Source organism: Acidimicrobiales bacterium (assembly GCA_035533095.1).
Taxonomy (GTDB): Bacteria; Actinomycetota; Acidimicrobiia; order Acidimicrobiales; family Palsa-688; genus DATLUM01.
Window position 1 is genome coordinate 1 of record DATLUM010000011.1, and the last position, 55,414, is coordinate 55,414.

Annotated in this window: 58 protein-coding genes (1 of these 58 cut by a window edge); 36 read left to right on the top strand and 22 right to left on the bottom strand. The window is 68.3% G+C overall.

All coding sequences use genetic code 11. The features are described 5' to 3' along the window. A partial coding sequence (locus VNF71_01025) for a TrkA family potassium uptake protein (GenBank protein ID HVA73131.1) occupies window positions 1-645 on the top strand: 645 nt, incomplete at its 5' end. A 19-nt stretch (window positions 646-664) separates the two neighbouring features. Continuing rightward, window positions 665-1,546 carry a hypothetical protein gene (locus VNF71_01030; GenBank protein ID HVA73132.1) on the top strand — a complete coding sequence of 294 codons (882 nt, stop codon included), beginning with the start codon at window positions 665-667 and terminating at the stop codon, window positions 1,544-1,546. Between the two features lie 28 nt (window positions 1,547-1,574). Here the strand turns inward: VNF71_01030 and VNF71_01035 are convergent, their stop codons facing one another. Then, window positions 1,575-1,862: a WhiB family transcriptional regulator gene (locus VNF71_01035; GenBank protein HVA73133.1), complete on the bottom strand. Its 288-nt coding sequence runs from the start codon at window positions 1,860-1,862 to the stop codon at window positions 1,575-1,577. A 229-nt stretch (window positions 1,863-2,091) separates the two neighbouring features. Here VNF71_01035 and VNF71_01040 point away from each other — a divergent pair, with 229 nt between their 5' ends. Further along, window positions 2,092-2,415: a twin-arginine translocase TatA/TatE family subunit gene (locus tag VNF71_01040; GenBank protein ID HVA73134.1), complete on the top strand. Its 324-nt coding sequence runs from the start codon at window positions 2,092-2,094 to the stop codon at window positions 2,413-2,415. A 12-nt stretch (window positions 2,416-2,427) separates the two neighbouring features. Here VNF71_01040 and VNF71_01045 read toward each other — a convergent pair whose 3' ends face one another. Then, complete coding sequence (locus tag VNF71_01045; GenBank protein ID HVA73135.1) at window positions 2,428-2,676, bottom strand: WhiB family transcriptional regulator; 249 nt, start codon at window positions 2,674-2,676, stop codon at window positions 2,428-2,430. A gap of 286 nt (window positions 2,677-2,962) precedes the next feature. Between VNF71_01045 and VNF71_01050 the strand changes: the two genes are divergently transcribed. The 4 genes from VNF71_01050 (at window position 2,963) to VNF71_01065 (ending at window position 6,806) form a co-directional block, all read left to right on the top strand. Further along, on the top strand, window positions 2,963-4,069 hold the full coding sequence (locus VNF71_01050) for a trypsin-like peptidase domain-containing protein (GenBank protein HVA73136.1): 1,107 nt from the start codon (window positions 2,963-2,965) through the stop codon (window positions 4,067-4,069). Window positions 4,070-4,300: 231 nt separating this feature from the next. Beyond that, window positions 4,301-5,992 carry a 2-isopropylmalate synthase gene (gene leuA, locus VNF71_01055; protein ID HVA73137.1) on the top strand — a complete coding sequence of 564 codons (1,692 nt, stop codon included), beginning with the start codon at window positions 4,301-4,303 and terminating at the stop codon, window positions 5,990-5,992. Between the two features lie 71 nt (window positions 5,993-6,063). Next, window positions 6,064-6,345, top strand: a complete 282-nt coding sequence (locus tag VNF71_01060; GenBank protein HVA73138.1) for a hypothetical protein — start codon at window positions 6,064-6,066, stop codon at window positions 6,343-6,345. Between the two features lie 35 nt (window positions 6,346-6,380). Continuing rightward, window positions 6,381-6,806 (top strand): NUDIX hydrolase, encoded by a 426-nt coding sequence (locus VNF71_01065; protein HVA73139.1) that lies wholly within the window; start codon window positions 6,381-6,383, stop codon window positions 6,804-6,806. Between the two features lie 28 nt (window positions 6,807-6,834). On the opposite strand, the gene VNF71_01070 is transcribed toward VNF71_01065, so the two are convergent. Then, window positions 6,835-7,839, bottom strand: coding sequence for a class E sortase (locus VNF71_01070; protein HVA73140.1), 1,005 nt, complete (start codon window positions 7,837-7,839; stop codon window positions 6,835-6,837). 68 nt (window positions 7,840-7,907) lie between these two features. Here VNF71_01070 and VNF71_01075 point away from each other — a divergent pair, with 68 nt between their 5' ends. Both VNF71_01075 and VNF71_01080 read left to right on the top strand, forming a co-directional pair. Next, window positions 7,908-8,369: a phosphoglycerate mutase family protein gene (locus tag VNF71_01075; GenBank protein ID HVA73141.1), complete on the top strand. Its 462-nt coding sequence runs from the start codon at window positions 7,908-7,910 to the stop codon at window positions 8,367-8,369. Between the two features lie 9 nt (window positions 8,370-8,378). Then, a complete protein-coding gene (locus tag VNF71_01080; protein ID HVA73142.1) occupies window positions 8,379-8,834 on the top strand; it encodes an Rrf2 family transcriptional regulator in 456 nt (151 codons plus the stop codon). 46 nt (window positions 8,835-8,880) lie between these two features. Here VNF71_01080 and VNF71_01085 read toward each other — a convergent pair whose 3' ends face one another. After that, a complete protein-coding gene (locus tag VNF71_01085) occupies window positions 8,881-9,639 on the bottom strand; it encodes a hypothetical protein (GenBank protein ID HVA73143.1) in 759 nt (252 codons plus the stop codon). Between the two features lie 63 nt (window positions 9,640-9,702). Further along, entirely contained in the window at window positions 9,703-10,935 is a 1,233-nt protein-coding gene (locus tag VNF71_01090; protein HVA73144.1) for a zinc-dependent metalloprotease, read from the bottom strand. A 38-nt stretch (window positions 10,936-10,973) separates the two neighbouring features. On the opposite strand from VNF71_01090, the gene VNF71_01095 reads away from it, so the two are divergent. After that, window positions 10,974-12,059, top strand: coding sequence for an NAD-dependent epimerase/dehydratase family protein (locus VNF71_01095; protein ID HVA73145.1), 1,086 nt, complete (start codon window positions 10,974-10,976; stop codon window positions 12,057-12,059). On the opposite strand, the gene VNF71_01100 is transcribed toward VNF71_01095, so the two are convergent. After that, complete coding sequence (locus VNF71_01100; GenBank protein HVA73146.1) at window positions 12,056-13,288, bottom strand: trypsin-like peptidase domain-containing protein; 1,233 nt, start codon at window positions 13,286-13,288, stop codon at window positions 12,056-12,058. The two genes, VNF71_01095 and VNF71_01100, sit on opposite strands and share 4 nt — an antisense overlap. Window positions 13,289-13,400: 112 nt before the next feature. On the opposite strand from VNF71_01100, the gene VNF71_01105 reads away from it, so the two are divergent. From VNF71_01105 to VNF71_01115, 3 genes are read left to right on the top strand one after another with little or no spacing between them, the layout of a single operon-like run. Continuing rightward, complete coding sequence (locus VNF71_01105) at window positions 13,401-13,868, top strand: molybdenum cofactor biosynthesis protein MoaE (GenBank protein ID HVA73147.1); 468 nt, start codon at window positions 13,401-13,403, stop codon at window positions 13,866-13,868. Then, window positions 13,865-14,161 (top strand): hypothetical protein, encoded by a 297-nt coding sequence (locus tag VNF71_01110; protein ID HVA73148.1) that lies wholly within the window; start codon window positions 13,865-13,867, stop codon window positions 14,159-14,161. Before VNF71_01105 ends, VNF71_01110 begins: the two co-directional genes overlap by 4 nt. Next, complete coding sequence (locus tag VNF71_01115; GenBank protein ID HVA73149.1) at window positions 14,154-15,146, top strand: rod shape-determining protein; 993 nt, start codon at window positions 14,154-14,156, stop codon at window positions 15,144-15,146. Before VNF71_01110 ends, VNF71_01115 begins: the two co-directional genes overlap by 8 nt. Before the next feature lie 6 nt (window positions 15,147-15,152). Here VNF71_01115 and VNF71_01120 read toward each other — a convergent pair whose 3' ends face one another. After that, complete coding sequence (locus VNF71_01120) at window positions 15,153-15,764, bottom strand: HEAT repeat domain-containing protein (protein ID HVA73150.1); 612 nt, start codon at window positions 15,762-15,764, stop codon at window positions 15,153-15,155. After that, a complete protein-coding gene (locus VNF71_01125; GenBank protein ID HVA73151.1) occupies window positions 15,748-16,041 on the bottom strand; it encodes a hypothetical protein in 294 nt (97 codons plus the stop codon). The genes VNF71_01120 and VNF71_01125 overlap by 17 nt, the downstream gene beginning before the upstream one ends. A gap of 92 nt (window positions 16,042-16,133) precedes the next feature. Here VNF71_01125 and VNF71_01130 point away from each other — a divergent pair, with 92 nt between their 5' ends. From VNF71_01130 to VNF71_01145, 4 genes are all read left to right on the top strand, one after another. Continuing rightward, the gene (locus tag VNF71_01130; GenBank protein ID HVA73152.1) at window positions 16,134-17,321 is read left to right on the top strand and encodes a PDZ domain-containing protein; all 1,188 of its coding nucleotides are present in this window, start codon (window positions 16,134-16,136) and stop codon (window positions 17,319-17,321) included. Then, entirely contained in the window at window positions 17,308-20,022 is a 2,715-nt protein-coding gene (locus VNF71_01135; protein HVA73153.1) for an ATP-binding protein, read from the top strand. The genes VNF71_01130 and VNF71_01135 overlap by 14 nt, the downstream gene beginning before the upstream one ends. Before the next feature lie 9 nt (window positions 20,023-20,031). After that, the gene (locus VNF71_01140) at window positions 20,032-21,846 is read left to right on the top strand and encodes a DivIVA domain-containing protein (GenBank protein HVA73154.1); all 1,815 of its coding nucleotides are present in this window, start codon (window positions 20,032-20,034) and stop codon (window positions 21,844-21,846) included. Window positions 21,847-21,908: 62 nt separating this feature from the next. Next, window positions 21,909-24,923: a UPF0182 family protein gene (locus tag VNF71_01145; protein HVA73155.1), complete on the top strand. Its 3,015-nt coding sequence runs from the start codon at window positions 21,909-21,911 to the stop codon at window positions 24,921-24,923. An 11-nt stretch (window positions 24,924-24,934) separates the two neighbouring features. On the opposite strand, the gene VNF71_01150 is transcribed toward VNF71_01145, so the two are convergent. Further along, window positions 24,935-25,585 carry an alpha-ketoglutarate-dependent dioxygenase AlkB gene (locus VNF71_01150; protein HVA73156.1) on the bottom strand — a complete coding sequence of 217 codons (651 nt, stop codon included), beginning with the start codon at window positions 25,583-25,585 and terminating at the stop codon, window positions 24,935-24,937. Between the two features lie 9 nt (window positions 25,586-25,594). After that, window positions 25,595-26,761: an L-2-hydroxyglutarate oxidase gene (lhgO, locus tag VNF71_01155; protein ID HVA73157.1), complete on the bottom strand. Its 1,167-nt coding sequence runs from the start codon at window positions 26,759-26,761 to the stop codon at window positions 25,595-25,597. Between the two features lie 9 nt (window positions 26,762-26,770). Between lhgO and VNF71_01160 the strand changes: the two genes are divergently transcribed. Beyond that, window positions 26,771-27,484 (top strand): hypothetical protein, encoded by a 714-nt coding sequence (locus VNF71_01160; protein ID HVA73158.1) that lies wholly within the window; start codon window positions 26,771-26,773, stop codon window positions 27,482-27,484. A 12-nt stretch (window positions 27,485-27,496) separates the two neighbouring features. On the opposite strand, the gene VNF71_01165 is transcribed toward VNF71_01160, so the two are convergent. After that, window positions 27,497-28,513 carry an alanine racemase gene (locus VNF71_01165; protein HVA73159.1) on the bottom strand — a complete coding sequence of 339 codons (1,017 nt, stop codon included), beginning with the start codon at window positions 28,511-28,513 and terminating at the stop codon, window positions 27,497-27,499. 96 nt (window positions 28,514-28,609) lie between these two features. Between VNF71_01165 and VNF71_01170 the strand changes: the two genes are divergently transcribed. Together VNF71_01170 and VNF71_01175 are read left to right on the top strand one after the other, a co-directional pair. Next, window positions 28,610-30,256 (top strand): DUF885 domain-containing protein, encoded by a 1,647-nt coding sequence (locus VNF71_01170; GenBank protein HVA73160.1) that lies wholly within the window; start codon window positions 28,610-28,612, stop codon window positions 30,254-30,256. Between the two features lie 18 nt (window positions 30,257-30,274). Continuing rightward, the gene (locus VNF71_01175; protein HVA73161.1) at window positions 30,275-30,802 is read left to right on the top strand and encodes an AAA family ATPase; all 528 of its coding nucleotides are present in this window, start codon (window positions 30,275-30,277) and stop codon (window positions 30,800-30,802) included. A 14-nt stretch (window positions 30,803-30,816) separates the two neighbouring features. On the opposite strand, the gene VNF71_01180 is transcribed toward VNF71_01175, so the two are convergent. Both VNF71_01180 and VNF71_01185 read right to left on the bottom strand, forming a co-directional pair. Then, window positions 30,817-31,365: a GNAT family N-acetyltransferase gene (locus VNF71_01180; GenBank protein HVA73162.1), complete on the bottom strand. Its 549-nt coding sequence runs from the start codon at window positions 31,363-31,365 to the stop codon at window positions 30,817-30,819. Window positions 31,366-31,437: 72 nt separating this feature from the next. Further along, window positions 31,438-32,367, bottom strand: a complete 930-nt coding sequence (locus VNF71_01185) for a helix-turn-helix domain-containing protein (GenBank protein ID HVA73163.1) — start codon at window positions 32,365-32,367, stop codon at window positions 31,438-31,440. Window positions 32,368-32,426: 59 nt separating this feature from the next. Here VNF71_01185 and VNF71_01190 point away from each other — a divergent pair, with 59 nt between their 5' ends. Genes VNF71_01190 through VNF71_01210 form a run of 5 tightly spaced genes read left to right on the top strand, consistent with a single transcriptional unit; the run spans window position 32,427 to window position 37,051 of the window. Further along, window positions 32,427-33,365 (top strand): SDR family NAD(P)-dependent oxidoreductase, encoded by a 939-nt coding sequence (locus VNF71_01190; GenBank protein HVA73164.1) that lies wholly within the window; start codon window positions 32,427-32,429, stop codon window positions 33,363-33,365. Continuing rightward, a complete protein-coding gene (locus VNF71_01195) occupies window positions 33,362-34,150 on the top strand; it encodes an acetoacetate decarboxylase family protein (GenBank protein ID HVA73165.1) in 789 nt (262 codons plus the stop codon). The genes VNF71_01190 and VNF71_01195 overlap by 4 nt, the downstream gene beginning before the upstream one ends. Next, entirely contained in the window at window positions 34,147-35,370 is a 1,224-nt protein-coding gene (locus VNF71_01200) for an amidohydrolase family protein (protein ID HVA73166.1), read from the top strand. The genes VNF71_01195 and VNF71_01200 overlap by 4 nt, the downstream gene beginning before the upstream one ends. A gap of 24 nt (window positions 35,371-35,394) precedes the next feature. Further along, complete coding sequence (locus VNF71_01205; protein HVA73167.1) at window positions 35,395-36,660, top strand: amidohydrolase family protein; 1,266 nt, start codon at window positions 35,395-35,397, stop codon at window positions 36,658-36,660. 1 nt (window position 36,661) lies between these two features. Further along, entirely contained in the window at window positions 36,662-37,051 is a 390-nt protein-coding gene (locus VNF71_01210; GenBank protein HVA73168.1) for a nuclear transport factor 2 family protein, read from the top strand. Here the strand turns inward: VNF71_01210 and VNF71_01215 are convergent. Both VNF71_01215 and VNF71_01220 read right to left on the bottom strand, forming a co-directional pair. Then, entirely contained in the window at window positions 37,048-37,863 is an 816-nt protein-coding gene (locus tag VNF71_01215) for a fumarylacetoacetate hydrolase family protein (protein HVA73169.1), read from the bottom strand. The genes VNF71_01210 and VNF71_01215 overlap by 4 nt on opposite strands. A gap of 2 nt (window positions 37,864-37,865) precedes the next feature. Further along, entirely contained in the window at window positions 37,866-39,038 is a 1,173-nt protein-coding gene (locus VNF71_01220; GenBank protein HVA73170.1) for a DUF445 domain-containing protein, read from the bottom strand. Window positions 39,039-39,093: 55 nt separating this feature from the next. Here VNF71_01220 and VNF71_01225 point away from each other — a divergent pair, with 55 nt between their 5' ends. Genes VNF71_01225 through VNF71_01240 form a run of 4 tightly spaced genes read left to right on the top strand, consistent with a single transcriptional unit; the run spans window position 39,094 to window position 42,855 of the window. Next, window positions 39,094-39,912 carry an SDR family oxidoreductase gene (locus VNF71_01225; GenBank protein HVA73171.1) on the top strand — a complete coding sequence of 273 codons (819 nt, stop codon included), beginning with the start codon at window positions 39,094-39,096 and terminating at the stop codon, window positions 39,910-39,912. After that, the gene (locus tag VNF71_01230; GenBank protein HVA73172.1) at window positions 39,909-40,886 is read left to right on the top strand and encodes an alpha/beta hydrolase; all 978 of its coding nucleotides are present in this window, start codon (window positions 39,909-39,911) and stop codon (window positions 40,884-40,886) included. Before VNF71_01225 ends, VNF71_01230 begins: the two co-directional genes overlap by 4 nt. Before the next feature lie 13 nt (window positions 40,887-40,899). Then, window positions 40,900-42,432 carry a long-chain fatty acid--CoA ligase gene (locus VNF71_01235; protein ID HVA73173.1) on the top strand — a complete coding sequence of 511 codons (1,533 nt, stop codon included), beginning with the start codon at window positions 40,900-40,902 and terminating at the stop codon, window positions 42,430-42,432. Between the two features lie 9 nt (window positions 42,433-42,441). After that, window positions 42,442-42,855, top strand: coding sequence for a nitroreductase family deazaflavin-dependent oxidoreductase (locus VNF71_01240; protein ID HVA73174.1), 414 nt, complete (start codon window positions 42,442-42,444; stop codon window positions 42,853-42,855). A gap of 3 nt (window positions 42,856-42,858) precedes the next feature. On the opposite strand, the gene VNF71_01245 is transcribed toward VNF71_01240, so the two are convergent. After that, window positions 42,859-43,095 (bottom strand): hypothetical protein, encoded by a 237-nt coding sequence (locus VNF71_01245; protein HVA73175.1) that lies wholly within the window; start codon window positions 43,093-43,095, stop codon window positions 42,859-42,861. 38 nt (window positions 43,096-43,133) lie between these two features. On the opposite strand from VNF71_01245, the gene VNF71_01250 reads away from it, so the two are divergent. Both VNF71_01250 and VNF71_01255 read left to right on the top strand, forming a co-directional pair. Beyond that, window positions 43,134-43,379, top strand: a complete 246-nt coding sequence (locus tag VNF71_01250; protein ID HVA73176.1) for an acylphosphatase — start codon at window positions 43,134-43,136, stop codon at window positions 43,377-43,379. 44 nt (window positions 43,380-43,423) lie between these two features. Further along, a complete protein-coding gene (locus tag VNF71_01255; protein HVA73177.1) occupies window positions 43,424-44,263 on the top strand; it encodes an SDR family oxidoreductase in 840 nt (279 codons plus the stop codon). Between the two features lie 18 nt (window positions 44,264-44,281). Here VNF71_01255 and VNF71_01260 read toward each other — a convergent pair whose 3' ends face one another. The 3 genes from VNF71_01260 to VNF71_01270 all read right to left on the bottom strand — a co-directional run bounded on the left by VNF71_01260 (window position 44,282) and on the right by VNF71_01270 (window position 47,107). Beyond that, entirely contained in the window at window positions 44,282-44,803 is a 522-nt protein-coding gene (locus tag VNF71_01260) for a hypothetical protein (GenBank protein HVA73178.1), read from the bottom strand. Window positions 44,804-45,057: 254 nt separating this feature from the next. Further along, the gene (locus VNF71_01265) at window positions 45,058-45,636 is read right to left on the bottom strand and encodes a hypothetical protein (GenBank protein ID HVA73179.1); all 579 of its coding nucleotides are present in this window, start codon (window positions 45,634-45,636) and stop codon (window positions 45,058-45,060) included. A 178-nt stretch (window positions 45,637-45,814) separates the two neighbouring features. Continuing rightward, on the bottom strand, window positions 45,815-47,107 hold the full coding sequence (locus VNF71_01270) for an MFS transporter (GenBank protein ID HVA73180.1): 1,293 nt from the start codon (window positions 47,105-47,107) through the stop codon (window positions 45,815-45,817). Between the two features lie 96 nt (window positions 47,108-47,203). Here VNF71_01270 and VNF71_01275 point away from each other — a divergent pair, with 96 nt between their 5' ends. Further along, window positions 47,204-47,836 (top strand): FMN-binding negative transcriptional regulator, encoded by a 633-nt coding sequence (locus tag VNF71_01275; GenBank protein HVA73181.1) that lies wholly within the window; start codon window positions 47,204-47,206, stop codon window positions 47,834-47,836. On the opposite strand, the gene VNF71_01280 is transcribed toward VNF71_01275, so the two are convergent. From VNF71_01280 to VNF71_01290, 3 genes are read right to left on the bottom strand one after another with little or no spacing between them, the layout of a single operon-like run. Next, window positions 47,833-48,555: a dienelactone hydrolase family protein gene (locus VNF71_01280; protein ID HVA73182.1), complete on the bottom strand. Its 723-nt coding sequence runs from the start codon at window positions 48,553-48,555 to the stop codon at window positions 47,833-47,835. The two genes, VNF71_01275 and VNF71_01280, sit on opposite strands and share 4 nt — an antisense overlap. Beyond that, window positions 48,552-49,865, bottom strand: coding sequence for an alkyl sulfatase dimerization domain-containing protein (locus VNF71_01285; protein HVA73183.1), 1,314 nt, complete (start codon window positions 49,863-49,865; stop codon window positions 48,552-48,554). The genes VNF71_01280 and VNF71_01285 overlap by 4 nt, the downstream gene beginning before the upstream one ends. 5 nt (window positions 49,866-49,870) lie before the next feature. Then, window positions 49,871-50,812, bottom strand: a complete 942-nt coding sequence (locus VNF71_01290; GenBank protein HVA73184.1) for a TIGR03621 family F420-dependent LLM class oxidoreductase — start codon at window positions 50,810-50,812, stop codon at window positions 49,871-49,873. An 86-nt stretch (window positions 50,813-50,898) separates the two neighbouring features. Between VNF71_01290 and VNF71_01295 the strand changes: the two genes are divergently transcribed. The 4 genes in view from VNF71_01295 to VNF71_01310 are tightly spaced (at most 38 nt apart) and all read left to right on the top strand, a layout consistent with a single transcriptional unit that may run on beyond the window. Beyond that, window positions 50,899-52,212: a DUF1800 domain-containing protein gene (locus tag VNF71_01295; protein HVA73185.1), complete on the top strand. Its 1,314-nt coding sequence runs from the start codon at window positions 50,899-50,901 to the stop codon at window positions 52,210-52,212. After that, window positions 52,209-53,513 carry a DUF1501 domain-containing protein gene (locus VNF71_01300; protein ID HVA73186.1) on the top strand — a complete coding sequence of 435 codons (1,305 nt, stop codon included), beginning with the start codon at window positions 52,209-52,211 and terminating at the stop codon, window positions 53,511-53,513. The genes VNF71_01295 and VNF71_01300 overlap by 4 nt, the downstream gene beginning before the upstream one ends. A 38-nt stretch (window positions 53,514-53,551) precedes the next feature. Then, the gene (locus VNF71_01305; protein ID HVA73187.1) at window positions 53,552-54,565 is read left to right on the top strand and encodes an ATP-binding cassette domain-containing protein; all 1,014 of its coding nucleotides are present in this window, start codon (window positions 53,552-53,554) and stop codon (window positions 54,563-54,565) included. Further along, on the top strand, window positions 54,565-55,414 hold the 5' portion of the coding sequence (locus VNF71_01310) for a hypothetical protein (protein ID HVA73188.1). The gene runs 71 nt beyond the window's last position; the window shows 850 of its 921 coding nt (coding positions 1-850); it begins with the start codon at window positions 54,565-54,567; the stop codon falls past the right edge of the window. Before VNF71_01305 ends, VNF71_01310 begins: the two co-directional genes overlap by 1 nt.

Here is a 55,414-nt window from a genome sequence, read left to right on the forward strand (position 1 = left end):
GCGGGAGGCGGGGTCGTGGGCCAGTCGATAGCGCAGGACCTGGTGGCGAACGGCCACGAAGTCCTGATCGTCGAGCAGGACACCGCGCTGGTCGCGCGCCAGCGGGAGGAGACGGGCATCCGCTGGTATGCCGGCGACGCCTGCGAGGTGAGCACCTTGCAGCGGTCGGGTTGGGGTGATGCAGAGGTGGTCGTGGCGGCTACTGGGGACGACGAGGACAACCTGGTGGTGTCGTTGTTGTCCAAGCAGGAGTTCGCGGTGCCGCGGGTGATCGCGCGCGTCAACCACCCTAAGAACCGGTGGATGTTCAACGAGACCTGGGGGATCGATGTGTCGGTCTCGACCCCCCACCTCATGACCGCCTTGGTCGAGGAAGCGGTGTCGGTGGGAACACTCGTCAGGTTGTTGCACTTCGCCGAGGGCAAGGCGGGCCTGGTGGAGGTGACGCTCGCGGAGGGCAGCCCCGCGCTGAATCGCCAGCTTTCGGAGCTCGGCATGCCGCGCGACGCGAGCATCGTGGCGGTCGTGCGCGACAGGCGCGTGGTCGTGCCGCGCGGCGACACCGTGCTCCTCGCCGGCGACGAGGTGATCGTGCTCGTGACATCGGAGTCCGAGGACTCGGTCCGGCGAATCCTCGTCGGTTAGAGACAGCTTCCAGGGTCCGGTGTCCGGGCTGCTCGAGTGCGTCGTCAACATCAGTGAGGGCCGGGACGGACGGTTGCTCTCGGGCTTCGCGGAGTCGTGCGGGCCGCTGCTGCTGGACCTGCACACAGACGGTGACCACAACCGTTCCGTATTCACTGTCTGCGGGCCCGGCGATGACGTCTTCGGCGCGGTCTGTTCCCTGTCCCGGGACGTGGTCGCGTCGCTGGACATCGCTCGGCACTCGGGCGCACACCCTCGCATTGGGATGCTCGACGTGGTGCCGTGGGTGTCGCTCTCGCGCGCGTCCGAAGGCGATGGCTGGGTCGCGGATGGTCCGCCGGCGCCGGCGGTCGAAGCCCGCGACAGGTTCGCCGTTTGGGCCGGCGCCGAACTGGGGTTGCCGTGTTTTTTCTACGGGATCGGCGGCCACCCGACACTGCCAGAGGTTCGCCGGCGCGCGTGGGTGGATCTCGCGCCGGCAGCGGGTCCCAAAGCGCCACATGCCCGCGCGGGAGCGTGCGCCACCGGTGCCCGGCCGGTTCTGGTCGCCTACAACTTGTGGCTGGCTGAGCCGGATCTGGCGTCGGCGGTCGTCGTCGCCCGCGATCTGCGAGCCGCGTTCGAAGGCCGGATCAGGACTCTCGCGCTCGAGGTGGGACGGTCGGTGCAGGTTTCGTGCAACCTCATCGATCCCTGGATCGCCGGTCCCGGCGCTGCCTTCGATTTCGTCGCCAGTCGCACCGGTGTGCAGCGCTGCGAGCTAGTGGGCCTCGTGCCAGCCGCTGTGTTGAGCGCCGAACCGCGCCATCGCTGGGCCGAACTTGGACTCGACCCATCAGCGACGATCGAGGCCCGCCTTGAGCGGGCGGGCCTCGATGGGGGAAGGTTCGAACTTGGTTGAGCACGCCACAGCGTCGGTGCGCGCGGCGTCAGCTGGCGGCCACAGCTCCGGCTCTGCGCTCCATCGCCCGGCGCCGGCGGATCTTGCGGCGCTCGCGCTCCGACAAGCCGCCCCAGATGCCGAATTTCTCGCCGTTCGCCAGCGCGTATTCCAGGCAGTCCTCGCGGACGACACAACCACGGCAGACCTCCTTGGCTTCGCGCGTCGACGCTCCTCGCTCCGGGAAAAAGAGATCGGGATCGACGCCCATGCAGTTGGCCTGTCCCTGCCACTTGCGGTCTGCCGGTTGAAGGATGAGGTCCACCAAATCGCTCACCGCTTGACTCCCCTCAGTCGGTGAATTTCCTGGACAGAAGCCGGTTCCGACCTCCATCCGTGTAACTACATGGATGTGATCTTCGTCCTTCCCTATCCCGAGCGCAAGGGGGAATCCACTATTTCTTCGGTTCGGCGTGATAAATGGGGGCGGCCGGCCGAAGGCCAACAGCCCGTCAACGCGGCGGTCGCGCGGGCCGCTGAAAGCCCGCAAGGAGTACTCTGGTGCCATGACCGCGAATTTGTTCGGCCCCGATTTGGGGATCGTCGTGGTGGTGATCCTGGTCGTGCTGCTCGGCGGTAGCCAACTGCCGAAGATCGCACGCAACGTGGGAACCGCCGGGCGCGAGTTCCGCAAGGCGCAACAAGAAGCCGAAGAGGACGCCGCCCGCGAGCAGGCGGCGAAGGCTGCCGCCACCCCGCCCCCCGCGCAGCCACTCCCGGCTGCTGGGGTCCCCGACGACTCGGTACAACTCACCCGCGCGCAACTCGACGCCCTGCTCAATGAGCGGGAAGAGCAGGTTCGCCGGCAGACCGGCTCACCGAGCGCCTAGGCGCTCGGTGGCTTAGGACTCGACCGTCGCCCGGCGCGAATCGCGCCGCTGGCGGGCAAGACGCCGGCGCTCACGCTCGGAGGCGCCGCCCCACACGCCGTGCTCGATCCGGTTGTAAAGGGCGTACTCGAGGCATGGCACCTTGACGGGGCAGTCCGCGCAGATCCTGCGGGCGATCTCCACGCCGACGCCGTCGCTAGGGAAGAAGGTCTCGGGCGGCAACTCCCTGCACTTGCCTTCCGCCATCCAGCTGGTGTCCACTACGCGTCCTCCGTGTCTTTGTCCGCCGCCGCAAGCTGGTGCAGGAAGCGGCGTCGAGGTCAAAAGCAAAATCGCACCTTTACTACGTCGGCACCCGCCCTTTGGTTGCCCATTTTGGCCCGGAATTCCTGCCCAAACCTGTCGGAACCTTACCTCATGCCCTCACACAACCGGCCCAACGCTGCAATTTTGCGTTCGTTCTGGGAAATGATTTTACCCGATGGCCGGTGTCGAGTCGCAGACTGATCCCAACACTGGGGCAACGGAGAGTGGCGACAAAGCGCCCGTGGGCGGACATACCGGCCTGTCGCGGTACGCCGTCCTCGGCCGCCGGCGATGGGTGGCCATAGCGGCTATCGCGGGCACGATCGGCGCGCTGGCCGGCGCCGGGGTCGGGGCGATCGTCGCCACTGCGATCGCCGGCCACGACACCACGACGGTCATCCACCAGGCGCTGCCCCCGCCCGCCCGCCTCTCCCAGGTCAACGACGTGCCCACCATCCTTGCGGCCGTCGAGCCGGCGGTCGTCTCTATCACCACCGACCAGGGGGAAGGTACCGGCATGGTGATCACCGCGAACGGCGACGTCGTCACCAACTATCACGTGGTCGCCGGAGCCAACTACATCCACGTCAGCCTTTACCACCGGGCCGGGTCCGTGAACGCCTACCTCACCGGTTACGACGAGGACAACGACATCGCGCTTCTACACGTACCCGACGTCTCCAACCTGGCGACGGTCGTGCTCGGCGATTCCTCGCAGGTGCGTGTCGGGGACAATGTCATCGCAGTCGGCAACGCGCTCAACCTTCCCGGCGGCCCGTCCGCGACGACCGGGATCGTGTCTGCGCTGGGGCGGACCATCGGAGGCACGACGCTCACCGCCGGCGAGCTCGTCCCCCCGAACCTCATCCAGACGGATGCGGCGATCAACCCGGGCAACTCCGGCGGGCCCCTGCTTGACGCAGCGGGCGACGTGATCGGGATGAACACGCTCGTCATCCAGCAGGCCAACGACACCGAGGCCGCTCAGGGTCTCGGGTTCGCGATCCCGATCAACACGATCAAGTCGCTGATCCCGACCCTCAGGAAGGGGTCGAAGGTGGCACCGACGGAGCTCGGGATCTCGATGCAGGACAACACCCCGCAGCTCGCAGCCCAGTACGGCTTCACGACCACCACCGGGGTGATCGTGTCGCAGGTCCTCGTCGACTCGCCGGCGTACGACGCGGGGATGCAGGCGTACGACGTGATCGTGTCGTTTGCCGGCCAGCAGGTCACCAGCAGTGCCGCGCTGATAGCGCTGCTCGCAGGGCACTCGCCCGGGCAGCGGGTGAGCATCACGGCGCTGCGCGGTTCGGTGACGGAGCACTTCGCGTTGACCCTCGGATGACCCTCATCCTCGGGTGACGGGGCACCTGGGGCGTGATACCCTCTCTTTCGTGACCGCGCAGCCCAAACTCTTGACCGCCGGCCTCCTCCTTCTCATGTAGGCGAGCACCACATACCGGTGCTCGCCGAAGCCTCCTGCGCCCCCGGGCCGGGAGGTTTTTTTGTTGCCCGACCCGCCCCCGACCGCCGCCCGCCGACCCAGATCCGACCGATATCCCAACGAGGAAATTCGATGCCCGCCTACGCATACCCCACGCCGTGCGACATGCCCTTCGAGAGATACAAGCCCTGCCGGCCGCTGGTGCTTCGGGACCGCACGTGGGCCGATCGCGAGCTCGACAAGGCGCCCCAGTGGTGCAGTGTCGACCTGCGCGACGGCAACCAGGCGCTCATCGACCCGATGGACCCGCCACGCAAGCTGAAGTTCTTCGAGACGCTGGTAGGGATGGGCTTCAAGCAGATCGAGGTGGGATTCCCGGCCGCGTCGCAGCCGGACTTCGACTTCATCCGCCAGATAATCGAGGAGGACCGCATCCCAGAGGACGTGGTGATCCAGGTGCTGGTGCAGTGCCGCCCGGAGCTGATCGAGCGCACCTTCGAGGCGATCGCCGGCGCTCCGCACGCGATCGTCCACTTCTACAACTCGACGTCGACCCTCCAGCGCAAGGTGGTCTTCGGTCTGGACCGGTCGGGCATCGTCGACATCGCGACCAGCGCGGCGCGACTCGTCAAGAAGTACACCGACACCATCCCGCAGACGCGCGTCAGCTACGAGTACTCACCCGAGAGCTTCACCGGTACCGAGCCGGATTTCGCCGTCGAGATCTGCGAAGCGGTGATGGAGGTCATCGAGCCGGACAGCGACAACAAGATCATCGTCAACCTCCCCAACACGGTGGAGATGTACGGGCCACAGGTGTACGCCGACGTGATCGAGTGGTTCAGCCGGACCATCCGGAACCGTGACTCGATCGTCCTGAGCGTGCACCCCCACAACGACCGTGGCACGGCTGTGGCCGCCGCCGAGCTGGCGCAGCTCGCGGGTGCCGACCGCGTCGAGGGGACTCTTTTCGGCAACGGAGAGCGGACAGGGAACGTCGACGTGGTGAACCTCGCGATGAACCTCTTCTCGCAAGGCGTCGACCCCAGGCTCGACATCCACGACATCGACCATCTTCGGCGCGTTGCCGAGTACTGCAACCGCCTGCCGGTCCACCCGCGCCATCCTTACGTCGGCGACCTCGTCTACACGGCCTTCTCCGGATCCCACCAGGATGCAATCAAGAAGGGCATGGACGCGCTTTCCGATGACTACGAGACCTGGGAGGTCCCGTACCTGCCGATCGACCCCAAGCACGTGGGGCGTACCTACGAAGCGATCATCCGGGTCAACAGCCAGTCCGGCAAGGGCGGCGTCGCCTATTTGATGGACGCGGAGCACGGTCTCGACCTGCCGCGCAACCTGCAGATCGAGTTCTCGAAGAAGGTGCAGGCGATCACCGAGGCCAGCGGCACGGAGATCAAGCCCGGCGAGCTGTGGGACGTCTTCGCCGAGACGTATCTCCCAGACGACGCGGGCATCAGGCTCATCTCCACCGAGGTTTCCTCGGCGGGGGACAAGCGCACGTCGGTCGTCGCCCAGGTCCTCGTCGACGGGCACCACAGGACGATCACGGGCAATGGGAACGGCCCTGTCGACGCCTTGGTGCACGGGCTCCAGTCCGAGCTAGGCGTCGAGCTCGCCGTTGAGGATTACCACCAGCACGCGCTTACCGCCGGAAGCGAGGCGACCGCTGCCGCGTACGTCGAGGTGACAGCGGCTGCAGGTGAGCGCTTCTGGGGTGTCGGTATCGACTCGAGCACCCTCGACGCCTCTCTCGAGGCCGTCATAAGCGCTGCCAACCGGATCCGGGACGGCAGGTAGCTATCGGCAGCAGCTATCGGCAGTAGCGATCGGGAGAAGCGATCGGGAGCAGCCAGTAGTCTGGACGGACCATGTCCATCGAGACCAGCGAAGAGCAGGCCCCGCCGCGGGGGCACGTCCGGGTCGTCTATCTCGGGCCGGTCGCGCCGCACTGGCGGGTCGACTCCGACTTCGGCGACCGTAGCCTGATCGAGGAGTTCCGCCAGCGTGCCCTCGCGCGTCTCCTGCTGCTGCCGCCGCACGACCCGCAGTTCCGGCGCAATCGGGAGCGGGTGGCCCGCGACGCCGAGCGGGAGAACCTCATCCTCGATTGGGACCTGGGCCAGCCTGAGGACGACGGCCAGGGAGGCTGATCACTTGGTCGTCCGGGAGCGCCGGCGGGGGACCCGTGTTCGGCCCGCAGGCTGACGGCCCGCTCGTCCGGGCAGCCGGCGGGGTGGTCTGGAGGCGCGACGGTGCGAGCGTGCAGATCGTGCTCGTCCACCGGCCGCGCTACGACGACTGGACGCTGCCGAAGGGCAAGGTGGACGCGGGCGAGTCCTACGAGCAGGCGGCGTTGCGGGAGGTCCGGGAGGAGGCGAGCATCCTCGCCGAGATCGGTGCGGAGCTGCCGTCGACCACATACCTGGATCGCAGCGGCAAGAACAAGCACGTGCGCTATTGGGCGATGACGGTCGTGGATGGGTCACCCTCCGGCGACAACGAGGTGGACGTCGCGGAGTGGGTCGCGCTTGACGAAGCCCGGGCTCGCCTGACCTACGAGCGCGACGTGGCGGTCGTGGACGCCCTGGAAGGGGTTCTCGGCGGCGGGTAGCTGGTCAAAGAGGTTCTGCGAACCTTCTTTAGATGTTCTGGGGCAGCAGCAGCACCACGTTCTCGAAGCAGAACCAGAGCGGGATGAGGCATACGGCGACGCCGCCGATGTAGGCACCGACGCGCCACCAGCGGCGGGTGCGGTTGATGAGCAACCGCACCAGGATCCACAGGATCACGACGATCGCTCCGTACCCGACCACGGGCGGCCAGGCGTGGCTGTTGCCCTTGCCGAGGTTGTCGGACGCGAGGGTGCTGTGGTGTGGAGCCGCCGGCGCCGCGACGGTGGTCGGTGGAGTAGGCAGCGGCGCTTCGTTGGCGCTGAGGCGCGCGAAGACGATCAGGCGGGAGCTGGCCGAGAACCTCGGGTTGCACGTGGTGAGGGTGAGCTGGGCGAATGGCGTGGGATCCAGGACGGAGATGTCGCTCGGGCTGACCACCTTGCTGCCGGTCACCTTGTAGTCGAACCGGTGACCGCTCGTGTCGGTGAGGAAGATGTCGTCGCCGGGCGAGAGCTGGTTGAGGTCGAAGAACGGCGCGCCGTAGGTGGTCCGGTGCCCTGCGATCGCCGAGTTGCCCACCTGGCCGGGCATCGGCGTGTTCAGGTAGTGCCCCGGGCCGCGCCTCAGATCTGCTTCGGCCACACCCTCGACCACGAACTTGTCGACTCCGATCCTGGGGATCACCAGATGGTCGATCGCGCCGCCGGTGGGAAGGGAGTCCTGCTGCGCGGTGCTGCCGGAGGTCCCGAGCGTGGGGTTGTCGGGGTTGGTGGCCGCATGGTGCTGCGCCAGAGCGGCCGCGAACGACTTCTTGAGATTTGCCTGGCTGTGGGACTCGGCGATGTTTGTGCCGAACAGCTGGTACGCGACGAAGAGGAGGACGATCACGCCCAAGGTGATGAGGGCGAGACCGATTTCCCGTACCGTGCGGCGCACCGGACCCATGCGGTGCCTCACCGGTGGTGGGCCTGCCTCGCCGGCGCGGGCCGCCGACCATCGGCCGGCGTCTACCTCGCTCGCTGGGGGGCTCATCGCACCAGGCTAAACCGGGCGCACGGGAACCACCCGTCACCAGTGGCGTTGCCTGACAGACTCACGCGATGCCGATCCTCCTGGTTCGACACGCTGACGCCGGGTCGCGCTCCGCGTGGGAGGGACCCGACAGGGACCGACCCTTGAGCCCCGCCGGCCGCGCGCAGGCGCGTTCGCTGGCCGCGAACCTCGAGAAACACGCTCTGAAGCGGCTGCTCTCCAGCCCGTACGCGCGTTGCATCCAGACGTTCGAGCCGCTGGGCGCCGCCGTAGGCCTGCAGGTCGAACCGGTGGCAGCGCTCGGCGAGGGCCGCGCCTACGAGGCGCTCGAACTGGTCAGGCGCCTCGCCGGCAGCAGTGTTGCGCTGTGCACCCACGGCGACGTCATACCCGAACTGCTTCAAGCGCTCGTCGCTGAGGACGGACTCGATCTCGGCCCCTACCCCCGACAGGCGAAGGCCTCTGTTTGGATCCTCGAGACCGCCGGCGACCGGTTCATCTCGGCCAGCTATATGGAAGCGCCGCGTTAGGAGCGGGGAGTGCAGGTCACGGCCAAGGCCGACTACGCGGTGCGCGCCATGATCGAGATCGCGGCCAGAGACGGTGTGCCCGTCAAGGGTGATGTGGTCGCCGAGTCGCAGCACATCCCGCCGGCCTTCTTGGAGTCGATCCTGTCGGAGATGCGCCAGGCCGGCCTGCTGCACAGCCGGCGCGGGCCCGAAGGCGGGTACTGGCTCGCCCGGCCGGCCGAGCGCATCACCGTGGCCGACGTGGTCCGTGCCGCTGACGGTCCGCTCGCTCTCGTCCGCGGTGACCGGCCCGAGACGGTCCGTTACGCGGCGCCGGCCACCCGCCTGGCCGACGTGTGGGTGGCGGTCCGCGCCAGCTTGAGGGCGGTGCTCGAGGAGGTCACGCTGGCCGCCATACTCGCCCGCGATCTGCCGCAGGAGGTCGTGGAGATGCTGCACGACCCGGGCGCCGACCGCCGGCGTTGAGATGTCGCCCGCGCCGGGGCGGTGACGGCCCTGGAGGGGAGGACCGTCAGCGCGCCCGGCGGAAGGCGCGACCCGTACGAGTGGGCCGCTGGGGGAGAATGTCGTCGTAGTGCGGGGACCACGCCTCGATGGCCACCACCGGACGGGTCGGTTGCGCCGGGGCGGCCGGGGCCTGGGCGGCCCTGCCGGCGGCCCCGTCGGCTGCGGCGCCGGCGTCACGTTCAGCCTCGGCGGGACGGCGCTTGCGCAACGGGATCGTGGGCTGCTCGGTCGGGGTAGGGGCCAGGCGGGCCAGGTTGTCGCCCAGGTCGCCGGGGGTGATGCGGCCGCTCAGGCTGCTGGCGCCCAGAGAGCCGCCACCGAATCCGCCGCCGCCGACGCTCGAGCTGAAGCCGCCCGAGACTCCCGAGCCCGGCCGGACGGCTCCGGCCGGGCCGGATCCCGAGGGGGCGGGTTCGGGACTGAAGGGGAGCTTCGGCCGGTTGGACGGCGCGGGGCGGGGGGCAGCCCTCGGGCCGGCCTGGGGATCGTCGGGAGCGTCAGAGGCGTCCGCGTCGACGACGGGATGGGATGCGGACGGACCACGCAAAGGGCGAGGACCGGCAGAAGGGGCCGGAACCGGAGCACCCGGAACGATCGGCAGCGGTGCTCCCGCCGCCGGCGCCCCTGCTGCGCCGGCTCCCGGAGCGGGGCCGTCAGCCTCTCGAACCAGGTCGGCAAGCGTCGCCTGCAGCGCGTTGCGGTTCAGTCCAGGCCCCCCAGGGCCTCTGCTCTCGCCCTTCGGCGGGTCCCACTGCTCAGCCATGTGGTCTTTATCGGCACCGATCGCGGTCGCTTGAGAAGCGCACCGGCGGGCCTTGAGGGCCGGCTAGGAATCGGGAAGATCGATCCTTGCCAGCCAGAGGCCGGGGGCCGACAACTCCGCCGGGGTGGGCAGCTCGCGCTCGGACAACCAAAGCCGGGACAGCCCCTCCTCGCCGGCGCGTTCGGTGATGCCCCGCACAAACGACCGCCCCTCCTCGTAACCCGCCTGATCCAGCACCACCCCGAACAGCTTCCCGAGGATCCTCGTCCCGCTGCTCTCCTCCAGCCGCCGCCTGCGTAGCGCTTCGGTGATCGGACCGTAGGACCCGATGAGCCGGCGGCCGACCGAGTCCATCACGTGGTCCACGTACCCAACGACGGCGCCGAGGATGCAGCGCAGCGAGGCGCGCACCCTGCGCTGCTCGTCGCTCTCCATCTCGCCGAGGAGCGTCTCGGGGTCGCCCAGCAAGTCCTGCATGCCCGACATGTCGGTCGGGTCGAGTCCCCCGAGCTTCTCCTCGAGGAAGGAGGGGTTCGGGTCGAACGCCGCGATGTACGCCCCGATCAGCCCGTCGAGGCGCGCTCTTACGTGAGGGCGGCCGAGAACCGCGTGGTGTGAGGCCTCGCGAAGGCACACCCACATCCGCGCGTCGTCGGGTTCGATGCTCCAGTCCGACGCGAACGAGTCGATGGCGGCCGGTACGACGAGGAGCTCGTCGCTCGCTGGGCGCGGAACCGGGAGGTCGTACTGGCCCATCGACCGGGTCGCCAGCTGCCCGACCATCGAGCCGGCCTGCAGGCCGAACAGGAACGGCCCGAGCACCTGCGGCAGGTTCGCGAACAGCTTGGCCATGGGGTCCTCGCCGCCGGCGGGGCCCTCGGTGCCGCCGGCGAGCCCGCCGGTGTCACCGATCTCGCCGGACTGTGCCAGGGCCGAGTTCATCCTGGTGGCGAGCGCCTCCAGCTGCGGCTTCCACGCCTCGAGCGTGCGAAGCGCCCACTCGCTGGGGGTGACGGCCCGAACCGACAGCAGTCCGCTCGAAGAAACAGCGAGGCCGGTAGCCTCGGCCACATGCAGTTCGGCGACGCGTATCAGCTCCTCCATGCGCACGCGGGCGACCGGGTCGACGTTGCCCTCGGGCTCGCCTCCCGTTGCGGCCCACAATGCCATCTGGCGGGCTATCTCCCAGTTGACCGGCCCCTGAGTGGTGAAAAGACGGGCCAGGTTGCGCATGAGATCACCGAACGGACCGCCCGCGAACGGCCCGCCGGGCCCGAAGAATTCCGGATCGCTCACGGTCCGCAACCGACTGCCATTGGGGCATCGTAGGACCCATGAGCAGCGTTGTCGTCACCGGGATATCCGGCTCGCTGGGCCAGAGGGTCGCCCGGCTGCTCGTAGAACGCGAGGACGTGGAGCGAGTCGTGGGTGTCGACGTGGTTGCCACGGCGTGGTCACATCCGAAGCTCGACTTCCGCTTGACGGACCTCGCGGACGCGCCCCCGCCGCGATTCGACGGTTCGGGCGACGGCCTGGCGGAGGCGTTCAAGGCGGCTGACGGGGTCATACATCTTGCCTGGACGGCCCCCGGCGAGGGCTTCAGTGCGCGTGGGGACCCTTCGGGGGCCAATCGCCGGGCGGTTAGCCGGGTCCTGGCGGCCACTGCCGAAGCCGGAGTGGAGAGGCTGGTGTTCGTGTCGAGCGCGACGGTGTACGGCGCCTGGCCGGACAACAAGGTTCCGCTCACCGAAGACACCCCTCTACGACCGAATCCCGAATTCCCGTTCGCTGTCGGCAAGGCCGAGGCGGAGCGGATGCTCGCCGAGTGGTCGGGGTCACACCGCGACGTTCGCGTGGCGATACTCAGGCCGAGCGCGACAGTCGGTTCGCCTGAGCGCCCTCTCTACCAGGCGCTGGGAATCACCCGTTCACCGAGATCAGGCGACGGCGCGAGGCCGGTGCAGTACCTGCACGTCGACGACCTCGCATCTGCTGCAGTACTTGCGTGGGAACGCGGCCTTGACGGCGTCTACAACGTCGCTCCCGATCCGGGCGTGCGGGAGGACGAGGCACGCGCGCTCGCCGGTGGGGTCGCGAAGCTCCCCTTGCCGTCGCGCGTCGCGAACGCGTTCTCCGAGTGGACCTGGAAGATGTGGCGGTCGGGCGTCCCGCGCGAGGCGAGGGCCTATGCCACCCACCCCTGGGTCATCGCGCCGGACAAGCTGAAGGCGCAAGGGTGGCGGCCGCAGTATTCCAGCGAGGAAGCGCTCGTCGCGACCGACGCGCGCCCGCACTGGGACGACCTTCCACCCGGCAAGCGGCAGAACTACAACCTGGTCATCGCGCTGATTGCGACCGCCGGCGTGATAGCAGGAGCAGGCGCCGTGTTCGCCGCCATCAGGCGCCGGCGCCGGCGTTAGCCGCCGGACGGCTGGTTGGAGACGACCACCGTCCCGGTCCGTTGAGCCCGGTCGTGGATGTAGGAGATCTGCACGACCTTGCCGGGCGGCGTATCTGCAAGCAGCGTCGTAAGCGCTCCGGTCGAGGTGACGGGAGTCCCGTCGAAGGCGATGATGATGTCGTTGCGGCCGAGTCCGGCATGGCTCGCAGGCCCTCCTGGCCAGATGCCGGCGACCTGAGCTCCGCCGCTGACGCCCAGTTGTGTAGCGACCGCCGATGAGAGATCGACGGCATCGGTGATCCCCAACCACGGGTGCTGGACGGCGGTGTTGGCCAGCATCTCCTGGGCGATCTTCCTCGCCAGGTCGATCGGCACCGCGAAGGTCAGTCCCTGATCCGTGGGGTCGGTCGGGTCGAGCGCGACCGTCACGCCGACGACGCGACCGCGGCTGTCGACCAGAGGACCGCCGGCCGCGGACGCCGGTATCTGAACCGACGTCATCGCGATCATGTTCTCCATCGATTGCCCACTGGAAGTGTCCACCTCGCGGTCCTCGCCGCTGACCGATCCCGCGAACACTGATCCGCCAGGCCAGGTCCGGGCCCCGACCGCCAGCACCGGGCTGGCGTCCTGCAACTCCGCAACGGTCCCGAAGGTCGGGAAGATCCCCTGCCCGTCCGGGACGGCAACCAGGGCGAGTCCGCTGAGAGGATCCGACGCCACGAGGCGCCCGCGCACCGTCTCACCCGACGAATACGAGACCGAGATCGACCCGCCGCCGGCGACGAGCGAACTGTCGGTGATCACGTAGGAGCCCTCGTATCCGCCGACCATCAACATGCCCGAACCGGTCGCAGGACCGCTGGCGCTGCGCACTTCGATCGCTACCACGGAGGGGGCTATCTCGTCGTCGACAGCAGTCCAGTCCACGGCAGGTGCAGCGTTGCCGGTGTCGGCTGCCAGCGTCAGCGACGGCCCTTGCGATACCGGCTTGATGACCGTGGTCTGCTGCTCGAACGCCCCGCTGAGCATTCCGACCCCCGACGCAGTGAGTGCGCCGACCACGCCCGCGACGATGGCGACCGCCCATACCCGCCCCGCTCCCAGGGGTTGCGCGCTGCGCGTGACTGTGGACGCCGAATGCTCGCCGGGCGCGCGCAGCTCGGATGGGTGCCTCCACAGCCGGTCATCCGGCGGGAGCAACGGCCGTGTGGGACCTTCGTCGTCCAAGCCGTCGTCGGTTTCCACGGCACCGAGAGTAGTTACGGGGGGCTCTCGGGGGTCATCGCCCCCGGCTTCCGCAGAGACCGGTAAGTCCCTGCGGGAACACGGCGGCGTTCCGCCGCCGTACCATTGGTACGTGCAGGATGCTCCCGGCAGCGAGGACACCTGGATCGAGCTGACCACGTCCCCCTTGTCGTACGAGCGCGCCTCGTCGTGGGTGACGCTGCCCTCGTGCGGGGCCGTGGTCGTGTTCGGCGGCACGGTGCGCGATCACGCGGAGGGCCGCCCTGGTGTGACCGAGCTGGAGTACGAGGCCTACCCGCACCAAGTCGAGCGACGGCTGGAGGACATCTCGGCTGAGGCACGGCGCCGCTGGCCGTCGCTGGGAAGGGTGGTGCTGCTGCACCGCTTCGGAACGCTGCAGGTCGGGGAGTGCTCCGTGCTCGTGGCAGTGTCAGCGGCGCACAGGAGCGAGGCGTTCGAAGCGGCGCGCTACTGCATCGACACCCTCAAGAAGACGGTTCCCATCTGGAAGCGCGAACGCTGGGACGGCGGCGAGGATTGGGGCCTCGACGCGCAGCCGATAGCGGAGGTGCGCACTTGATCGCGTCCTCGAGCGTCGTCCTGTCGAACCTGGCGTACCTCATCGGTGCGGTCGTGTTCGCCGTCCTGGGAGGGCTTGCCGTGTGGTGGAGGCACCGGACTCCCAAGTCCGTGCAGGCGAACATCTCGTCGTTCAACCGTGGGCTGCGCGCCCTCGCCCCAGACGGTGAAGACGCACGCCCGGTTCCCGAACCGGGTCTCCGAATCGAGCCACAACTCCGCGGGGTCCGCACCATCGCGGCGAGCAGCGCCGGTGACGAGGAACCCAAGCGGGCGGGGGCCGACCATGGCTAGGGACCTCGCCATAGACCTCGGCACCGCGAACACCCTCGTGTACTCGCGCGGCCGCGGAATAGTGCTCAACGAGCCCACGGTGATCGCGCTCAACTCCCGCACCCACGACGTGCTCGCGATGGGTCACGAGGCTTGGCAGATGATCGGGCGGACGCCCGGCTACATCGTCGCGGTGCGCCCGCTTCGCAAGGGCGCCATCACCGACTTCGACATCACCCAGCGGATGATCCGGCTGCTGCTGCAGCGCGCCGGGGTGTCGCGTTTCAACCGACCGCGTGTGCTCATCTGCGTTCCCTCCGCGATCACGGAGGTCGAACGACGCGCTGTCGAGGAAGCAGCCCGCGGCGCCGGCGCCAACGGTGCGTACCTGATCGAGCAGCCGATGGCGGCAGCGATTGGTGCGGGGCTGCCCATACACGAGCCGCTCGGCAACATGGTCGTCGACGTGGGCGGTGGTACGACCGAGACGGCGGTGATCTCCCTGGGCGGGATCGTCGCTCTTGAAGCGATCCGTGTCGGAAGCTTCGACATAGACGCCTCCATCCAGACCTACGTCCGTCGCGAGTACGGCATAGCGGTGGGGGAGCGAACCGCCGAGGAGATCAAGCTCGCGATCGGATCGGCGTGGCCCACCGACGACTCGATCAAGGCGGAGGTACGCGGCCGCGACCTGATGACCGGGCTGCCCAAGACCGTCATCCTCGCTCCCGAAGAGGTTCGGGAGGCGATCGAGGAGCAGGTAGGCGCGATCGTCGATTCGGTGGTCAAGTGCCTCGGCAACTCACCGCCCGAGCTCGCGCAGGATCTGATCGGTCAGGGAATCCACCTCGTCGGCGGCGGCGGGATGCTGAGCGGTCTCGACAAGAGACTCTCCGCGGAGACCCAGTTGCCGGTGCATCTCGTCGATGCGCCCCTCGAGTGCGTCGTGCTCGGCGCCGGCAAATGCCTCGAGGAGTTCGAAGCGGTCAAAGACCTGTTCATGTAGAGCTGGTCAGCGGCCCGTCAGGTCCTCTGCGGCCTGTCTCACCTGCCAATCGCGATCTTCCCTCGCGCGGTTCAGCGCGGCGTCCACGTCGTCGCCGGAGAACGGCGCGAGCGCGAGAACCGCTCGCCTCCGCACCGCCGGCTTGTCGGAGGTCGCGCGCAAGATCGCCGGCAGGCCGGCGGGGTCGCCGATGGACCCCAAAGCGGCGACGGCGGCCTCTCGGAGCAACGGCTCGCGGTGCTCGGCCGCCACCGATGACAGTCTCGGGACAGCCGCGCCGGCCGCGCTTCCGATCTCGCCGAGCGCGAAGCACGCCGCCTCCACGACGGGAGCCGCCGGGTCGTCGAGGAGGCTCACCAGCGACGTCACCGCCGCCGCGTCGCCCGCCACGGACAGCTCAGCGGCCCTCGAGCGGACCTCCGCCGCGGTGTCGCGCATCGCCGATTCCAGATCGCCGGGCTCGAGGACTCCGAGCCTGGACAGAGCTCCGAGAGCGGTGGCGCGTACCGCCGGCGACTCGTCGTGCAGAGCGGCGAGTGCCGTCGCGGTGTCGCCGGTGTGACCGGCGAGAGCCACGGCGCGCCGTCGCCCGCCTGCTGTGTCAGCTGGAGGCGACATGGTGGATGCCCACCGCGAGGAGCCACACGGCGAAGCCGAGCAATCCTGCGAGGACGACGCCAGCCAAGACCGCCCCGCAGACGATCAACCCCGCGGCCCGGGAGCGCTTGAAGAAGCCGGGCATCCATGGCCGCGGGTGCCCCACGGGCGGACCCCACGCCGAATCCACTGCTAGCCGCCGTGCATGTCGACGGTCCGCCGGGGCGGGCTGGTGGAGCAACCGCCTCGCCCAGACGAGTACCGGGGCGAGCAGCGCGAGCAGCCGGGACGGACCCATCACCGGCCTCCTGGCATGGCAGGCTGGTGCGCCGCCACCGGGGAAAGCAGGTTCGTGACCACTACCGAAGCGATGTTACAGGACCGGTCCGAATGAGCGGACCGAGGTGGAAGGCAACCCTGCGGCCGGCGATCGGCTGGCTGTCGCTCGCCATCGCGGTGGTCCTGATCGCCGACGTCTTAGCGTTGTTGGACACCGGCGCGCACGGCTATTACATCTTCTCCCCCGGGACAGCCCCCACCATCACCACCAGCAACCTCTGCCGCTCGCCTCAGCAGGGCGGCGACCTGGTGCTCCCCGACGGTACGCCGTGCGCGCGTCTCGAGGTGCCTGCGGGCAAGGCGCATTCGGTCAGCGGGCGCCTCTACATGGTCGACGTGCTCGTCGGCCCGGCGACACCGCTCGAATACCTGCTCGACAAGATCGGGCTGCTCAACACGGTCAACGACGGCGCCCAACTCGTGCCGCGCGGTGCGGTCCTCGGCTCGACACCGCAGTCGCAGCTCGGATGCCAGGACACCCAGCAGATGCAGGGTTCGACGTCGTCCGCCGCGGTCGTCGCCGTTCGCCGTCTCGGCTACAAGGTGACCGAAAACGATCTGGGTGCCCAGCTCTACCAGGTCCAACCGGGGTCGCCTGCTGCAGCTGCGGGCCTTCAGTGCGCCGACGTGATCACCGCTCTCGACGGGGTCCCGGTGCACACCGCCAACCAGCTGGTGGCGGACCTGCACGCGCACAAGCCGGGTGACAAGGTTTCCATCACGGTGAGGAGGCAGGACTCGCGGGGGGCGAACCACACACTCGAGCTCAACGCGCGACTGGAAGGAACACCGGCTTTGCCTCCGCAGAAGGCCGATCCCTCCAAGCCTTTCCTCGGCATCGTGGCCCAGACCGACACCACTTTCACACTCCCCTTCGACGTGAACATCGACGTCGGTGACATCGGCGGGCCGTCGGCCGGCCTCGCTCTGACACTCGGCTTGCTGGACGTGCTCTCCGGTGGGCAGCTGACCGGGGGGCATCGCGTAGCGGCGACCGGGACGATCTCCTTCGACGGGACCGTCGGCGACGTAGGTGGAGTGGCGCAAAAGGCCTTCGCCGTAAGGAAGGCGGGGGCTCAGGTCTTCTTCGTCCCCTCCCAGGAGCTGGCCGCCGCTCGCAGCCAAGCCGGCTCGATGAAGGTGTACGCGGTCTCGTCGCTGGAGCAGACCCTGCAGATTCTGAAGTCGCTCGGTGGTCGCATACCGCCGGTGGCCAGCGGCCAGAATGGTCCGGGGTGACCTGCACATGTCGCTGACCGACACCCAGATCCAGTTCGCTGCCGAGTTCATAACGCTGATCGTGGCGGCCTCGGGGATCGCGCTCGCCGTGCTGCGCCCTCCGGGTGTGCGCCCGGTGTTCTCAGTGATGACGGCCGGGAGTTACCGCGAGATATCTGCAGCCGGGGCGGTCGCGGTCCTGGGATTCGTGATCGCAGGAGCCGCCGCGTTCGCGCACGGTTCGCTCATCGTGACGGGTGACCCCGACGGTGCTCTGGGCGTGGCCCGGATCTGCTCGGGCGCAGCGTTGCTCCCCTCGGCATTCGTCTGGTCGGCGAGCCGCTGGCACCGCATCCTGCTCGTCGTCGCAGCGCTCTCTTGGGCCGCGGCGGGCGTGACCGAGATGCTGCCGGTGTCGGGACGGATCCTCGACGGGCTGCTTGTCGCCGGCAGCGCCGCGATCGGGGCGACCATCCTGGGAGTCAGCAGGCACTCAGTGGCGGCGACTGTCGCGGCGAGCGCCGCCACCACGCTCCTTCTCGTCGTGGTCGTCCTGGCGGTGGCGCTGTCAGCAGTCATCTCGTCGTCACTGCAGCGCGATGCGCTCAACCAGCTGAACACCAGCGCGCGCACCGAGAACTCGCAAATCGACGTCATGGTGGAGAACGCTCTGAAGGACGCGAGGTTCGCCGCCCGGCAGCTCTCGGTCGAGTTCACAGGCGCCAACTCCGGTCCGCTGATCGGAATCGGCTCCGATGCCCCGGGCGCGACACCGCCGGCTGCGGCCGCTGCGGCGGTGTCGAGATCGCTTCAGGCGCTGAGCAGCCTCTTCCCCGGCGGGTACGCGTACGCCGATCCTCATGGGACGATCGCCGCTGCGGCCGGTCAGTTGGACAACACGGTCGCGGCCGCCTTGGTCCGCGACCTCCAGGCGATCGGGTTCTCCTGTGTACCCACCGGCCAGACCGTGCCGGCGCAGGGCGTCCTCATCGAGATGTCCGCGGTGTGGACCGCCGCGGCCACGCCCGTCTGCGAGAACGGCTCCAGTCAGGTGCTCGGAGAGGTCGTCAGTGCCAACCCACTGGACGACGCCTACCTCGCTTCGAGGTCGAGGGTGGACGCCGTTCCCACCATCGCGCTCGTCTCCTCCCGCTCGGTGCTCGCGTACACGGGCGTCCTCCCGCCGGCGCGGACGCTCAACTCCTCGCTCCAGGCCACCGGAACCCGCGCGATCGGCGATGTCCTCGTCAGCTCGGAACCCGTCGCGGTGGCAGCAGGGTCCCCGCCGCTCACGGTGCTGCTGGTGTCGTCCGCGACCAACGCCCTTTCGACCCGGACGCAGCTCTACCGCACGTTGTTCCTGATCGCGCTGGGGGGCACCGTCCTCGCGCTCGGGCTCGCGGTGTTCGTCGGTGACCGGATCACCTCCGGTGTGCGGCGTCTGACGCAGGTCGCGTCGCGGGTCAGCCAGGGGGACACCTCGCTGCGTTCGGAGGTACGCGGCGACGACGAGGTGTCCGTGCTCGCCGGGGTCTTCAACTCGATGCTCGATTCCGTCGAGGAGCAGGCGTCGGCCCTCCGCCAAGCGGCCGACGACGAGACCCGCCTCCGCAACCGCATGGAGGCGGTTGTCGCGGGCATGACCGACGCTCTCGTAGCCGTGGACGCGGCGGGCCGCATCACCGACTTCAACCGCGCCGCCGAAGAGCTCACCGGTACGGACGCGGCGTCGGCTCTCGGCCTGAGGGTCGATCAGGTCGTCGAACTGCAGGCCGAGGACGGCTCGTCGCTGGGACCGCGCCTCGCGGAGCCCGGCCCGTCGCGGTGGTCACGCATCGCCACGATCTCGACGGTCGACCACGGCGAGGTTCCTGTTGCGGTCTCCTCCGGCGCCGTCCGCGGTCCGGCAGGCGAGCTGGTCGGCAGCGTGCTCGTGCTGCGCGACCTCCGCGGCGAGCGCGAGGTGGAGCGCATGAAAAGCCAGTTCCTCTCTCGTGTCGGGCACGAGCTGCGCACACCGCTAACGGCCATCGCCGGCTACGCAGACCTGCTCATGCGCCGCGGCGACACCTCTCCGCAGCGGGCCGCGACCTGGCACTCCGAGATCCTCCGTGCGTCTCGCCAGCTCGAACGGATCGTCGAGATGCTCGAGTTCTCCGCAACCAGCGGCGCGGGGAGGCTCATGCTCAGGTCCGAGATCGTCGACGTGCGCGGCCTGGTCAAGAGCGTCACCGGGGCGTGGTCGGAAAGGCTCCCCCCAAACGTCAGTCTCGGCAGGCGTGTCGGGCGCCACGTCCCCGCGGTCATCGCCGACCGGCGCTGGTTGTCGCGCGCGATCGACGAGCTCATCGGCAACGCGGTCAAGTTCTCGCCCGACGGGGGACGGATCGTGGTCTCCGCCGCGAGGGCGAGCGGGCCGGGAAGCAACGGTTCGGATCACGGCCAGGAGTGGGTGGAGATCGCGGTGTCCGATCACGGTCAGGGTATGACCGCCGATCAGCCGGCATTGATGTTCGTCGACTTCGTGCAGGCGGACGGATCCGACACCCGTCACTTCGGTGGATTGGGGCTCGGGCTCACACTCGTGCAGAGGGTGGCGGAGGGCCACGGCGGCGATGTGCGTTGCAGGTCTTTCCTCGGTCGCGGAAGCACCTTCGTCATAAGGCTTCCTGCCGCCCGGGACCTTCATACATCAACCATCGCGGCATCCCCGCGGTCCTAGGCTGAGGGCATGGCGCCCGATCCGTCTCTCACACCTGAATCGATCCACGCCAGGGCGTTCACTGTCGGTTTCCGCGGTTACGACCAGTCCGAGGTAAGAGACTTTTTGAACCGGTTGGCGGCGGAGATCCGGTCGTTGCGCGAGCAGGCGGAGCGGTTCGAGTCACAGTGGCACTCGGCGGAGGAGAGGGCCGCACGGCCTCCGGTCCTGGACGAGGAAACTCTCATGGCGGCGGTTGGCGAGGAGACCGCGGCGATCCTGCGCACGGCGCGTGCCTCAGCCGCGGACCTTCGCAACAAGGCCGCGGAGGACGCAGACCGCATCAGGCTCGAATCCGAAGGCTTGCTCGGCGAGAAGACGAAGGAAGCGGAGGAGGCCGCCGCGGCGATAGTCGACGAAGCGCGTACCGAGGCGGAGCGGATCCTCGAGCGGGTGCGCGCCGAGGCGGAGCAGATCCGCGCCAAGGCGGACCAGGACCGGACGCTCACCATCGAGGGTGCCAACGCGACGAGGGAGAAGATCCTCGAGGACCTCAGCCGGCGCCGGCGGGTCGCCACGGTCCAGATCGAGCAGCTGCGTGCGGGACGAGAGAGGCTTCTGGAGAGCTACGCGGTAGTGCGCAGGACGCTGGAAGAAGCCCAGGAAGAGTTGACGAAGGCGGATGCCGAAGCACGCGCAGCTGCCGACGAGGTGGGCCGCAAGCTCAACCGCGAGACGGAGCATTCGCCGGCGGCGGCGCCGGGCAACGCCACCCAGGGCGGCTCCGGCGGCTCCGGCGCCGCTGCAATCGCGGCCGCGGTCGAGCACCCAGCCGCCGGCGGGGCGACCGAGCCCGAGGAGGACCACGACCCCGTACCGCACTTGAGGGTCGTCCCGGATCTCGAGACAGCTTCCGAAGAGCCGGGTGCCGGCGGGGTGGCCGGCGAGGTGGCGGTCCTCGAGGTGGCGGTCGTCGAGGCCGCTGCCGAGATGGCGAGCGGCGGTGACAAGTCACCGGTCGACCAGCTCTTCGCCAAGATCCGTGCCGGCAGCGGCAGTCGTGAAAGGGCCGCATCCACGGGAGCGGCCGACGAGGATCGCTCGGAGGCTTCGAGTGACGCCCCCGCCGGCGCGCAGGCCACGACCGCCGAGGCATCAACCGAAGCGGCGCAGCGCGGTGACGAAACCTGGCTGCAGAAGCGCGAACAGGCGATGGGGAACCTCGACGTGTCGCTCACCCGCAAGCTCAAGCGCGCGCTGCAGGACGAGCAAAACGACCTTCTCGACCGCCTGCGCGGCCTCCGCTCCGAGGTCACCGCCGACGCGCTTTTGCCTGCGGCCGACTCGCACCGCGAGCGCTATGCGAAGGCAGCGATGCCGCTCATCAACCAGGCCGCCACTGCTGGCGCACAGTTCGCGGCGGCGGTCTCCGGCTCGAAGAGCGGGGACGCGCCCGACGTCATCTCGGTCGCCGGCGAAGCCGCCGATGCGATCGTGGCCCCGCTGCGGCGGCGGCTCGAGCAAGCCATAGGCGCGGGCGCGTCGGAAGACCAGGCGGTGCTCATCGAGTCGATCGGCGCCGCATACCGCGAGTGGAAGAGCCAGCGCATCGAGCGCGTCGCCGGCGACGCGCTCTCCGCGGCCTTCGCGCGGGGCACCTGGCACGCCGTCCCGGACGGAGCCCGCATGAGGTGGATCGCTGACGACATCGACGGTCCCTGCCCGGACTGCGACGACGACGCGCTCGCCGGCGAACTGCCGAAGGGGGAGCCCTTCCCGACCGGGCAGGCCCACCCGCCGGCCCACACCGGCTGCCGGTGCCTTCTGGTGCCCGTGACCGGCTGACACGCGAGGGGGCGAGCGCCGACAGGGATGCTCAGCGCTGATCCCCTAGGCTCCCCATCCGCATGCGTATCCCCTCCGACATGCCGCGCAGGCTGCCGCGTGCCTCGCGCCGGTCCCGGGTCATCGCCGCGATCGTCGTCGTGGTGCTGGTCGTGGTCGTCGCGTCGCTCAGCGGGATAGCGCGCTTCTGGACCGACTACCTCTGGTTCCAGTCGGTCGGTTTCACGTCGGTGTTCCGGGGCGTGCTCCTCACCAAGGTGCTGCTGGCCATCGTGTTCGTGGCGATCTTCTTCGTGCTGATGTGGGTGAACCTGGTCGTCGCCGACCGCTACGCGCCGTCGGACCTGGCGCTCGGCCAGAGCGACGAGCTCGTATCCCGTTACCGGGACCTCGTCATGCCCCGTGGCCGGATCGTCCGGATCGCGATTGCGCTGGTGTTCGCCCTGCTCGCGGGAATCGGGGCCAACCGCGAATGGAACAACTGGGACCTGCTCCGCTACCACGTCAGCTTCGGCATCAAGGACCCGCAGTTCCACAAGGACGTCGGTTTCTACGTGTTCGAGCTGCCGTTCATCAAGTTCCTCATCGGTTGGACGTTCGAGGCACTGGCGATCATCCTCGTGGTCACTGCCGTCGCCCACTACCTCAACGGCGGCATCCACGTGCAGGGGGGCCAGCGCCGGGTGACCGCGGCGGTCAAGACCCACCTGTCCGTACTGCTCGGCGTGCTCGCTCTCGTGAAAGGGGTCGACTACTACTTCCAGCGTCTCGAGCTGGTGCTGAGCCGCGACCACGTGGTCAACGGCGCGACCGCCACGAACGTGCACGCCGACCTGCCGGCGCGGACCCTTCTCATCGCGATCGCAGCCATCGCAGCGGCGCTATTCCTGATCAACATCCGCCAGCGGGGCTGGACCTTGCCCACCGTCGCTGTCGCCCTGTGGTTCCTCGTCTACGTGCTCGTCGGCGCCGCGTACCCCGCCCTGTACCAGGCGCTGCGTGTCAGCCCGTCCGAGCTGACCAAGGAGGCGCCCTACATCCAGCGCAACATCAGCGCGACGCGTGCGGCGTACGGGCTGAACAACGTAAAGGTGGACACCGGCTACAACTACTCGCCGACGGTGACCCAGGCCGAGATCCAGGGCAACACTACTCAGGAGCAGGCGAACCAGCAGACCCTCGCCAACGTCAGGCTGCTCGACCCTTCGGTCAACCTCAAGAACACGTTCGACAAGTACCAAGCGCAGCGCGCCTACTACCAGTTCAACGACCTCGACCTGGACCGCTACCTCCTCGACCCCACCGGATCGGGCAACCCGCAGCTGACCGCCACCATCGCGTCGGTGCGCGAGCTCAACTCGTCGGTCCCGTCGGGGTTCGTCAACCAGCACCTGGAATACACCCACGGGTACGGAGCAGTCGTCGCTCCCATCAGCCAGAGCGGCGTCAACGCTGACGGGACGCCGAACTTCTCGCTGTCGGAGCTGCCCCCGCAAGGCGACCCCACCCTGTCGACCAACGGATCGGAGATCTACTACGGCGTCGGCACCGACACCGGCGGCTATGTCATTGCCGCCTCGAAGACGGCCGAGCTGGACTACGAGAGCAAGAACAACGTCCAGGTGACATCGCGCTACACCGGCCGCGGTGGTGTGACAGCAGGGGGCATCATCCGCCGAGCCGCCTTCGCCCTGCGATTCCGGGATGCCAACTTCGTCCTCTCCGGCCAGATCACACCCTCGTCGCGGGTGATGTACATCCGCAACATCAACGACAGGGTCCGCAAGGCCGCCCCGTTCCTCAAGTACGACGCCGACCCCTACGCCGTGATCGTCGACAAGCAGGTCTACTGGGTCGTGGACGCGTACACGACGACCGACAACTACCCCTACTCGCAGAACGCCAACACCGACCGGGTGCCGGCCAACAGCGGGCTCTCGTCTTCGTTCAACTACGTGCGAAACTCCGTGAAGGTGGTCGTCAGCGCCTTCGACGGTTCGATGCACTTCTTCGTCACCAACACCGACGACCCGATCATCAAGGTCTACGAACGGGCGTTCCCCGACCTGTTCACGCCCATATCCAAGGCGAACTCGATCATCCCCGGGATCGTCGACCATTTCCGCTACCCCGAGGACATCTTCAGGGTCCAGACCAACATGTACGGGCGCTACCACCTCACCGACGCGAGCGGGTTCTACACCCAGGCGCAGTCATGGGCGGTCTCCCCGGATCCCGGCAGCGGCCAGCTCACCCAGAACAGCCAGATCGGCCAAAGCGTCCTCGGAGCGAACGGCCAGCTCGGTCCGCCGCCCGTGGCGAGGTTGCAACCGCAGTACGTGCTCGCGCACCTGCCGGGGAAGACCCAGCAGAGCTTCATGATGCTGACACCGTACGTGCCGTACTCATCGTCGACAGAACGGCAGAACCTCACGGCCTTCATGACCGCGTCGTCGGACCCGAGCGACTACGGAACGCTCCGGTTGTTCGTGACCCCTGCAGGCCAGAACGTTGACGGCCCGGCGCTCATCGCGAACGCCATCAGGTCGAACGTGTCGATTTCGACAGAGCTGTCGTTCCTCAACCAGAACGGCTCGACCGTGGAGCTGGGCGAGGTGGCGATCGTGCCGATCGACCAGACCCTCCTGTATGTGCAGCCCGTCTACGTGGAGTCGTCGAGCAATCAGGTGCCGACGCTCAAAGACGTGATCGTCGTCTACAACCAGACCGCTTACCACAGCTCCAACGCGTCGCTCGACAACGCGCTTTGCCAGGTGACCAACCCTGACGGATCGCAGCCGTTCTCCAACTACTGCAACACCAGCGCGGCGAACGCCAAGCCGCTGGTGACCCCGAGCACCCCCGGCAGCACCAACCCGAGCTCCCCGACCACGACCACCCCGCCGTCAAGCGGGTCGCCAACCGTAGCCTCGTTGCTCGCACAGGCTCAGACGTCTCTCAACGCCGCGAATTCCGCCCTGAAGAACGGTGATCTGGCGACCTACCAGGCGGACGTCAACCAGGCTCTTGCGGATATCAACAAAGCCGTGCAGCTCCAAAACTCGGGCGGCAAGTAGTCAGCCTGCGATCACCCGGCGGCATTGCGGGACCGGTCGGGCGGCGCCCACTCCATCTCGGGGCCGCCCAGGCGCGCCCAGCGGATCGACGCGCTGATCCTCGGCCCCGCCCCCGAGGCGACCTTAGGGACGGCGTGCTCCCAGCCCAGCTGGCACGAACCGCCCATCACGAGCAGGTCACCCGACGCCGGCCGTATGTCGATCGAGCGCCCGCCGCCGGCGGGGCGCAGCAGGAACGGGCGCTCCGCTCCGAGGGTGACTATCGCGACCAGGGTGTCGTCGAGGTGGCGCAACTCCCGGTCAGAGTGAAAGGCGACGCTGTCGCGCCCGTCGCGGTAGTAGTTGAGACCCATCGCGGCGAACCGCACCCGGTAGCGCCGGCCGACGGCCACGCGGAACCAGGCCAGCGCCTCGTCGGGCAGGGCCTCCCCTGAGCGGTACCAGCGACTCAGCCGCGGCTCGTCGACGACACGGTCGTACATGCGCCGGCGGTGATGCCTCCAGTCCACTGTGGATGCCAGCCGCCCCATGAGGTCGTCCGCCCCGCCGAGCCAGTCCCTCGCGACGTCGACCCAGGCGCCGCCACCGAGGTCGATCCGCTCGAACACCGGTGAAGGCCTGACCCCGACAGGGCCGCTGGCGAACAGGCTCCCCTGGAGCATGCGCCCAGGTTAGCCGAACAGGTGTTCGGTCACCACCTCGGCTATGGCCAGGGAGGAGGTCGCCGCCGGCGACGGGGCGTTGCGGACCGTGACGACCGCCCCGGAGCCGCCGATGCGGAAGTCGTCGACCAGAGACCCGTCGCGGTCCACCGCCTGCGCGCGCACCCCCGCCGCCGCCGCCACGAGGTCCTCGGGCCGAAGCTCGGGCACCAACCTCTGCGCCGCCGACACGAATGCCCGTTTGGAGAAAGACCCTCGCATCTCCGCCAGGCCGGGCCGCCAGTGCTTGCGCGCCATCGCGCGGAAGCCGGGATCGCCGATCGAGCGCGAGAGGTAGCTCAGCGAAACATCGCGGCGGCGGTAGCCCTCCCGCGCGAATGCGAGCACCGCGTTCGGCCCGACGTCGACGCTTCCGTCGACCCGGCGCGTGAAGTGCACCCCCAGAAACGGGTAGGCCGGGTCCGGCACTGGGTAGAGGAGACCCCGCACCAGGTCGCGCCGGCCCGGGAGCAGCTGCCAGTACTCGCCTCTGAACGCGACGATCGCCGGCCCGTCGGTGTCGCCGGCGAGCGCGGCGACCCGATCGGACTGCAGGCCGGCGCAGACCACCACCTTGTCCACCTGGATCTCACCGCCGGATCCGGTGACGGTCACGCCGCCGCCCGCCGGCACGAAACCGGTCACCTCGAACCCGAGGCGGACATCGAGGTCGCCGGCCAGTGAGCGCGCGACCTCCTCGAAGTCGACGATGGCAGTGCGCGGCGAGTGCAGGGCGGCGACGCCACACGCGTGGGGCTCGACCTGCTCCAGCGCGCCAGGGCCGAGCCAGCGGAGGTCCGGGACCGCGTTGGCGGTCGCTCGCGCCTCGAGCTGGCGCAGCGCCGGGATCTCGCTCCCGTCGCGGGCCACGACCACCTTGCCGCACTCGACGTAGGTGATCGCGTGCGCCTCGCAGTACTCCTTCAGCAGGGCGCGGCCGCGTGAGCACAGTTGAGCCTTGAGAGATCCCGGCGCGTAGTAGATGCCCGCGTGCACAACGCCCGAGTTGTGCGAGGTCTGGTGGCGCGCCACCGCGCCCTCTTTTTCCAGGACCACCACCTCGTACCCCCGCCGGCTGATCTCCCGGGCGGTCGCCAACCCGACGATCCCCGCCCCCACAACCGCGCAGCGATCCATACTGGACCCATGATGCCCCAGGTGGTGGCGGGGCCCGTCGACGCCTACGTCGACCTGCTCCGGCGAGAGCAAGGCGGTTCGGTGGCGGCGGTCTACGCGGTCGGCTCCCTCGCGCTCGGCGATTTCAGCCAGCGGCAGAGCAACGTCGACCTGGTGGTGGTAGCCGACTCACTCCCCGATGCCGACAAGGCCTCGAGGTTGCACCGGGCGGAGAAAGCGATGGCCCGCGCCGGGCGAACTGCCGTCGTGTGGCACACCACCTGGGAGGAGGTGTCGGGCGGCCCCCGCGCGGTCACGCGGCCGTCTCAGCTGGCGACGCCACTGACCTGGGCGATCCTGCGCAACGATCCGATGCCGCTGTTCGGTCCCGACTGGCCGGTCGTCTGGGAGGACGCGGCCGTGCTGCGCGCCTGGGCGCTCGACCGGCTCGCCGCCATCGCATCGGGCAAGAAGGGCCTGCTGGTCCTGCGCCGCGACGTCACCCCCCTGGTCCTCGAGACAGCGCGGCTCGCCCAGGTTGCCATCACCGGGCGGGTCCTGTCGAAGACCGAAGCGGGTGAGTCGGCGGCGAGCTTGGTCGCAACCAGCCACCGGCGCGTCCTCGTCGACTCCGCCGGCTACAGGCAGGGCGCGCAGACTTCGATGTACTGGGGTCCTTTCGAGCGCAAGTACGACGCGCTCGCCGTCATCGACGAACTGGTTGGCGCCGCGCGGTCTGTCTAGAACGCAAGCGCGTCACCAGCCGCGCATGTCGACCGGCCACACCTCTTCCACCTTGTTCGTCCCCGGGTCGTACACGTGCAGGTACTCGTGGTACGCCACGGTCGGGTCGACGTGCGCCGGCACTACCTGGACGCGGTCGCCGACCCTCGGGAGCGAGCCGCCCTCCGGCGGCGAGAACGTGATGTGCTCGTCGGAGCAGAACCACACCAGCGACCCGTCGGCCATGGAAGGGTTGCCGTGGTCCATCCCGAGCGCCTTGAGCCCGCAATCGGCCACGGCCCAACCCGCATGGTTGACGGAGATCACGGTGGCGATGACCGTGAGCGCGTTCGCGAACGGCAGGCCGAGAGCGGCGTACGCCGTGTCCATGAGCGCATAGGAGCCCGCTTGGATCTCGTTGGCAACCCTGTTGATGTCGTAGCTCCCGGTGCCTCCGGCGGACACGATGTCGCCGCCAACCTGCGCGTGCGCCTTGGCGAGGACGCCCATCGCTTCCTCGACCTGGCGGGTCCGCTCCGCTCGGTCGGCAAGCCCCACCGCGTGGCCCTCGTATCCCATCACACCGCGCACCTCGAGGCCCGCGGCGCGCGCCGCATCGGCCAGCTTGGCGGCGCTGTCGGGGTCGCAGCCGCAGCGGGGGAGGCCGACGTTGACGTCGATGAGAACCTCGCGGACACCGGCCCGCTTCGCCGCGTCGACTGTCTCGTCGGAGTCCACGGCGACGGTGACCCGAGCGCCGTTCCGGACGAGGGGGGACAGCCGTGAGGCGTCGACAACCTCGTTGGCGAGCAGGAGGTCCTCGCCGAGACCGGCCGCAGCCATCGCCTCCATCTCTTTGATCGTCGCCGCGCAGAACGTGCGGTGACCTGCCTCCGCCTGACGTCGTGCGAGCTCGGTGCACTTGTGGGCCTTCACGTGCGGCCTCAGCCTTGCGCCGGGAAGAGCCCAGGACATCGTTGCGATGTTGGACTTGAAGGCGCCGGCGTCCACGAGCAGCGCCGGGGTCTGGAGGTCTTCGACGGCTGGCATCTCGGCCAACCCTATCCCGGCCAACCTGCGGTCGCCCCTGGTTGATTGATGCCCGCCCCGGCCTTATCGTTCCCTCTTCGTGGGAGGTGGGCGTTCGTGACGGTCGCGGAGGTGTCGGAGCGCCACGTACGGGAGATGGCACGCCTCAACCCGATCTGGGCGGTGTTCGCCGGCATCGAGGCCCCGGCCGCTCTGACCGACTACTCGCCCGCCGGCTCCGACGCCCGGGCGGATCTGATGCGCTCGACCCTTCGCGAGCTCGCGTCCGCCGATCCCGTCGACGAGAAGGGGAGGCTCGGACGGCTGTTCCTGGCCGAGCAGTTGCAAGGTTCGCTGGCACTGCATGACGCGGGCGAGGAGGATCGCCAGGTGAGCGCGCTGGCGGGGCCGCAGGCCGCGATCCGCCAGTCGTTTGACCTATTGCCGAAAGGCTCCGACGATGACTGGGAAGGCGTGCTCGAGAGGCTGCTCCTCGTGCCCGGCGCGCTCGATGGGTACAGGACGATGCTCGGCCAGGGCATGGCCGCGGGGCGTGTGGCTTCCCAGCGTTCGGTGAGATCGGTGGCCCACCAGTGCGCGACCTGGTCTGCTAACGGCTGGTTCTCGTCGATGGCCGCTGCGTACGGCGACGGTCCGTTGTCGGCGCGGCTGCAGGGCGCGGCGGGACCGGCCGACGCAGCGTACTTTCAGCTGGGACAGTGGCTGCGCGACGAGTACCTCGCCGCCGCGGCCGAGAGATACGGGGTGGGGGAGGAGCGCTACCGCGTCTGGGCGCGCTACAGCCTCGGGGCGGAGCTCGACGTCGAGGACGCCTACCGCTGGGGATGGGAGGAGCTCGGCCGCCTGGAGGCGGAGAAGGCGGTTGAGGCTGACCGCGTCGTCCCCGGAGCGAGCTACCGCGAGGTGGTGGAGATGCTGGGCGAGGACCGCTCCCGCGGCATCGAGGGAGTGGACGCGTGGAAGATTTGGTTGCAGGATCTCACCGACCGGACGATCGAGTCGTTGGATGGGGTGCACTTCGACATCGCAGAGCCGTTGCGCCGCTGCGAGGTCGGGATACCCCCGGAGGGAAGCGCGGCCGCGCCTCACTACACCCCTCCCGGTGACGGCTTCGTGCGTCCGGGGCGGATCTGGTTCCCGACGATCGGGCGGACGTGGTTCACGACGTGGGACCTGCCGAGCATCGTCTTCCACGAGGCGGTTCCGGGCCACCACCTGCAGGTCGGCGCTGTGCGGATGATGGAGCTGACCCGCGCCCAGAAGCTCGGGTTCAATTCCGCCCACGGCGAGGGGTGGGCGTTGTACGCGGAGCGGTTCATGGACGAGATCGGCGGGTTCGACAAGCCGGAGTACCGGCTGGGGTTCCTGTCGATGCAGGCGTTCAGGGCGGCGCGGGTGGTCGTTGACATCGGGCTGCACACTTCGCGCCGCATCCCGCCCGACTGGCCGGGGGTGGGTGCCGGTTCGCAGTGGAACTACGAGATCGCCGTGGATTTCATAGAGGCGGCGTCGGGCCAGAACCGCGGCATGTGCTCGAGCGAGATCGACCGCTATCTCTCGATGCCGGCACAGGCCACCTGCTACAAGCTGGGGGAGAGGAGCTGGCTCGCGGGACGAGACCAGGCGCGGCGAGCCGCAGGCTCCAGGTTCGACCTGAAGCGTTGGCACACGGCGGCCCTCGGTCTCGGACCTCTCGGCCTCGACGCTTTGGAGAGGGAGCTGGCGAGCCTCGCCGGCGAGTGAACGTCCGGGTTTCATTGCATGCGTCGTGTATGGGTAGTGGGAAACTCGGGTTCGGGCAAGACCACCCTCGCTCGCGCGCTGGCATCGAAGCTCGGCGCTCCACACGTGGAGCTCGACTCCATCTACCACCAGTCGGGTTGGACAGCGCTTCCTGACGACGAGTTCCGGTCGCGCATCGCCGAGATCGTCGCAGGGGACACGTGGGTGGTGGACGGCAACTACTACTCGCGTCTGGGCCAGGCTTCTCTGGGCCGCGCCGACACGGTCGTGTGGATCGACTTCCCCCGCTCTGTGGTGATGCGCCAGCTCTTTCGCCGGACGCTGTGGCGTGGCCTGATGCGCAAGGAGCTGTGGAACGGCAACCGCGAGAGCCTCAAGAACCTCCTGCGGCGCGACCCCGAGAAGTCGATACTGCGGTGGGCCTGGACTCAGCATTCGGCGTACAAGGCGCGATACGACGAGGCCATCACCGGCGGGGCGTGGGACAAGCTCACCGTCGTGAGGTTGCGCTCGCCGGCGGAGGTGCGGGACTTCCTTGCCAGCTGAGGAGTACCGACGGGCTAGCTGAGGAGGATCGAGGGGTCGTCCCAGACATAGAGATGGCCTCTTGGCGAGCCGTTGAGCCGGCTGGCGAGGCCTCCGGGTGCCGACACGAAGGACGCCTCGACGAACCTGCCGCCGCGGGCCTGGTAGAAGGCTCGAGCGTTGGTGTTCTGCTCCAGGACATACAGGTGGAGCAGCTGGTGGTGCCGCAAGGCCTGGCTGGCAGCCTCGGCGATCAGCCGTGTGCCTATGCCGGACCTCTTCAGGCCGTGCGCTACATGGAGGTTGTCGAGGAGGCAACCCCACTTCGGGTCAGCGTCGAAGGCGAGGTGCGCGAAGCCGGCGAGGTCGGTGCTGCCGGCGGCTTGGGCCACGAAGGTCGCCGTACCACCGCTGTCGCGGTTCAGCCGTTCGGACCACACCGTTTCGCGGTCGGCGAGGACGTCACCGTCGAGGAACTCGTCGGAGTAGGCCCCGCGATAGTTGCGGCGCCAGCTGTCCGCGTGCAGCGCGCCTATGGCTCCGGCGTCGTCGCAGGTAGCGGTTCGGATGGCTACTTCGACCATGGCTGGCACGCACGCGACGGTAACGACGGCGGGCTCAGCCGGCGAGCGAATAACTCGAGGAAGTCGTGGCGGTCAGGCTGTGGCCGCCCCTCCCAGTGCGCCGCTCAGCCGGCGTGTGCTCTCGAGCAGGCGTCCACCCAGAGCAGTCACCTGCGCCCCGCTCTGCGGCGACGGCACCGGCACCAAGCTCAGCATCAGCGCCACCTTCCCGTCCGGTCCGAACACGGGCGAGTCGACATGGCTCACGTCGTACTGCCGGGAGGCGGTGATCGACGACAGGAACCACTCCTCCCGGTGGATCAGCTCTTCCGTGAGCGCACCGGCGAGGTCGCTCAGGCGGCTGGCGCCACCGCGCCGACCCTCGGCGCGCCCGGTCGCCCGGCTGCCCGTCTCCGCCGCCCGGATGAGCGACGCGAGCTCTTGGAGGCGGATGTCGGGCAGCACGTGCAACCCCACGGCGTATCCCCGCCGCCGGGTCGCGGCCAGCGCCCGCCGGTAGCGCTGCTGCGCGTCCTCGGGCAGTCCAGACAGCCACCGGGATTGCTCCTCGCTGCCTGCAAACGCGATCAGGGCCGCCCCGTAAGGGGGCCGGGTCGGCAGCTCCATCCCGAGCCGCATGGGTGTCGCCGGCACCCGGAGGTTGCGGACCTGGTGCACGACCGTGACGTGATCGCTATTGACCTGGAACGCGATCACGTGCCCGCCCGTCTCCGCTGCCAGCTCCGCCATGGCGGGCCGTGCCACGTCGAGCGCGGGGAAACGGGATGCGGCGGCGGTGCCGAGTCGTATGACCGCCGGTCCCAGCGCGTAGAGCTTGCTCGTCGGGTCTCGCAGCAGCCACCCCGCGCGCACCAGCGAAGCCAGCATCGAGTGGCAGCTCGCCTTGTGCACCCCCAGCCCCCGGGTTACTTCGGCGAGGGAGACACCGCGCTCGGGCCGGGAGGCGATCATCTCCATGAGGTCCACGACCCTGTCGGTTTGGGGAGACGGTCGCGGCGCCATCGAGGTCGCATATTACGACCGTTGCGTCGGCATATGCGACCATGGCACCATGAGCCGCGATGGGAGGGAACAACTCAGGTTTGCAGGGCAAGGTTGGCGTCGTCACGGGCGGAGCCGGGGGGATCGGCAAGGCGATAGGCCGCAGGTTCTGCGAGGAGGGGATGAAGGTCGTCCTAGCTGACGTCCTGGCCGAGCCGCTCGACGAAGCCGTCCGGGAGCTCACGAAGGACGGATACGACGCGGCGGGTGTAGTCACCGACGTCACCGACTATGCCTCCGTCGAGCACCTCGCCAAGGAGACGGTGTCCCGCTACGGCGCGGTGCACGTCGTGTGCAACAACGCCGGCACGGGCGGCGTGTCCGAGGGGTACATGTGGGAGCACGACCTTGCCGACTGGCGGTGGGGGATAGACGTCAACGTGCTGGGCGTCATCCACGGGATCAAGGCGTTCGTCCCGATCCTGCTCGAGCAGGACGAGGGCCACGTCGTCAACACCTGCTCGGGCAACGGCGGTCTCGCACCGATCGCACGCGGTGCACTCGGTGGGCCGGCGATGGCCGTGTACCCGATGACCAAGGCCGCGGTGCTCTGCCTCACCGAGAGCCTCTACACCCACCTCCAGTTGGCTGAATCGAACGTCAAGGCGCACGTTCTCTTCCCGGCGGGCTTCTTGAACACAGGCATCTGGGAGTCGTGGCGCCACCGTCCGGAGCAGTACGCGCCGACCCAGGAGCGCCGCACGCCCGAACAGACCCTCGACGCGGTCCTGCAACGGTTCGACGGCGCCGGCCTTCAGGTTAAGTTCACGCCGCTCGAGAGCGTCGCCGCGCAAGTGATCGAGGGCCTCGTCGAAGACAAGTTCTGGATGATGGGACCTCCATCCCCCGGCGACGAGGTCATCACCAAGAAGGCAGCCTCCATCGTCAGCCGCACCAACCCCGATTACCTCATCGACACCCTTTCACAGAGAACAACGACGAAGGGAGCGAGCAAATGACAGTGCGCTACGGCCCCAAGCCCCCCGCCGCCCGAGTCGACCGCGAGATCGACGCCACCAAGGCGCCGATCGCGACCGAGGCGATCACGGTCACCTACCTGACCGACCCTTCGATCGTCGAAGCCGTGCTGCCCAAGCCGCTCGAGCCGGCGGACGAGCCGATCGTGCGGATCTCGCTGCAGCGGGTGGTGATCGAGGGCCGGCCGCCGTTCGGTTCGGCTGTCTTCTCGGTGGCGGCCCGCCACGGGGACGTTGAAGGTGACTACCCCCTGTTCATGCCCCAGTCCACCGAGCAGTCGGTGACGGGCGGGCGCGAGACGTTCGGTGAGCCCAAGAAGCTCGGTGAGATCAAGGTCGAACGCGACGGCGACGATGTGCGGGCGAGAGTGTCGCGGCTCGGCTTCGACCTGATCACCGTCAGCGGCAGCGTGACCGGCGGGCTCGACCTGCCGCCCGACCAGACCAACATCGAGTTCTACTTCAAGTTCCTCCGTGCACCCGACGGCGATGGCATCACCGACCCGCACCTGGTGTACGGGAGCTACCACCGCCACTACGAGGTCTTCGAATCCATCGACTGTGCAGACGGTACAGTCGAGCTCGGCGATTCGCCGCTCGACCCTGTCGCCGACGTGGTGGTCAAGGAGCTGCGCTCGATCACCTGGTGCCGCCGGCGGACCATCCAGACCGCGCGCATCGCGCAGCACGTGCCTCAGGAGTGGCTGCTTCCCTTCGTGCACCAGCGCTACGACGACGTGGCACTGCTCGCGGCGCAGCGCCCATGAATCCGCAAGACCGCTACACGGTCATCTCCGCGGACTGCCACGCCGGCGCGGACCTACCCGATTACCGCCCGTACCTCGACCCTGCCTACCGCGACGAGTTCGACGCATGGGCGGAGGGTTTCGTGAATCCGTTCGCCGACCTCGTCGAGCCCGACGCCGAGCGCAACTGGAGCAACGACCGCCGCCTCGCCGACCTCGACCGCGAAGGCGTCTGCGGCGAGGTGATCTTCCCGAACACCATCCCGCCGTTCTTCCCGAGGGGCAGCCTCTCCGCTCCTCCTCCCGAGACGCCGGAGGAGCTCGAGCTCCGATGGGCAGGGCTGAGAGCGCACAACCGCTGGCTGTCCGACTTCTGCGCTCAGGCGCCCGACCGGCGCGCCGGGGTCGGGCAGATACTCCTCGGCGACCTCGACGAAGCGGTCGCCGGCGTGCACGAGATCGCCAAGCTCGGCCTGCGCGGGGGGATCCTCCTGCCCGGTGTGGCACCCGGCATCGGGCTCCCACCGCTGTACGCGGAGCACTGGGAGCCGCTCTGGAGGGCGTGCGCGGAGACCGGGGTCGTGATCAACCACCACGGCGGGAACGCCGGACCGTCACCGACGGGCGAGTGGGCGAGCGACTTCGCGGTGTGGGTCTACGAGACGCACTGGTGGGCGCACCGGGTGCTGTGGCACCTCATCTTCAGCGGTGTGCTCGAGCGCTACCCGGAGCTGACGCTGGTGCTGACCGAGCAGGGATCCGGCTGGGTGCCGGCGACCCTCGACTCGCTCGACATCACCGCGGCGCGCTACGGCCGCTCGACGTCCGCGATCGCCCGGTTCGCGGGGCCGACCGCCGGATCGCTGTCGATGAAGCCGAGCGAGTTCTGGAAACGCCAGTGTTACGTCGGGGCCAGCTTCATGCGCCCCGTCGAGTGCGCCGAGCGGCACCGCATGGGCGTCGACCGGATCATGTGGGGGACCGACTACCCCCATTACGAGGGGACGTCGCCGTACACGATCGAGGCGCTGCGCCACACCTTCCACGACGTCGAGCCCGGGGAAGTGAGAGCCATGGTCGGGGGCAACGCCGCGCTGGTCTACGGTTTCGACCTCGACGCCCTCGCCCCTCTCGCCGAGCGCATCGGTCCCACCGTCGAACAGGTGGCGACGCCGCTCGAAGCGGTCCCTGCCGGCGCCAGCAGCACCGCCTTCGAACCCGATCCGATTAGGGCCTGGTAAGTCAGGGCCTGGTAAGGAGCACCAGTGGAGCCGTACCTGATCATCTCAGCCGACTGCCATGCGGAGCTGCCCACCGAGCGCTACCGCGACTACCTCGACCCCGAATTCCGGGACGAGTTCGAGGACTACCTCAAGGAAAAGGAGCAGCAGTCGCGCCTCGGCGACTTCATGGATCCCGAGTTCGCCGAGCAGTGGTTCTCCGAGAACGGTGAGGGCATCGCCGGAGGGTGGGATATCGCCCGCCGCGACAAGGAGCTCGACAACGACGGCGTCGCCGGCGAGGTCATCTTCCCCGACGCGGACGCCGTCACGGGTGTGGCCGGCGCACCATTTGGAGCGGGTCTCGGCCAGACAGGCGACCTCGACCCCGGCCGCGCCCTCGCCGGCGCGCGCGCCCACAACCGGTGGATCGCGGAGTTCTGCTCGCAGAGCCCCGAACGCCGCGCCGGGGTCGCCGTCGTGCCGATCCTGCAGGACATCGACCGGGCCGTCGCGGAGATCACACGCGCCGCCGAGGCGGGGTTGCGTGGCGGCATCCTCATCCCCGCCACATGGGGCAAGTACCCGCCCTACCACGACCGCCGCTACGACCCGATCTGGGCGGCGTGCCAGGACCTGCAGATGCCGATCCACACCCACTCCGGGCCGGCGCCGCGCGAGGACTACGGCGAGCACCTGGGCATCTACGTGACCGAGGTCCGCTGGTGGGGTGTGCGGCCGCTGTGGTTCGCGCTGTGGTCAGGGGTCTTCGAGCGCTACCCGCGCCTGAAGTGGGGCGCAACCGAATGCGGCGCGTTCTGGGCCAACGACCTCCTGTGGCTCATGGACACGCGCTTTCTCCGCGAGCACTCCGCCAAGAAGATGAGCCACCGCATGGAGGGCGACCTCACCATGCCACCGTCCGCGTACTTCGACCGCAACTGCTTCATCGGGGCGACGACGACGGAGCGGCGGGAGCTCGCGCGCCGCTACGAGATCGGCGTATCAAATCTCCTTTGGGGAAATGACTACCCGCATCCGGAGGGCACCTGGCCCAACACTCTCGACTGGCTGCGGCGATCGTTCCACGACATCCCTGTAGAGGAGACCCGGCAAATGCTGGGACTCGCCGCGGCAGAGGTGTACGGCTTCGATGTCGAGGCGCTCGAGCCGCTCGCGGAGCGGATCGGCCCCACCCCGGAGGACCTCGGCCAGGACGACGCGGTCAGCATCCCCAAGTGGGCTGCGGCGCGCGAGGCCGGGCGTCACTGGCTTACCGGCGCCGAGCCTCTCCCGGATATGGTCGGCTGACATGGATGTGCGCGCGCTGGCCGAGACGTCGCTCCGTCTGACCAAGGAAGGCGACCGCGACGGTTGGCTCGCCCTCTTCGCCGACGACGCAGTCGTCGAGGATCCCGTGGGCGTGTCGCCCTTCGACGGGGGGGTAGGCGGCCATCGCGGCAAGGAGGCGATCGCCAAGTTCCGCGACAGCGTCATCGCGACGATGGACAGCTTTGACTACGAGATCGAGCGTTGCTACGTCTGCGGCGACGAGGCAGCCGCGGTTGTCGCCTTCCACATCGTCAGCGGCGGCCACACCATGGACATGGACGTGGTCAACATCTACAAGACCGACGGCGACGGCAAGCTGGTCTCCCTGCGATCCTTCTGGGACGGCTCCCGCCAGGGGGGCTCGGGCTAGACGAATCGCTGCTCCATCTCACCGACACCCTCGATCCAGCTACGGAGGGTGTCGCCGGCTTTGATGAAGACCTGCGGGTTGCGGCCCATGCCCACGCCCGGTGGCGTGCCGGTGAAGATCACGTCGCCCGGATAGAGGGTCACGACGCGCGACAGGTAGGCGACGAGCTCGTTGACCGGGAAGATCATGAAGGAGGTGCGGGAGGACTGCATCGACTCACCGTTGAGGTCGCAGCCGATGCCGAGGTCATCGCGGTTCGGCAGCTCGTCGGGGGTGACGAGCGTGGGCCCTTGCGGCGCGAAGCCGGAGTGGGACTTGCCGAGCGAGAACTGGGGCATGGGACCGGAGCGCTGCATCTTGCGTTCGGAGATGTCGTTGCCGACGGTGATGCCGGCGACGTGGTCCCACCCGCGCGACGCGTCGACGTTGCGCGCGGTGCGGCCGATCACCGCGACGAGCTCGCATTCCCAGTCGACGTTGCCGTTCGCTGGCAATTGAACAGTGGAGTACGCGCCGGAGAAGGCGCTGACGAACTTGGTGAAGAACAGCGGATCGTCGGGGGGCTTGAGCCCGGACTCCGCGGCGTGCTCGCGGTAGTTGAGCGCCACTGCGAACACCTGCCCGGGGTTCGGGCTCGGCGGACCGGCCTTCGTCGGATCGAAGGGCTCGGACGGCGCGCCGGCGTGGTCTTTCACCGTTGAGAGGAACTCGTCCCAGCGGTCGTACACGTTGCCGGGGTCGAAGCCGGGGATCTCCCTCATCTTGTCGCCCTCGACGAGCTTGAGCTTGCCGGCGACGTTGGCGATGCGCATCTTCAGACCGTAGCCAGCGCGTGGAGAGCGAGGCCGGCGAGAGCTCCGACGACGGTTCCGTTGATGCGGATGTACTGCAGGTCCGGGCCGAGGAGCAGCTCGAGGCGCCGAGACGTCTCGGCCGCGTCCCAGCGGTTGATGGTCGTCGACACGAGGGCCACGAGCTCGTGCCCGTAGGCGCCGAGTATCTGCCGGGCCGCCGCTTCGAGGCTGCGCTGCGCGGATTCCTGCAGGTCGGCGTCGGTGGCGAGGCGCCGGCCGGTCCTGATGATGAGTGTTTGAAGGTCGACGTCCTCCCAGACGCTCGTCGCGACCGTCCGCAGCTGGGGTTGGGAGAGCAGGTGCTGCTTGAGCTCCTCGCCGCGCCGGCGCAGCGTCTCGTTGGTCTGCAGGTCCTCGGCGAGCTTCACGATGCCGGCGCCGAGCTGCTGGCGGATCGGGTGGTAGGGGTCGTGGACCATCTCGGCGAGCACGACCTGGGTGCGTTCGAGGAGGCGGCCGACCATGCGATGGCCGATCGGGCCGGGCAGCCACCAGGGCGACCGCATCCCGAGCCGGGCGTGCAGCTGCGGCCCATTGCGCCGCAAGTAGAGGCGGAGCGCGTCGAGGCCGGTGTCGATGAGGGGCTCGTGCCTCTGGTCGCGGGTGAGCTGGGCGAGTGCCTTGCCAGCGATCGGGGCCAACTCCAGCTTCGCGGCCAGGTGCTGGATGTCCTCGTCCCTGATGAGCTTGCCGGCGTTGCCGACGGCGTCGGTGACCCTGGCCGCGAGGCGGCCGGCGTTGTCCGGTTCGGACAGCCATGCCGCGGCGCGGGGGATGGCCTGCGCGTGCTCCAGGCGCTGGATCACCGCCTCGGGGCTCAGGAAGCTCTCCTGCACGAAGGCGGCGATGGTCTCGGCGAAGCGGTCCTTGCGTTCGACGACGATCGCCGTGTGGGGGATCGGCAGCCCGAGCGGCCGGCGGAACAGCGCGGTGACCGCGAACCAGTCGGCGAGCCCGCCGACCATCGAGGCGAGGGCGGTCGCCTGGACCCAGCCGAGCCAGCCGGCTTCGCCCTTGAACGCCGTCGAGAGGCCGAAGGCGATGGTCACCGCGATCAGGAGCCCGGTCGCCTGCCGGCGGGTTCTTACGAGCAGGCCGGCTCGTATGGCCTCCGACTGAGTCCTGGCCTGCACCTCCTCACCGTACCCTCGGGGCGCGGAATACCCTTGGGGCGCGTAATCTCCCCGCATGAGACTCGACGGTCAGGTCGCTGTAGTGACGGGAGGGGCAAGCGGGATCGGGGAGGGGATCGTCACCCGGTTCGCTGCCGAAGGAGCGAAGGTCGTCGTCGCCGACATCGACTTTGCCGCCGGCGAACGGGTGGCAAAGGAGATCGGGGGTCTGTTCGTCGAGTGCGACGTGTCCGACGAATCTCAGATCGCCGCTGCGGTCGATGCGGCGGTGTCGGAGTTCGGCGGGCTCGACTGCTTCGTCGGCAACGCCGGCTTCGGGGGAGCGCGCGGCCCGATCACCGACCTCGACGCCGGCGAGTTCGACACGACCGTGGCAGTGTTGCTGAAGGCGGTCGCGCTCGGGATGAAGCACGCCTGCCGTGCGATGCAGACGGGCCCCGGTTTGGCGGGACGCGGCGGTTCGATCATCTCGACGTCCTCGGTCGCCGGCCTGATGGGCGGGATGGGACCTCACGTCTATTCGGCCTGCAAGGCGGGAGTGATCGGCATCACCCGTTCGGTCGCCCTGGAGCAGGGCCCGTTCGGGATCAGGGTGAACTGCATCAACCCGGGAGGGATCGACACGCCGATCTTCGCCCGGGGTCTCGGCGTCCACGACGACCCGGACATGTCCGCTCAGGTCACCAGACTCGTCGCGGACGGCGTGGCCGCTCAGGTGCCGCTGGGCCGGATCGGCAAGCCCGCCGACATCGCAGGCGCGGCGGTGTGGTTGGCCTCGCCGGACTCGTCGTACGTGACCGGTCAGGCGATCGTGGTGGACGGCGGTCTCACCTCGACCAAGCAGCTCGTCCAACTCCCGGAGCAATACCAGTGAACTCGCAGGTTCTCGACGCCCGGGGCACCCGCATCCACGCGGTCACCGACGGCCCCGAGGAAGGGCCACTCGTCCTGTTCGTCCACGGGTTCCCGGAGTCGTGGTACTCGTGGCGCCACCAGATCCCGGTCCTGGCCGGCGCCGGCTACCACGTCGCAGCGATCGACGTCCGCGGCTACGGCCGTTCCTCCGCTCCGCCGGACATCGAGGCCTACGGCATGCTCCACCACGTCAACGACAATCTCGGCGTCGTCGAAGCCCTCGGCCACGAAACGGCCATCGTGATCGGCCACGACTGGGGAGCGCCGATCGCCTGCAACTCGGCGCTTCTGCGGCCCGACGTCTTTACCGCGGTGGCGATGCTCAGTGTCCCGTACAACCCGGTCTCGTCGCGCCGGCCGACCGCAGCGCTGGCCGAGCTGGGTGCCGCCATCGGCGAGGAGTTCTACATCATCTACTTCCAGGAGCCCGGCCGTGCCGAAGCCGAGGCTGAGCTCGACGTCCGCGGCTGGGTGCTCGGGTTCCTGATCGGCGCGTCGGGTGACGCTGAGCGGCCGGCGGACGGCGGCACGATCGCGAGCATTCCCCCTGGTGGGATGATGCGCGACCGCTTTGTTGTACCGGAGGGCCCCGACAAGCTGCCTTCCTGGCTCACTCGAGAAGATGTCGACTTCTACGTCGGCGAGTTCGAACGTACGGGCTTCCGTGGCCCGTTGAACCGCTACCGCAACATCGACCGAGACTGGCGTGATCTGCAGCCGTGGCGAGGCCGCCCGATCGAGGTGCCTTCCCTGTTCATCGGCGGTGAGCGCGACGGGCCGACCATGTGGGGGGCCAACGCCATCTCCCGGTTCCCGTCGACCCTGCCGGCGCTGCGGGGCAGCCACGTCCTGCCGGGCTGCGGTCACTGGGTCCAGCAGGAGCGTCCCGACGAAGTCAACGAGTTACTCCTCGAATGGCTGATATCTCTCTAACCCTGGAAGTCACATGACACCTGACATCACACTGGGCAGTTGGTTCGCCAAGCGGGCTGCAGCCACACCCGAAGCACGAGCACTCACCTTTTGCCCGCAGAGCGAAGAGAGTTCGACGCTCACCTTCGCCCAGATGCTCGACCGGATAGACCGGCTCGCTGCCGCGTTCCGTGAAGGCGGTGTCTGCAGGGGCGATCGGGTCGGGTTCCTGGGTCTCAACCATCCGGCGTTCTTCGAAACGTTGTTCGCTGCGGCGCGACTCGGGGCGATCTTTGTCCCCCTCAACTTCCGGCTCACAGGACCGGAGCTGTCGTTCATCATCTGCGACGCCGGCATACACACTCTCGTGACGGACGCCGATCACCAGTCGGTCATCGACTCGATCCGCGACGAGATCCCCGTGCGCAAGCACATCGGTGTCGGTGCGGAGCTCGAAACCACGATCGGTTCCCACGAGCCGCTCGACATGGTCGAGCCCGGAGAACCCGAATCCGTCGCCGTGATCATGTACACGTCTGGCACGACCGGTCGCCCCAAGGGCGCCATGCTCACCCACGCCAACCTGTGGTGGAACAACACCAACAACCTCCACATGTTCGACGTCCTCGGTGCCGACGTGACCCTGGTGGCGGCGCCGCTGTTCCACATCGGCGGGCTCAACGTCACGACGCTGGTCACGTGGCAGCGCGGGGGAGAGGTCGTGCTGTTCCGAACCTTCGACCCGGGTGCGTGCCTGGAGGCGATCCCCCGCTACGGGGTGACGACGATGTTCGGCGTGCCGGCCATGTTCCTCTTCATGAGCCAGCACCCGGCGTTCGGTACCACCGATCTCACCAGCGTGCGCACGCTGGTCTGCGGCGGCGCCCCGGTGCCCGAGCCGCTGATCAAGCTGTACAACGGCCGTGGCATACCGATCCAGCAGGGTTACGGGTTGACGGAGACGTCGCCGGCGGTGTCGTTTCTGGGGCCCCAGTACGCGCTGGCGAAGGTGGGGTCAGCGGGGCGGCCACCGCTGTTCGTGGAGATCAAGATCGTCGACGGTGACGGCCGGCGCGTCGATGAACCCGGTGGGCGCGGCGAGATCTGCTGCCGGGGTCCCAACATCATGAAGGGCTACTGGAACCGGCCCGACGCGACCGCTCAGGCGATCGACGAGCAAGGCTGGTTCCATACCGGCGATGTCGGCTACCTCGATGACGAGGGCTTCCTCTACATCGCCGACCGCGTCAAGGACATGGTGATCAGCGGCGGCGAGAACATTTACCCGGCCGAGGTCGAGAGCGTGCTCTACGAGCATCCGGCCATCACCGAAGTCGCGGTCATCGGTGTACCGGACGAGCGGTGGGGCGAAGCCGTGGCGGCTGTGGTCGTACTCAAGGAGGGTGCTTCTCTCAGCTTGGACGAGTTGCGCGACTTCGCCGGTCGTTCGCTGGCCCGTTACAAGCTGCCGAGTCATCTGCACTTCGTCGACGTGCTGCCTCGTAACCCTGCGGGCAAGGTGCTGAAGTTCGAGCTTCGTGACAGGGTTGCCGAGGGCGGGCCGTAGCATGGGCTCATGCCCGAGGTAAACGACTGGAACCAGAAGATCATCGAGGAGTTCCGCTCCAATGCCGGCCGCGTCGGAGGCCAGTTCGAAGGCGCTCCGGTGCTGTTGCTTCACACGACCGGTGCGAAGTCAGGAGCGGAGCGGGTCAACCCGATGATGTACCTCGACCTGGACGGCCGGCGCTTCGTGTTCGCCTCCAAGGCCGGCGCGCCCACGAGTCCGGACTGGTACCACAACCTCGTCGCGAACCCAGCCGTTCGAGTCGAGGCCGGCTCCGAGGAGTACGGGGCCACCGCCATGCCCGTCACGGGTGACGAGCGCGACCGCGTCTACGCCGAGCAGGCTCGCCGGTATCGTGGTTTCGCCGAGTATCAGGAGAAGACCGATCGGGTCATCCCTGTGGTCGAGCTGGTTCGCGTATAGCTCCTAGCTGTTCTTCTTGGCGGTGGCCTTGCCGCCCTTGCGGCCGGCCGCCTTGTGCTGAGCGGTCGTGCCGCCCTGCTTCGAACTGCCGGAGCTCCCGCCCGACCCGGACTTCTTGCCGCCGTGGCTCGAGGCGCTGGGTGAGTTGGCGATGCGTGCCGCACGCTGCTTGGACATGCCCTTGTCCTTGAGAGCTTCGTACTGCTTCTCGTTTTTGACGTTGGCTTGCTTGGATGGCATGTAGTTACTCTTCCCAGATTCATCGGGTTCACGTGTGGGTGAGCGGTCGAGTGCAGGGGGTGTGGTACCGCCAGTCGTGCGCCGATGTCGCTCGGGCCGCCGGCGTCTGCGGGTGGGTGCGCAACCTTTCGGACGGGCGGGTGGAGGCGGTGTTCGAGGGCGGTGCCGAGTCGGTCGACCGGATGGTGGCGTGGTGCCGGGTCGGGCCGCCGCGCGCCTCGGTGGTCGGCGTCGAGGTGGCGCGGGAGCAGGCGGAGGGTCTCGGCGGCTTCGCCGTCCGCTGAGCCGGCGGGCTGCGGCGGGCTGCGGCGGGCTACGGTGCCGCCCCATGAAGAGCATCCTGGTGACTGGGGCGTCCACGGGCATCGGCGAGGCATGCGCGCTCGACCTCGACCGGCACGGGCACAAGGTGTACGCCGGCGTTCGTCGTTCGGCCGACGGTGATCAGCTCGCCTCGAAGGCCTCGGACCGCCTGGTACCTGTGATCCTCGACGTCACCGATCAGGCGACCATCGACGCAGCCGCCAAGCGCATCAGCGAGGAGTCCGGCAACGAGCTACACGGCCTCGTCAACAACGCCGGCATCGGCCGCGGTGGCCCTCTCGAGTTCCTCGAGCTCGACGAGTGGAGGGAGCAACTCGAGGTCAACGTGGTGGGCCAGGTCGCCGTCACCAAGTCGATGCTGGGCCTGATCCGCTCCGGCCACGGGCGGATCGTCTTCATCGGCTCGATCGGCGGCAAGGTCGCCACCATGATGATGGGTCCTTACAACGCGTCGAAGTTCGCGATCGAGGGCATCGGCGAGGCTCTGCGGCACGAGCTGCACCCCTGGGGTATCAACGTGGCTGTCGTCGAGCCAGGCGCGATCCGCACGGAGATCTGGTCGAAGGCCACCGAGACGGCGGACCAGCTGGAGGCTTCGCTTTCTGCGGAGGCGCTGTCCTTGTACGGCCGGCTCATGGCTTCGATGCGCAAGGCACTGCAGATGCAGACCCGTAACGCCGTGCCGGCGCAAAAGGCCGCCGACGCCGTCCGGCATGCCCTGTTCGATCCGCGGCCTCGCACCCGGTATCTGGTCGGTCGCGACGCTCGGGCTATGTCCGCCATGGTGCGGCTGCTACCCGACCGGGCACGCGAAGCTCTGGTGCGCCGGGTGGCGGGGCCGTGATCTGCTGCTGCTCTCTCTCTAGTTGGTGATCACCGCCTGCACCTGCTGAACCGGGAAGCCCGTGATGGTGGCGGTTGTGCGCAAGCCGCCGAGGTTGCCGGCAGCGCCGGCGAGCGACCAGGTAGCCGTCCATCCCTCGTCTATGACCACGTTGTAGGACCCGACGTAGTCGTAGGTGTGGGTGATCCCGCCTTGGGGCCACGGTTGCCCCTCGCTGCTGTACGGCCCGGTCCAGGTCGGGTAGCTGCCGTCTCCCCAGTTGACGCTGTACTCGCCTTGCGGCGTGATCGTGAGCTGCCCGATCGGCGTGTTGAACACGTACGGCCCGGGAGTCGTCTGCCCGTGCGTGACCAGGTACGCCGGCTTGCCTGTGACGGCGTACCCGGGCGGTATCGATGGTTGCGGCGTTGGCAGGGGAATGGTCTTCCAGAACTGCAGCGCCAGCGCGCCCGGATCGATCGGCGCCGGCCTCTGCCTCGCCGGCGGGCACGGCGGCAAGCTCACCGTGCCCAGGAACTGCATCACCCTTTCGTTGGCCATCCCCTGAGGCGGCCCGAATGCGATGCACGGCCCATGAGGACCGTAGGCCACGTACTCCATTAGGAATTCGCTAGTGGTTGGTGGCGCCGTCGGTGGCGGACTTGCCGGCTTCCCGGGCCTGTGAACGACATATTGAGCGCCGCAGAGGATTGAGGTGCCCAATGATCCCGCAACGCACCCTGACGTCTGATTATTGCCAGACGTAGACATTGGAAGGAAGAGAAGAGAAATCGCGGTTAGTCGTCCGAGCAGGCCTAGCACGGGCTCGTCACCGTTGTAGGAACTGCGAAGTCTTCGTTGTCGGAGAGGGCCCACGGCGTCGGATTCAAATGAGTCGGATCTTGTGCATCGGTCTTCAGGCTGAGTTGCCAATACTCCGATGCGGCTGGCGGACCGGGCTTGACTTCGACTGCTGAGAGATCGCTCGACGTCGCGACGAAGATGCACCCGCCTGTCCAGGAGATCAACCGGTTCACTGTTGTAACGCGGTCCCCGGGAGTCGCTTTGACATTACTTAGGCCCGACTCCAGACCCTGCTGGAAGACCTTCACTTCGACCGAGAAGAGAGGATCTTGATAGATGGCCTGGAGTTCCCTAGTAACCCCAGGAGAGATTCGACGCGACGCCACGACGGATCGCACTGCGTCGCCGTTGATGTGATTCAGGACCTTGAAGACGGCGTCGACGTATGCCGGCGTGATGACCGCCGGCACGACATCCGGATTCGGGCCAGGAGCGGCAGGGGGTCTGGTGCTCTTCTTACCGCCCCCGGAGCAGGCCGGCACCACTGAGAGCAACAAGGCCGTCCCGAGTGCCAGAATCCTGCGTCTCATAGGTTCTCGAGAACTTTCGCACACCGGACAGATGCCCGCAATAGGGACTTCGGCCCCCCTCCGCCGGGAGGCAGGTCAAGACGTGTCCGGGGGTGCCGGCGGGTCCGTAGGCGGCCTCGGCGGCGGGGGTTTCTTTACCGAACAAACGTTCGATCAGTCAAGGCAGAAATGCAAATCGTCAACCACTCTCAGGTCTGGGAGATCCTGCCAACCCTGCAATGAGGGAGACGTCCGGCGGTTCTTCTAGAAGCTGGCCGGGCTGATGTGGGTCGCGGCCGGCGAGGATCGGGTGCCGGAACGCAACGATCACCACTACGAGCAGGATCAAGGCCCCCGCGACCGTCACGGCGCGGATTCCCACGACGTTCGCTATCGTTCCCTGCGCGATTGCGCCGATCGGGTAAAGGATCCCGAGCGCCATCATGTAGAGGCCGAGCATCCGGCCCCGCAGCGCGTCAGGGGCGTTCAACTGGATGATGGTGTTGCATCCGGCAAGCACACCGATATAGGCGGAGCCGACAAGCACCATCGCCACGGCCGCCACCCACAGAGCCGGCGAAAGGCCATACAAGACGAGCAACAGCGAGACGGCGATTAGATCGGCGAGCAGCACCAATCTTCGCCCGAACCGCGCGGCGAGAGGTGTCAGCGCCAGCGCCCCCAATACCGCACCGATGCCCTGCGCCGTCACGAGCACCGATGTACCGGACGCTTTCGAGTGGAACGCCTTCAACGCGACCGCTGGTATCAAGGCAATGAACGGCGACGCGGTCAGGGCGACCACCGATATCAGCATCACGGCTAGGCGGGCCGCAGGTGTCCGGGCCGTCGCTCGCAGGCCGTCGCGCAGCCGCTTCGACACTGACTCCACCTGGCCCTCTATCTGCCGCGCGGGCAACCGCACAAACAACAGCGCGACCAAGACTGCGAAAAAGGACCCGGCGTTGATCCCGAACGCCCACCCGTACCCGCCGGCGACGATCGCGACTCCCGCCAGCGCCGGACCTATCACCCTTCCGAGGTTGAATTGGGCTGAGGACAAAGAGATCGCGGATCCGAGTTCCCCCGGTGGTACGAGGTTCGGCAGCATCGCTTGGTAGGCGGGGAAGCCGATCGCGGACATGGCTCCTCCACCGAAGACCAACACGGTGACGGCGGCGGGGGAGGCGTGACCGGTGGCGGCGAGGATGGTCAGGGCGGCGGCGAACACCGTCTCGCCGACGGTCGTGACGAACAACCACTTCCTCCGGTCCATCCGGTCCGCCATCAGCCCACCCACTGGCGACAGCAGCCCGATAGGCAGGAACGCCGCGGCCGCCACCAGGCCTGTCCATCCGGCCTTGCCGGTCTTTTCGGTGACGAGGACCCCGACCGCCACCGTCTGCATCCACGACCCGATGTTGGACAGCAGGGCTGCTGACCAGATGAGCGCGAAGTTGCGGTAGCGCAGAGGGCGAAGCGAGCTCAGCATCGGCACGCCGAGCCTACGGGCGATTGCCCGGCAGGAGGCCCGGCGGCGGGCTCTTCCTGTTTGTCAGCCCGGAGAAGATTGACTAGACCGACGGCTGTGTACGTACCGAAAGCCGATCGGACACTCGGCGAGGAGGAGTGGCGGGCCTTCGTGGACTCGCAGAGATTCGGGCACATGATCGCCGCCGGGGCGGGCGAAGCGTGGGACTACCCAGTGGTCGCGCCGACTCAATTCGTCCTCGATCACGACGAGGCGGTCATGCACTTCGCCGCGCCCAACCCCATCCTGAAGGCGCTCGCCGAGAACCCGAACGCGGTTCTCTCGGTCGCCGGCGACTGGGCGTTCATCCCTTCGGCCTGGAAGGCGATCGACGGCGAGGACCCCGCCCTGGGGATCCCGACCACCTACTACGCGGCGGTCCAGCTGCGGGGCCGGGCGCGACTCGCGAGCTCCAACGCCGAGACCGCCGCCGTCCTGCGCCGCCAACTCGCAGTCCTCCAGCCCGAAGTGCCGGTGGCCGATCCGGAGGAAGCCCACCCCCAGAAGCTGAACGGCATCCGCGCGGTCACCCTCCACGTCGAAGACGTCATCACCAAGTTCAAATACGGGGGCAACGTCGACGAGGCACACCGCCGCGCGGTCATCGAGCACCTCAACAAGCGCGACGGGCCCGGCGACGACGCGGCCGCCCGCCACACCCAACGAAGGCTCGGCTCCGAACCTCTCTAACTCGTGACAGGCAGACGCTTGCGAAGGAACTCGACCGTCACCGGCCAAGACTGTGCTGCCGCGGCGGGGTTGGCGAACGCCGGCGCCAGCAGGTTCTCGAACGCGTGCCCGGCCCCCGCAGCGATCCGCACCTCGACGTCGGGGCGCTCCGCGAACGCCTCGCGCACTCGTTGCGCCTGTTCGACCGGGATGTAGGAGTCCTGGTCGCCGAAGTGGAACAGGACCGGGCACTTGATCTCGCCGGCGGCGGCCAGCTGGTCGGCCACCCCGGAGCCGTAGTACGACACGCACACCGCCGGGTCGCCGGCGACCGCTGCCATGTAGGCGAGGGTCCCGCCTAGGCAGTAGCCCATCACGCCCACGCCGCCCGACACGGCCTCGTGCGAACCGAATTGCGACATGACCGCGAGCAGGTCGGACACCTTGGTGTCGTCTGGTACCTCGCCCATCCAGCGGCCGACCAGGGTGAGCCCGCGCTGCAGCCCTATCTCGTCGTGGGGCAGCGACACGCCGGGCTCGATGCGCCAGAACACGTCCGGGCAGCAGACCGCGTAGCCCAGCTCGGCGAGGTCGGCGGCCTTGCCGAGGATGAAGTCGTTGACGCCGAAGATCTCCTGGAACAGGACGATCCCGGGGCCGTGCCCGGCCGCAGGCAGCACCACGGTCGCGTCGAAGGAGCGCCCATCGCCCGCCGCTATCCGGAGGATCTCCTGGCTCACGCCTCACCCGCTTTCTCTCGCGACTCGCCGGCCGCGCCGGCGAAGATTCCCTTGGCCATCAAAGACGACTCCGACTTGTAGCGAGCGCCGTACACGGTCGCTCTCGCTTCGTGCACCGAACGGTCCTCCGGCGCCGCGGTGGCGGCCCACTCGACCAACTGGCACGCGAGGCGCAGCTCACCTGCAGACATCAACTCCAGCGCACGTGCCACCAACACGTCGGCACCACCGGCTAAAGACGCCACCTCCGCCGATAGGTGCGCGTCGGCCGGCGGCTTCAGCCGAGCTGGGTTCGCATCCCACCACCCCCCGTACAACCTCCAGATGTTTCGCACCACGAACTCCGGCTCGTCGTAGAGCGGCCGCAGGTAGGGGCGGGACAGCGCCTCCTCGGGGACTTTCACCGTGTGAACGACATCGTCCAGCGTGGCCCCGCCGTTCATCATCTCCACGGTCCGCGCGACCAGATCCTCCAACACAGAAGCGACGTCGAGCAGCACCGAGCGAATTCTCGCGGAGCCTCCGATCGGCAACCCGTGTGCCGGCACCAGCAGCTCCGGCTCCAGCTCGGCCATAGCCCGCAACGACTGCGCCCATTCCAGCGGATACCTCTGAACCTTCTGGGGATTGCCGGCGTTGGGGAAGTTCCAGATCAGGAAGTCCCCGCAGCACACGGCTTGCAACGACGGGATCCACGCCCAGGTGTGGTCGTCGGTCTCGCCCTTGCCATGGCGCAACTCGATCGCCACGCCGTCGACCTCCAGGAGGTGGAGGTCCGTGTAGACGACGTCCGGCTCGGCGACATCAGGCGGGAGGTAATGGTCGCCGAACATCTTCCCGCCCTGGCGTACACCTGCACCGGCTCGCAGTTGTGTGTTGCGGGTCCAGCCGAACTGGCGCTCGTTGATGATCCGGTTCCACGCGTCGGTCATGCGGTACCGCGCGAACCGCTCGACGACACCGGTGTGACCGAGGAACACCGGGCGCTCGAACCCCTGGGCGGACGCGTCGGCGACGAACGCCGGCGAGCCACCCACGTGGTCGAGGTGACCGTGCGTGTACACCAATGCGGTCACAGGAGACGCCGTCCATCGACGCAGCGACTCGACCACCGGACGGCCGGTCGCCGACCCGCTCGCGTCGAACGCCACCATGCCGTCACCGCATCTCACCGCGACCACATGGCTGAACGACTCCACCACCGCGACACCGTCGGCTATCTCCGACAGCTCCTGCGTGATGCGGTTAACCGGTTCGTCGGCCACGCCCGAGTCGATGATGCGCGAAGACAGCTCGAGGAGGTCGGCCACGCTGCTCAACTCCCGGCGAGCTCTGCCACTACAGGCGCGGCAAGATCCATCGCGGACTCGCCCTGAACCACGAAGTAGCTGACGCCCCAACGCTCACGCGCGGCGCGCAGCTGGTCGGCCACCTGCGACGCCGACCCGACCCACACATACGGAGACTCGTCGAGGTCCGCCACGCCGATTCTGAACAGCTCCGCCGTTTGCTCGCGCGCGGCCGAAGCTGATTCGCCGACGTTGGTTCCGAAGACGAGGATGTTGAGCTCCAGTTCGGCCAAGCGATCCCCGGCGGCCTGACGGAGATGGTCGATCTTTTTCTCCAGAGTCGAAGGGATGACCTCACGGGACGTGGACGCGTCCACGTAGCCCTTCGGGATCGCGGGGTTGATGCCGACGATGTCGGCCTCGGCGGCCGCCAGCGAGAGCATCTTCGGGCCGCCACCGCCGATCAGCACGGGCGGGCCGGGCCGCTGGACCGGCTTGGGCAGGCCGTCCAGCTCGGTGATCGTGTAGTGCTCGCCGGCGAAGCTGAACGCCCCGGACGCCCAGAGTCCCTTGTAGATCTTGACGGCCTCGGTGAGCCGGGCGATGCGCACGCCGGCCGGGTCGTGCTGGATGCCGGACTGCTCGTAGTCGGTGTTCATCCAGCCGGCGCCTATGCCGAACTCGAGCCGGCCGCCGGAGATCACGTCGATGGTGGCCGCTTCCTTGGCGAGGACGACGGGGTGTTTGTAGTCGTTGTCCCACACGAGCGCGCCGACGCGCAGTGACGTGGTCGCGTCGGCGGCAGCCATGAGCGCCGGCACCGGGGCGTACTGGTCGCCGAAGTGGTCAGGAAGGAACAGGGAGGAGTAGCCGAGGTCCTCCGCCTTGCGGGCGGCGTCGGCCCAGGAGCGGTGGGATCCGGCGTTGACCAGCTGCACGCCGAAGCGGAACTTTCGAGGATGGGGCACGGCCGTCACCCTACGCGGGCCCGTCCCGCAATGAATCCTGCCGGCAGGATCACAGTTCCTTCACATCTCGCGGCGACGATCGGACTGTGAGCGACGACCCGGCACGCAGCGACATCGCTCTCCTCTACAGGAGGGCCGGGTTCGGGCTCACGGGCGCCGAGGTCGACCAGCTGGTCCCGGCCGGCTACGAGGCGGCGGTCGACGGCCTGATCACCGGACTCAGCGCGCCGGATCCCGCCGGCGACGCCGTTGCTCCGCCGCAGTTCCCCACGCCGCAGTATCTCGGCAAGAGCGCGTCGCCCGACGAGCGCAAGCAGTTCGCCACGCAGCTACGCCAAGGGCTGGTGCAGCTGCAGGACTGGTGGATAGGGCGGATGGTCGCCACGTCGACGCCCCTGCGCGAGAAGCTGACGCTGTTCTGGCACGGTCATTTCGCCACCGGCGTGTCGAAGGTGCGCGACCCGAAGCTGATGTTCCTGCAGAACCAGCTGTTTCGCTCCCTGGGCGCCGGCAGCTTCGAGGCACTCACCCAGGCCGTCGCCAAGGACGGGGCGATGATGTTCTGGCTCGACACGGAGACGGACAAGAAGGCGCACCCGAACGAGAACTTCGCTCGCGAGCTGATGGAGCTGTTCACCATCGGCATCGGCAACTACACGCAGGCGGACGTGACCGCCGGCGCCCGGTCGTTCACCGGGTGGACGTATTCACGCCGCGACTACCAGTACGTGTTCAGGACGGGTCAGCATGACTACGGGGACAAGACCTTCCTCGATCAGACGGGCGACTTCGGTGGTGAGGACGTCGTGTCGATCCTCGTGCAAAAGCCGGAGTCCGCCAGGTTCGTGCTCGCGAAGCTGTGGAGCCATTTCGCCTACCCCGCGCAACCGAGCGATCCCGTGGTCGACGATCTGGTGAGCGCTTACGGTCCGGGCCTCGACATCACCGCCGCGCTGCGGGCGATGTTCCTGCATCCCCAGTTCCGCTCGGCGCAGGCGCGAACCGGTCTGGTCAAGCAGCCGGTCGAGTACCTCGCCGGCGTGGCCAGGGCTTTGAAGCTGGGCGTGACCGCCGGGAAGCTGACCCTGGCGCGCATCGCGAGTGCGCTGGGGCAGACGCCTTTCAACCCGCCGAACGTCGGCGGCTGGGGTCAGAACTCGTACTGGCTCGACACCGCAACGGCAGAGCTGCGGCTGAAGGCGGCGGCGTACCTCGCGCACGAAGCCGATCTCGGTACGGTCGAGTCGGTAGCGCACCAGCAGCGGGCCGCCGCCGTCGCGGACCTGCTCGGTCTCGATGGATGGGGACCGACGACTGCCGCGGCACTCGCCGCCCAATCGGACCGGCCGGTGGAGCTGGTGGCGCTCGCTCTCGTCTCACCGGAGTACGTGCTGGCATGACCGGCTCGCCGCACTTCACGCCGCCGCCACCCCCGCCACCCCCCGCGGCGGACCGCACCTCCGTCGCGTCGCGGTTCTCACGGCGGCACTTCCTCGCTGGCGCCGGGGTCCTGGCGGCCGCCACTGCGGGCGGCGCGCTCGCCGTCACCCGACCCTGGCAACAGGCACCCGTTGCCGGCGTGGATTCCGCCGCCGGCGGAAAGCTCGTGCTCGTCACCCTCTACGGCGGCAACGACGGCCTCAACACAGTCATCCCGTATACCGACCCCGCCTACCCGGCCGCCCGCCCAAGCCTGGGCTACAAGACCTCCGAAGTGCTGCCGCTGTCGGACGGGCTCGGCCTCAACCCCAAACTCGCCGGCCTGCAGTCGCTGTGGAAGTCCGGCAACCTCGCCATTGTCCGCGGCGTCGGCTACCCGAACCCGAACCTGAGCCACTTCGCCTCGATGGGCATATGGCAAACGGCGAACGTCGAGGACGGGAGCGGTGCAGGGTGGCTGGGTCGTTGGTTGGATTCCGCCGGCGACGGGCCCGAGCGCGCGATCAGCGTCGGCGCGACGTTGCCCCCGGTTCTCCGCGGGGAGAAAGAGGCGGCCGCCGCGATCACCGGCCCCGCGATCTCGTTCCCGGGTGACCGCAGCTTCCAGGAAGCGTACGGAGCTATGCAGAACGCCGGGCAGGACCGCGCAGGCATGGCCGCGGCCGTGGCGTCGTCGGGTCGCGATCTGCTCGGCGTGCAGCAGCGGCTCGCCGGGCTGGGCTCATCGAGGGGTGCCGGCGCCTCGAAGGGGGCCGGCTCCTCTAACGCCGGCACTGCGCCGACAGATCTCACGGGCGCGCTCGGCGTCGTGTCGGAGTTGATCGCCACCGGCTCGCCGGCGCAGGTGTACCAGGTCAGCCTCGAGAGCTTCGACACCCACGCGACGGAAAAGGACAACCACGAGCGGCTCCTCGCCGACCTCGACAGCGCGGTCACCGCGTTCTTCAAAGCTTTGAAGGGCAACCCGCACGGTGCTGACGTGGTGCTCATGACGTACTCGGAGTTCGGCAGGCGGCCGGCGGAGAACGCGAGCGGCGGCACCGACCACGGGACTGCTGCACCGCTCTTCGTCGCCGGGCCGAAGGTGAAAGGTGGGCGGTTCGACGGGGAGGAGCCGTCGCTGACGGACCTCGATGCCAACGGGAACCTGAAGTCCAACGTCGACTTCCGCCAGGTCTACGCCACGGCGCTGGAGCGGGTCGTCGGCACCGACCCCGAACAGGTGCTGGGCGGCAAGTTCCAGACCCTCGGCTTCGTGTAGGACGCTCTGCCCGTCTGCGGCAGTAGTGTCGGGCCGTGGTGACCGCGGCCGAAACTGCCGGAGCACCTCCCCTCAGCAGCCCGGACGGCGAAGGGATCGTGCGCACGCTCCAGCTGTGCAAGCAGTACCAGGGCACGGACTTCCTGGCCGTCGACAACCTCGACCTGAGCGTCCGCGCCGGCGAGATCTTCGGACTCCTGGGGCCCAACGGGGCCGGCAAGACCACCACGGCGGGAATGCTCACCACCCGGGTGATACCAACCTCCGGTAAGGCGTACGTGGGCGGGGTCGACGTTGTGAGACACCCCTCGGTCGCCAAGCAGCTGGAGGGGATCGTGTCCCAGCAGAACACGCTGGACCGTTCGCTGACGGTCTGGGAGAACCTGTACTTCCATGGGCGGCTCTTCGGGATGCCGGGCCGGCGCTGCCGGGTGGTGGCGGACGAGTTGCTCGAGAAGTTCCACCTCACGAAGTGGGCCAAGGCGTCCGTCTACGCCCTGTCGGGGGGCATGGCCCAGCGGCTGATGGTCGCCCGTTCGATCTTCCACCGGCCCGCGGTTCTGTTCATGGACGAACCCACCGCCGGCCTCGACCCGCAGAGCCGGTTGGCGCTGTGGGACATCCTCCTCGAGCTCAACTCCGAGGGCCAGACCATCGTCTTGACTACCCATTACATGGAGGAGGCCGACCGCCTGTGCAACCGGGTGGCGATCATGGATCATGGCCGGCTTCTCGCGATGGATACACCTGCCGCGCTGAAAGCGAGCGTGGGCGCCGACACCATCGTGTACGTCAAGGCAAAAGGTGACCAGGCTGCTCTGGCACGGCTGCTCGAGGCGCAGCTGAAGGGAGTGACGCGGACCCGTTTGACCGTCGGTTTGGATGGATCAGATGGTGTGGTCGAGGCCCACGTGAAGGGCGCTCCCGGCCTCGTCCCCGAGGTCGTGCGGATGGCCGAATCCAACGGCTACGAGGTGGCCGACCTCTCGGTGACCGAACCGACTCTCGAGACCGTGTTCATAAACCTGACCGGACGGGACCTGCGCGACTGATGGCAACCGTCACCAATCCCGATGCGACAACGTTGGCCATATCCATCGAGACCCGCCCGGCCCTCGTCGCCTCCCGCCAAGCGCTCCTGGCCCTGCTGCAGCGTGATCTCACGGTGTTGAGGAAGAACATCATCGAGTTCGTGACCCGCACCCTGGTCCAGCCCTTCCTGTTGGTCTTCGTATTCCTGTACGTCTTCCCGACCATCGGTCAAGGTGTGGGTTCGACGCCCCGCGTCGGTGAGAGCGTTGCGCAGGCCGAGTCGGTGTTCGCCACGATCCTGGTCGCGGGCGTGGTCGGCATCGCGATCATGTTCCAGGGGATCCAGGCCGTGGCCATGCAGATGGCACAGGAGTTCGGTTACACCCGAGAGATCGAGGACCGGGTCCAGGCACCCTGCCCGGTCTGGCTGGTAGCGATGGCAAAGGTGATCTCGGGCGCGATCCAGGGTCTGATCGCGGCGGTCATCGTGTTCCCGATTGCCGACGTCGTCCACGCGAAAGGGGTACACGCCCACCTCTCGGTCCACTGGGTCGTCCTTCTGACCGTCCTGCCGCTCGCCTGCCTGACCTTTTCCGCCCTCGGCCTCTTCCTCGGTACCCGATTCGAACCGCGCAACCTCGGTCTCATGTTCGGATTCGTGGTCCTGCCGATCACCTTCCTCGGCGGGACGTACTACGCCTGGACCGCCCTCCGGCCCGTCCACCTGGGCGGTTTCCACTGGCTGCAGGTGCTCGTGCTGGCGAACCCGTTGATATACGTCACAGAGGGTATGCGCGCCGCGCTCACCAACGCGAGCATCTTCCCCAACCCCCATTCGGCGCACATGCACCTCTATGTCGTCTACCCGG

What these genes read in the sequence shown, in the direction of transcription:
- VNF71_01040 (HVA73134.1), top strand. Translation starts at nt 2,092, where the DNA reads ATGACCGCGAATTTGTTCGGCCCCGATTTGGGGATCGTCGTGGTGGTG.
- leuA (HVA73137.1), top strand. Translation starts at nt 4,301, where the DNA reads ATGCCCGCCTACGCATACCCCACGCCGTGCGACATGCCCTTCGAGAGA.
- VNF71_01060 (HVA73138.1), top strand. Translation starts at nt 6,064, where the DNA reads ATGTCCATCGAGACCAGCGAAGAGCAGGCCCCGCCGCGGGGGCACGTC.
- VNF71_01070 (HVA73140.1), bottom strand. Translation starts at nt 7,839, where the DNA reads ATGAGCCCCCCAGCGAGCGAGGTAGACGCCGGCCGATGGTCGGCGGCC.
- VNF71_01075 (HVA73141.1), top strand. Translation starts at nt 7,908, where the DNA reads ATGCCGATCCTCCTGGTTCGACACGCTGACGCCGGGTCGCGCTCCGCG.
- VNF71_01085 (HVA73143.1), bottom strand. Translation starts at nt 9,639, where the DNA reads ATGGCTGAGCAGTGGGACCCGCCGAAGGGCGAGAGCAGAGGCCCTGGG.
- VNF71_01095 (HVA73145.1), top strand. Translation starts at nt 10,974, where the DNA reads ATGAGCAGCGTTGTCGTCACCGGGATATCCGGCTCGCTGGGCCAGAGG.
- VNF71_01115 (HVA73149.1), top strand. Translation starts at nt 14,154, where the DNA reads ATGGCTAGGGACCTCGCCATAGACCTCGGCACCGCGAACACCCTCGTG.
- VNF71_01120 (HVA73150.1), bottom strand. Translation starts at nt 15,764, where the DNA reads ATGTCGCCTCCAGCTGACACAGCAGGCGGGCGACGGCGCGCCGTGGCT.
- VNF71_01125 (HVA73151.1), bottom strand. Translation starts at nt 16,041, where the DNA reads ATGGGTCCGTCCCGGCTGCTCGCGCTGCTCGCCCCGGTACTCGTCTGG.
- VNF71_01130 (HVA73152.1), top strand. Translation starts at nt 16,134, where the DNA reads ATGAGCGGACCGAGGTGGAAGGCAACCCTGCGGCCGGCGATCGGCTGG.
- VNF71_01135 (HVA73153.1), top strand. Translation starts at nt 17,308, where the DNA reads ATGGTCCGGGGTGACCTGCACATGTCGCTGACCGACACCCAGATCCAG.
- VNF71_01140 (HVA73154.1), top strand. Translation starts at nt 20,032, where the DNA reads ATGGCGCCCGATCCGTCTCTCACACCTGAATCGATCCACGCCAGGGCG.
- VNF71_01145 (HVA73155.1), top strand. Translation starts at nt 21,909, where the DNA reads ATGCGTATCCCCTCCGACATGCCGCGCAGGCTGCCGCGTGCCTCGCGC.
- VNF71_01150 (HVA73156.1), bottom strand. Translation starts at nt 25,585, where the DNA reads ATGCTCCAGGGGAGCCTGTTCGCCAGCGGCCCTGTCGGGGTCAGGCCT.
- lhgO (HVA73157.1), bottom strand. Translation starts at nt 26,761, where the DNA reads ATGGATCGCTGCGCGGTTGTGGGGGCGGGGATCGTCGGGTTGGCGACC.
- VNF71_01160 (HVA73158.1), top strand. Translation starts at nt 26,771, where the DNA reads ATGATGCCCCAGGTGGTGGCGGGGCCCGTCGACGCCTACGTCGACCTG.
- VNF71_01165 (HVA73159.1), bottom strand. Translation starts at nt 28,513, where the DNA reads ATGCCAGCCGTCGAAGACCTCCAGACCCCGGCGCTGCTCGTGGACGCC.
- VNF71_01175 (HVA73161.1), top strand. Translation starts at nt 30,275, where the DNA reads ATGCGTCGTGTATGGGTAGTGGGAAACTCGGGTTCGGGCAAGACCACC.
- VNF71_01180 (HVA73162.1), bottom strand. Translation starts at nt 31,365, where the DNA reads ATGGTCGAAGTAGCCATCCGAACCGCTACCTGCGACGACGCCGGAGCC.
- VNF71_01185 (HVA73163.1), bottom strand. Translation starts at nt 32,367, where the DNA reads ATGGCGCCGCGACCGTCTCCCCAAACCGACAGGGTCGTGGACCTCATG.
- VNF71_01190 (HVA73164.1), top strand. Translation starts at nt 32,427, where the DNA reads ATGGGAGGGAACAACTCAGGTTTGCAGGGCAAGGTTGGCGTCGTCACG.
- VNF71_01195 (HVA73165.1), top strand. Translation starts at nt 33,362, where the DNA reads ATGACAGTGCGCTACGGCCCCAAGCCCCCCGCCGCCCGAGTCGACCGC.
- VNF71_01200 (HVA73166.1), top strand. Translation starts at nt 34,147, where the DNA reads ATGAATCCGCAAGACCGCTACACGGTCATCTCCGCGGACTGCCACGCC.
- VNF71_01210 (HVA73168.1), top strand. Translation starts at nt 36,662, where the DNA reads ATGGATGTGCGCGCGCTGGCCGAGACGTCGCTCCGTCTGACCAAGGAA.
- VNF71_01215 (HVA73169.1), bottom strand. Translation starts at nt 37,863, where the DNA reads ATGCGCATCGCCAACGTCGCCGGCAAGCTCAAGCTCGTCGAGGGCGAC.
- VNF71_01225 (HVA73171.1), top strand. Translation starts at nt 39,094, where the DNA reads ATGAGACTCGACGGTCAGGTCGCTGTAGTGACGGGAGGGGCAAGCGGG.
- VNF71_01235 (HVA73173.1), top strand. Translation starts at nt 40,900, where the DNA reads ATGACACCTGACATCACACTGGGCAGTTGGTTCGCCAAGCGGGCTGCA.
- VNF71_01240 (HVA73174.1), top strand. Translation starts at nt 42,442, where the DNA reads ATGCCCGAGGTAAACGACTGGAACCAGAAGATCATCGAGGAGTTCCGC.
- VNF71_01245 (HVA73175.1), bottom strand. Translation starts at nt 43,095, where the DNA reads ATGCCATCCAAGCAAGCCAACGTCAAAAACGAGAAGCAGTACGAAGCT.
- VNF71_01255 (HVA73177.1), top strand. Translation starts at nt 43,424, where the DNA reads ATGAAGAGCATCCTGGTGACTGGGGCGTCCACGGGCATCGGCGAGGCA.
- VNF71_01260 (HVA73178.1), bottom strand. Translation starts at nt 44,803, where the DNA reads ATGGCCAACGAAAGGGTGATGCAGTTCCTGGGCACGGTGAGCTTGCCG.
- VNF71_01265 (HVA73179.1), bottom strand. Translation starts at nt 45,636, where the DNA reads ATGAGACGCAGGATTCTGGCACTCGGGACGGCCTTGTTGCTCTCAGTG.
- VNF71_01270 (HVA73180.1), bottom strand. Translation starts at nt 47,107, where the DNA reads ATGCTGAGCTCGCTTCGCCCTCTGCGCTACCGCAACTTCGCGCTCATC.
- VNF71_01300 (HVA73186.1), top strand. Translation starts at nt 52,209, where the DNA reads ATGACCGGCTCGCCGCACTTCACGCCGCCGCCACCCCCGCCACCCCCC.